The sequence below is a fragment of the Brachybacterium sp. YJGR34 genome, assembly GCF_003347015.1.
GTDB lineage: Bacteria > Actinomycetota > Actinomycetes > Actinomycetales > Dermabacteraceae > Brachybacterium.
On the sequence record NZ_PNFB01000009.1, the window covers coordinates 54,938 to 110,136 of the forward strand.

Genomic DNA, 55,199 nt, shown 5'->3' on the forward strand with positions numbered 1-55,199 from the left:
CTCCCGCGGCCCGGCTGATCAGCGCGCCGGCTCTGGGCCGCCTCGGCTCCGAGCGCGCCCGGCTGATCGAGAGCACCGCCGCGAGCGCCCACGCCCCGGCCGTCGTGGACCGCGTGCCCGGCGCCCGCTCCGCGCCCCGTCCCGCGCCGGACCCGCGCCACGCGCGACTGCCGCGCCCCTGAGCCCCTGGCCCCGCCGGGACTCGGCGGGACCGCTGTGGAAGGAGAGACCATGCCCACCACCGTCTTCCCGCTGGATTCCGCCAGGCCCTTCACCGAGCAGGAGCTCCTGGGGCACAACCGCTGGCACCCGGACATCCCGCCCGTGGCGAGCGTCCGCCCCGGGGACACCTTCCGGGTCGACTGCCGCGAATGGTTCGACGGCTACATCCGCGACGACGACTCCGCCGAGGACATCGCCACCGCCCCGCTGAACACCGTCCACGCCCTGTCCGGCCCCTTCCGGATCGAGGGAGCCCGTCCCGGGGACCTGCTCGTGGTGGACCTGCTCGACGTCGGCCCGATCCCGCAGGAGGACGAGGGGCCGCTGGCCGGTCAGGGCTGGGGCTACACCGGCATCTTCGCCCGGCGCAACGGCGGCAGCTTCCTCACCGACCAGTTCCCCGATGCCTACAAGGCCATCTGGGACTTCCGCGGCGACCGCGCCACCTCCCGTCATGTCCCGGGCGTGGAGTTCACCGGCATGATCCACCCGGGGCTCATGGGCACGGCCCCCTCCCCGGAGCTGCTGCGGCGATGGAACGACCGCGAGGCGGCGCTCATCGCGACCGATCCGCAGCGCGTGCCGGCCCTCGCCCTGCCGCCGGAGCCGGACGGTGCCATCCTCGGCGGCGTCCCGGAGGGTGATCGCGACCGCGTGGCAGGGGAGGCGGCCCGCACCGCGCCGCCGCGGGAGAACGGGGGCAACCAGGACATCAAGAACCTCACCAAGGGCACCCGGATCTTCTACCCCGTGTTCGTCGACGGCGCGAACTTCTCCGTGGGAGACCTCCACTTCTCCCAGGGCGACGGCGAGATCACCTTCTGCGGCGGCATCGAGATGGGGGGATTCCTGGACCTCCACGTCGACGTCATCCCCGGCGGCATGGAGAAGTACGGCGTCAGCGAGAACGCGATCTTCATGCCCGGGGACACCGCGCCCCAGCACAGCCGGTGGCTGTCCTTCTCCGGCACCTCGGTCACGCTCGACGGCGAGCAGCGCTACCTCGACTCCCATCTCGCCTATCAGCGGGCCTGCCTGCACGCGATCGACTACCTGTCGACCTTCGGCTGGTCGACGGAGCAGGCCTACCTGCTGCTGGGCGCCGCGCCGATCGAGGGCCGCTTCTCCGGGGTGGTGGACATCCCCAACGCCTGCGCGACGGTGTATCTGCCGCTGGACATCTTCGAGATCGACATCCGTCCGGGCGTCGGCGAGGTGCCGAGGATCGATCCGGGGATCGGAGCGCCCCGGGCGAGCATCAGCTGAGATCTACGCGCGCAGCGCCGAGGTCCACAGCGCCTCGTGCTCCGCGACGTACGCGCCGACGCGGCGCCAGTGCTCGCCGTGCCCCTGGACGTGCATCGTCCCCCAGGGCTCGCGGCCGGCGGCGTGCGCGGAGCGCAGCAGCTCGAGCATCGCCGCGGTCCGCTCGGCCATCGCGCGAGGGAGCTGTGCGCGCAGGCCGGGATCCGCCCCGTAGCCCTCGATCAGGGCGGTGAGATCCGCTGCGGCGGCGCGCGGCTCCCGCGAGGCGTCGTTGAGCGTGAAGGCCTGGGCGGAGTAGGCGAGGTCCCAGAGCAGGGTGCTGGGTCCCGCGCCGTCCCAGTCGATGAACACCCAGCGCTCGCCGAGGATCAGGTTCCACGGGGTGAGGTCGCCGTGGCAGATCAGCTCCGCCGCGCCGCCGGGCGCCGGCAGCAGCGGCTCCCAGGGAGCGGGGGCCGACGGGACGAAGCCCGCGCTCGCCTCGTGGAAAGCGCGGAGCATCCCTCCCACGCGGATCAAGTCCTCGCGGGTCAGGGGAGGGGAGTGCAGGGCGAGCTCACCGGGCACGTGCTCGAGGATCTGCCGCCCCCGGTCGTCGCGGCCGAGCACCGCGGGAACCTCCACGCCGGCGGCCGCCACGTGGGCCATGAACTCGTGCACGGCCGGGGTGGTCGGCTCCCACGGCTTGCGCACCGTGTCCCCGATGCGCACCACGCCGGCGGTCGCATTGCCGCCGTCCAGGGTGTGCTCGGCGGCGTCCTCGCGATTGTCCATGCCGCAGGAGACTACAGCGCCCGCCACAGGCTGGCCACGGCCTGCCCGCCGCCGATGCACATCGTGGCCAGACCCAGCTCACGGCCGGTCACCCGGAGGTTCTCGAGGGTGCGGGCGCTGATGATGGTGCCGGTGGCGCCGATCGGGTGGCCCCAGGCGATCGCGCCGCCGAGCGGGTTGACGAGCGCCGGGTCGAGGTCGAGATCGCGGACGATCGGCACCACCTGCGCGGCGAAGGCCTCGTTGAGCTCGATCCATCCGAGGTCCGAGGTCGTCAGCCCGTTGCGGGTCACGATCCTCTCGATCGCGGGCTTCGGTGCGTAGCCCATGACCGTCGGGTCGATCCCCACCTTGGTGACGTCGACCAGCTCGGCGAGCGGGGTCAGGCCGCGCTGCTTCGCGATCGAGGCCCGGGTGAGGACCATCGCGGCGCCGGCGTCGTTGATGCCGGAGGCATTGCCGGCGGTGACGGTGCCGCCCTCGCGCCGGAACACGGTCCTCATCGCGGCGAGCTTCTCCGGGGTGACCTCCCGCGGGTGCTCGTCGGTGTCGACCACCGTGTCGCCGCGTCGGCCGCTGATCGTCACCGGCGTGATCTCCGCGGCGACGGCACCGCTCGCCAGGGCGGCCTGGGCGCGGCGCTGGGACTCCAGCGCGTAGGCGTCCTGCTCCTCGCGCGTCACCCCGTACTGCTCGGCGACGTTCTCCGCGGTCACCCCCATCGGCACCTCGTCGAAGGGGTCGGTGATCAGGGCGGAGGTGCCGTCCACCAGGGTCCGGTCGCCGAGGGTCCAGCCGCTGCGGGCGGAGTAGTCCAGGAAGGGCTGGGCGGACATGTTCTCGGTGCCGCCGGCGACCACGATGTCGGACTCGCCGATGATCAGCTCGGCAGCGGCGAGAGCGATCGCCTGCATGCCGGATCCGCACAGCCGGTTCACGGTCAGCGCGGTCGAGGAGGTCGTGCCACCTGCTGCGAGCGCGACGCGGCGGGAGATGTAGGCGTCGCGGCCGGTGCTTCCCACGCAGCCGATGATCCACTCCTCCACCTCCTCGGCGGCGACGCCGGCGCGCTCGAGGGCGGCCTCGGCGGCGGTCGCGCCCAGGACATGGGCGGGGACGCCGGCGAGCGACTTCCCGAAGGATCCGACGGGGGTGCGGGCGTGCCCGAGGACGACGACCGGGTCTTCGGTGGTGCGCATGGGGGCCCTCTCAGGAGGTGGGGGTCAGGGCGAGCGTGACGTCGGGCTCGGTGAGGGCGCGGACCTCGTCCACGGTGACGCCGGGAGCGAGCTGGGTGAGGACCAGGCCGTCGCGGGTGACGTCGAGGACGGCCAGCTCGGTGATGATCCGGTCGACCACGCCCACGCCGGTCAGCGGCAGAGAGCACTCGTGGACGATCTTCGCGGAGCCGTCCTTGGCGGCGTGCTGCATCATCACCACCACGCGGCGGGCGCCGGCGACGAGGTCCATCGCCCCGCCCATGCCTTTGACGAGTTTGCCGGGGATCTGCCAGTTGGCGATGTCACCGGTGGCGGTGACCTGCATGGCGCCGAGGATCGCGGTGGCCATCGTGCCGCCGCGGATCATCGCGAAGGAGGTCGCGGAATCGAAGATCGTCGCGCCCGGGAGCAGGGTGATGGTCTGCTTGCCGGCATTGATGAGGTCCGGGTCCTCGTCGCCGTCGTACGGCCACGGGCCCATGCCCATCACCCCGTTCTCGCTCTGCAGGGTGATGTTCACGCCCGCGGGGAGGGTGTTGGCCACCAGCGTCGGCATGCCGATGCCGAGGTTCACGTAGTCGCCGTCGTGCAGCTCGGCGGCGGCGATGGCCGCCATCTCGTCGCGGGTCCAGGCCATGTCAGGCCACCTCCTGCATCTCGGGGCGGGGACGGACGGTGCGCTGCTCGATGTCCTTCGGGGCGGAGGCCTGCATCAGATGGTGCACGAACGCGCCGGGGGTGTGGACGTCGTCGGGGGCGATCTGCCCGGGCTCGACGAGGTGCTCCGCCTCGGCGAAGGTCGTCCTCCCGCACATCGCCGCGACCGGGTTGAAGTTGCGAGCGGTCAGCCGATAGCGGAGGTTCCCGGACAGGTCCGCGGTGTGCGCATGGACCAGGGCGAGGTCGGCGGTGATGGCGCGCTCGAGCACGTAGGACCGGCCGTCGAACTCGGCGGTCGGCTTCCCCTCGGCGATCGGCGTGCCGTAGCCGGTGGGGGTGTAGAAGGCGGGGATGCCGCTGCCGCCGGCGCGCATCCGTTCGGCGAGGGTGCCCTGGGGGACGAACTCCACGTCGAGCAGGCCGTCGATGTACTGCTGCATGAACAGCTTGTTCTCCCCGACGTAGCTGGCGAGGACCGTGGAGATCTGTCCGTTCTCCAGCAGCAGGCCGAGCCCCTTGCCGTCGACCCCGAGGTTGTTCGAGGCGATCGTCAGGTCCCGGACGCCGCTGTCGCGGACGATGGTGATGAGATCGGTGGGGATCCCGCACAGCCCGAAACCGCCGACCGCGATGGTCATGCCGTCCCGCAGGACGTCCGTGAGCTGGGCTGCTGCGTCATCAGAGACTTTCGACATCGCTGTCCCTCCTGGTAGCGCGACGGGTCGGTGTCGAGCCTAGGCAGGCGGCGGGTGGGGAGCCAGGGAGGATTCGACAGCCTTCCTCCGGGCTGTGTTGTCCGGTTCTACAACGGGCTGTTGTCGGGCTGCACGGAGGGCGAGCTATGCCTCGTGCGCGTCGGGGTGGCCGAGCTCGATCGCGCAGCGTGCGCCGTGCAGGTCGTCGGGGTCGGAGAGATCGGTCCCGGTGAGCTCCTGGAACCGGCGCAGTCGGTAGCGGACGGTGTTGGGGTGGACGACGAGGGCTGCGGCGGCGCGGGGGATCGACTGCCCGGTCTCCGCCCAGGCCCGCACGGCGGCGAGGAGCTCGTCGCCGAAGTCGCCCTGTGACGCGAGGGGTGTCAGGAAGCGTTCGGCGTCGTGCCGCCAGACGTCGGGTCGGGAGGCGGCGGCCAGGCGCCAGCCCAGGGTCTCGAGCGACTGGACGCCGCTGCGGCCCAGCCGGCGCGCGAGGTGCAGGGCGTCGGTGGCGGTGCGGTCGGAGACGGGGAGCTGGGCCGGGGTCCCGAAGGGTCCGCGGCCGGCGGGGGCGCCGGGGTCCGTGGGTGTCGTGGAGACGGCCCCGAAGCAGGTCCGGCCGTCGGTGACGATGATCGCCGGTGCTCCGGGCAGCGATCCGGTGTCCGCGAGTCGGCGGCGCATCTGCTCGGGGTGGGCGCCCGGTGGCACTTCGCAGCGCAGCGCGGCGTAGAGGACGCCGGGGACGAGAGCGGGAGCGCCGGTTCCCTGTGGGGCCTGTCCGGCCAGGAGGGCGCCGACGGCGGTGACGCGACGCTGCGCGTCGCGCACGGCGGCCTCGAGCTCGAGGTCGTGGTACTCGGTGATGATGCGGGTGGTGAAGGAGTCGGCGACGCCCCACATGATCCGGACCCCGGCCACGGACTCCTCGGCCGGCAGCCTCCGTGAGATGGCGAGGTCGACGAAGCGCTCGTGGATGAGGGCGATGGAGATGCGGAAGCCCCGCACGATCTCCTCGACCGGCACCTTCGCTGCGAAGCGCTCGCGGGCGGTCTGTGCGGCCTCGGTGAGCTCGGGCGGTTCCGGGACGCGGGACTCGCGCAGGGCGGTCAGCGCCGTGCGCAGGTTCCGGCCCACGGCCTCGCCGAGATCCGCCTCGTCCACGTGTGCGTAGGAGGAGAGCTGACCGTGGATCCGCGCACAGGTGAGGTCCACCAGCTCCTCGTGGGCGCGGCCCAGCGCGTCGAGGACCTCGCGCAGGACGGGATCGGTCGCATCGGACACGGGCGGAACCTCCAGGACGGGCGAAAGGTCCAGTGAACACTGCTCGGCGCGGACGTGCCTGCCGGGTCCGCCGTCCCGACCGTGTCCCGGCGCCGCGGGACCGGTCTTCCGACGTTCGTCGCGGGGCGGCCCCCCGCCGTTCACATCCGGGTCACCGCCGCGCCCTACCGTGCACGGAACCCTCGACCCGACCAGGAGCCCCCATGTCGACCACGGCCCCGCCCGCCCCTCTCAGCCGCCGCCGGCTGCTCCAGCTCGGCGGTGCCTCCGCCACCGCGATCGCGCTGGGGATCGATGCACCCGCCGCACAGGCCGAGCCGCTGCCGCACCGCGAGGGCCTGTTCTCGCTGGGGGTCGCGAGCGGGGCGCCGCGCCCGGACGGCGCCGTGCTGTGGACCCGACTGGCCCCCGAGCCGCTCGCGGAGGACGGCCACGCGGACATGCCGCTGCGCCCGGTGAGCGTGCGCTGGGAGGTGGCCACCGACGAGGAGTTCGGGCAGATCGCGGCGCGCGGGACGGCCCTCGCCCAGCCCGAGCTCGCCCACGCTGTGCACCCCCGGGTGGAGGGCCTCGATCCCGCCACCGCCCACTTCTACCGCTTCCGCGTGGGCCCGCAGACCAGCCCCGTCGGCCGCTTCCGCACCCTGCCCGCCGAGGGCACCGCGCCGGACGCGTTCTCGATCGGCGTCGTCTCCTGCCAGGCCTGGTACCACGGCCACTTCACCGCCCACCGCCACCTCGCCGCCGAGGAGGAGCTGGACCTGGTGGTCTTCGTGGGCGACTACATCTACGAGTACGGCATCACCTCCGCGAACCTCAGGCGGCAGGGCGCCGAGGTGGGACCGGCGCACGAGGTCGAGACCGAGACGCTCGAGCAGTACCGGCTGCGGTACTCGCTGTTCAAGTCCGACCCGCACCTGCAGGCCCTGCACGCCCGGGTCCCCGCGGTCGCGGTGTGGGACGACCACGAGGTCCAGAACGACTACGCGGGGGAGACCTCCAGCACCGGGATCAGCGCGGAGATGTTCGTGCACCGCATCGCGGTCGCCTATCGCGCCTTCTACGAGAACATGCCGCTGGACCTCACCGCGCTGCCCGAGGGACCGGATGCGGACATCACCGCAGGCTTCGACGTGGGCTCCCTGGCCCGCATCTCCCTGCTGGACACCCGCCAGTTCCGCGACCCCGCCCCCGCCACCGAGGAGGAGCAGCAGGCGCAGGAGCGCACCATGCTCGGCGCGGAGCAGGAGCGGTGGATCGCCGAGCGGCTCACGGACTCCCCGGCCACCTGGAACGTCATGGCGCACGGCGTGGTGCTGGTGCCGATCACCGAGGATCGGGTGGACATGTGGGACGGCTACCCCGCCGCCCGGCGCCGGATGCTCGCAGCGATGGCCGAGGCGGACAATCCCGTGATGCTCACCGGCGACATCCACCGGCACGTCGCCGCGGAGATCCCCTCCGACCCCGCGGATCCGGGCTCGGACCCGCTGGGCGTGGAGCTGGTGTGCACCTCGGTCGCCTCCGACGGCGACGGCGCCCCGACCGACGGCTACACCGAGGACTGGGTGCAGCACGACTACGTGAAGCTCTACGACGGCCGACGCGGCTACCTGCACGTGCGGCTCAGCGCGGAGGAGATGGTCTCCAGCTTCTGGGTGGTCGACTGGATCGAGGCCGACGACACCGCGCCCAAGCAGCTCCGGGCCCGCTTCACCACCCCGGCGGGCGATCCCCGCCTGATCCCGGCCTGAGCCCCTCGACCCCGGACCCCAAGGACCTGCCATGAGCCCCCGCCCTGCCGTCGTCACCGGCCTCGCCGCCGAGCCCGCCCTCGCCACGATCACCCTGACCTGGGACTCCCTCGGATTCGATCCGTTGATCGACCACTACCGGATCTACGCCGTGGAGGGCGAGGCCGCGCCCGCCCGGCCCGAGGAGTCCTCCCTGCTGGCGAAGACCGTCTATCCGCGTCTCGTGCACGACGGTCTCGCCCCCGCGGGAGAGACCTGGTCCTACCGGATCCTCGCCGTCTCCGACGGCGGCACGCGCGGTGAGCCCTCCGCCCCGATCACCGCCGCCTCGCAGCCCTCGGTCACCGCGACCGGCGTCCCCGTCGCCACGATCGGGGAGTTCGACGGCCGCACCCTCGAGCACCGTTTCGCCCCCAGCTCCTACTCGCGCATCCCCGAGGAGCATCCCGAGGCGCTGATCGAGTACCGCGACGGCGCCGACGAGCCCGGCACCGCCTGGCCGTACCTGCTGCCCGGGCCGGGCGACGCCTGGGCGGGCCGGACGGCCTACCGCGCCCGGTGGAGCCTCACCCTCGAGGCCGCCCCGGCCGATGACCACGACCTCGCCGTGTGGCTCGTGGACACCACCCGTCTGGGCGGCATCCTGCGGATCAGCGCGAACGGCGAGCACGTCACCGACCTCGAGCTCCCGGCAGGGGCGACCCGCGGCTCCCGGGAGGGCGACGCGACGGTGCCCGGCTCCACCCTGCGACGCTGCTTCTTCGAGCCCGCGATCCCGGCCGGACTGCTGCAGGCGGGGGAGAACACGATCGAGCTCGAGCTCGCCGAGGGCGGCTGGGCGGCGTGGGACGCGGTGGGCCTGTACGCGCGGGGGTGAGCGTCGGGCACCGGGGCCCTCGCTAGGCTGACCGGCATGGCGCCCACCCTCCTGCTGCTCAACGGCGCTCCCGGCAGCGGCAAGTCCACCCTCGCCGCGCGGCTCGCCGCCCAGCGGCCCCTCGCCCTGGCCCTGGACATCGACGTGATCAAGCATGCCCTCGGCGACTGGGATCGGGACCTGCAGGCCTCGGGCCTCCAGGCGCGGCGCCTCGCGATCGCGATGGCGCGCCGGCATCTGGTCGACGGGCATGACGTCGTGATCGGCCAGTACCTCGCCCGCACCGCCTTCCTCGAGGAGCTCGAGGCCCTGGCGGGGGAGTGCGGGGCGCGGTTCGTCGAGGCGGCGCTCGTGCTCGACCCGTCGGCCCTCGCCCGCCGGCTGACCGCGCGGCGGCGGGCGCCGGAACGGCCGGAGCAGGCGGCCAACGACCGCTTCGTCGGCCCCGAGGACGCCGTGGCGCTGGCGGCGTCGATCGAGGAGGTGCTGACCCGTCGGCCCCGCGCGCACCGCATCGACGCCGACGGCACCGTCGACGACTGCCTCCTCCGTATCAACACGGCGTTGACAACGTGGTGTTGAGGCGCCAGGCTGTGTCCTATGAGCGATCCTGAGAGGGCCCGAGACCACCTCCGCGCCGCCGGCGCGGACGAGCTGCCCACCGCGCCCTGGCGGCACCCGGCCCAGGCCCCCGAGGACCAGACCCTGCTGCGCTTCGCGCTGTGGCGGGCGAACCGGGATCCCGGCGCCGCCTCGGCCGAGGACCTGCGGGCCGCGCTGCGCCTGATCGAGACCGCCCGCGCGGATCTCGACACCCTCGAGTCGGCTCTGCTGCTCACCGCCCGCGCCGAGGGCCTGACCTGGGCGCAGATCGCGGAGGACCTCTCCCTGCGCTCCCCGCAGGCCGCGCAGCAGCGCACCCAGCGCCTCGCGCAGCGACCGGCGGCGCGGTCATGAGATCCGATGCCGAGCTGCTCACCCTCCAGGCCCTGCGCCTGGCCGGCTACGCCGACGAGGAGGGCGTGGCGGACCGTGCCCTGCTGCGCGCGGCGGACCTGCGCGCCGTGCTCGCCGCCGCCCGGGACGCCGGCCACGTGGAGTCGATGAGCGTCGGGGGATCCTCCGGCTGGCTGCCCACCGAGCACGGGCTCGAGCACCTGCGCGGCCTGCTCGCGGCCGAGGCGGACCGGGACGGGGGACGCCCCGTGCTCGACACCGCCGCCGCGCGGTTCGAGGAGATCAACGGTCCCTTCGTCGAGACCGTCTCCCGGTGGCAGCTGCGCTCCACCGCGGCCGGCTCCGCCGAGGACGCGCCCGAGGAGCTGCTCGCCCCGCTCGGCGAGCACGGGGCGGCGCTGCGGAGCGTGCTCGCGGACCTGGTGGCGATCCGTCCCCGCTTCGGCCGCTACCCGGCCCAGTACGACCTCGCCCTGCGCCGTGCCCGCACCGAGGGGCTGGGCTGGGTCACGGGCGTCGGGATCCTCTCCTGCCACGTGGTCTGGGCGGAGCTGCATCAGGACCTGCTCTCGAGCCGAGGGTGTTCACGATGACCCGGCGCACCCTCTACGTCGCCCGGCACGGTGAGGCCGATGCCTGGGGAGTGCTCACCGAACGCGGGCGGGAGCAGTCACGGCGGCTCGGCCGGCGTCTCGCCGCGCTGCCGATCGACGTGGTGTGGCATTCTCCGCTCCCGCGCGCCGCCGACTCCGCGGCGGAGATCGCGGGCACGTGGCCGGGGGTCCTCGTCGACGAGGCGCCCGAGCTCGTTGACCACGTCCCCCAGGTCCCCGATCTCGACCGTCTCTCCCCGGTCCGTCGGGCGTTCTTCGACGGTGTCGGGGCGGCGGAGATCGCGGAGGGCGGGCAGCGGGCCGCGCAGCTGCTGGCCCGGTTCGCCGTCCCGAACCCTCCCGGTGCGCGGGCGAGCCACGAGGTGCTCGTGACCCACGCGTACCAGGTGGCGTGGCTGGTGCGCGCCGCGCTCGGCGCCCCGCCCGAACGCTGGATGTCCCTCGCGGAGATCGACAGCACCGGTCTGACGATCCTCGAGCTCGAGCGGGACGAGCCGCCGCGGATCCGGTGTCTCAACGAGCTCTCCCACCTGGCGGGGGTCGCGGGATGAGGATCCGGAGCCTGTCCGCGGCCCGCGCCGAGGACGGCGGCAAGGCCGCGACCCTGGGGCGGCTGCTGCGGGCCGGGTTCCCCGTCCCCGACGGCGTCGTGGTGCCGGCGGCCCGCTTCCGCCGCCATCTGGCGGGCCGAGGACTCGACCCCGCCCGCCAGACGCCCGAGGTGCTGCGCCGGGAGATCCTGCGCGGCCCGCTCGCGGCGGAGCTGCTGGTCGAGCTGGACGCCGTGCTCGGGCCGGGAGAGCACGCCGTGCGCTCCTCGGCCACCACGGAGGACGGGGCGGGTGCCTCGGCCGCCGGTCAGCACGAGAGCATCCTCCCGGTGCACGGCACCGAGGCCGTGGGGGCGGCGATCCTGCGCTGCTGGGCCTCGCTGTACTCGGACCGCGCCGTCGCCTATCGCGCCGGGGGCCCGTCGGAGATGGCCGTGCTGATCCAGCACCATCTCGACGCCGAGGTCTCCGGAGTGCTGTTCACCGGGGAGGAGCGGATCCTCGAGGCCGCCCCCGGACCGGGGGAGCGGCTCGTGGGCGGGCAGGTCAACCCGGAGTCCTGGCGGATCGACGCCCGCGGGATCCGCGCGTCGCGTGCGGCGGGGACGCCGTGCCTGTCCCGGGAGCGGGTGCGGGAGATCGACGCCCTCGGCCGACGGGTCGAGAGCCTCCTCGGCGCCCCGGTCGATGTCGAGTGGGTGCTCGCCGGCGGGGCGGTCCACCTCGTCCAGGCGCGTCCGATCACCGCCGCGGTGCCGGCGCCGGTTCTCCCCAGGGGATCCGAGCCGGGCGTCCTGCGGGGCACCCCGGGCAGCGGCGGCACCGCGACGGGGAGGGTGCGGCGTCTGCGCGGCCCGCAGGACTTCCGGGCCGTCCAGGCCGGTGACGTGCTGGTGTGCCGGGCGACCGACCCGGCGTGGACACCGCTGTTCGCCCTCGCCGGCGCCGTGGTGACGTGCACCGGTGGAGCGCTCTCGCACGCCGCGATCGTCGCGCGGGAGGTGGGGATCCCGGCCGTGCTCGCCGTGCCCGGCGCCTGGGAGGAGCTGCGCGACGGCGAGATCGTCGCCGTCGACGGGAGCGCGGGGGAGGTGCGCGCGGGGCTCAGCCCCCGAGGATCGCGCCGCGTGACGCGGACCTGACCAGCTGCACGTACTTGGCCAGCACGCCCTTGGTGACCGTCGGCGGCAGCGGCTCCCAGCCCTCCCGGCGCGCGGCCAGCTCCTCCTCGTCCACCAGCAGATCCAGCGCGCCCGATCCCACGTCCAGCCGGATCCGGTCCCCGTCGCGAACGAACGCGATGGGCCCGGCGTCCACCGCCTCCGGAGCGATGTGGCCGACGCACAGCCCGGTGGTGCCGCCGGAGAAGCGTCCGTCGGTCATCAGCAGCACGTCCTTGCCGAGCCCCGCGCCTTTGATCGCGCCGGTGATGGCGAGCATCTCGCGCATGCCGGGCCCGCCCTTGGGGCCCTCGTAGCGGATGACCACCACGTCGCCGTGGGTGATGGTGCCGTCGTTCAGGGCGTCCAGCGCCTGCTGCTCCCGCTCGAAGACCCGGGCGGTGCCCTCGAAGACCTCGGCCTCGAAGCCTGCGGACTTCACGACCGCGCCCTCCGGGGCGAGCGTGCCGTGGAGGATCGTGATGCCGCCGGTGGGGGCGAGGGGCGCGGAGGCGGGGCGCAGCACCGTGCCGTCGGCCGGGCGCGGGGCGAGGACCTCGAGGTTCTCCCCGATCGTGCGGCCGGTGACGGTGAGGCAGTCGCCGTCCAGCAGCCCCTCGTCCAGCAGCGTCTTCATGACCACCTGGATCCCGCCCACGTGGTCGACGTCGTTCATGACGTAGCGGCCGTAGGGCTTGAGATCGGCGAGATGGGGGACCGTCGCGCCGATCCGGGCGAAGTCCTCGAGCGTGAGGTCGACATCGGCCTCATGGGCGATGGCCAGCAGGTGGAGGACCGCGTTGGTGGAGCCGCCGAAGGCCTGCACCACCGCGATCGCGTTCTCGAAGGCGGCCTTGGTCATGATGTCGCCGGAGGTGATGCCCGCGCGGAGCATCCCCACCACCGCCTCGCCGGCGCGGCGGGCGTCGGCATCGCGGCGGCGGTCGGCCGAGGGCGGCGTCGCCGAGCCGGGGATCGACATGCCGATCGCCTCGGCGACCGTGGCCATGGTGTTCGCGGTGTAGAACCCGCCGCAGGCGCCCTCTCCCGGGCAGATCGAGCGCTCGATGCGGCCCACGTCCTCGCGGCTCATCCGCCCGCGGGCGCAGGCGCCGACGGCCTCGAAGCCGTCGATGATCGTCACGTCCTTCTCGGTGCCGTCGGTGAGGGTGACCCGGCCGGGCATGATCGTCCCGGCGTAGACGAACACGCTGGCCAGGTCCAGGCGCGCGGCAGCCATGAGCATCCCGGGCAGGGACTTGTCGCAGCCGGCCAGCAGCACCGAGCCGTCCAGGCGCTCGGCCTGCATGACGGTCTCGACGGAGTCGGCGATGAGGTCGCGGGAGACCAGCGAGTAGTGCATGCCCTCGTGGCCCATCGAGATGCCGTCGGAGACGGAGATGGTGCCGAACTGCAGGGGATAGCCGCCGCCGGCGTGCACGCCCTCCTTCGCGGCGCGGGCGAGCCGGTCCAGGGACAGGTTGCAGGGGGTGATCTCGTTCCAGGAGCTGGCGATGCCGATCTGCGGCTTGTCCCAGTCCTCGTCGCCCATCCCCACGGCGCGGAGCATGCCGCGCGAGGTGGTCGCCGCCAGCCCGTCGGTGACCTGTCGGCTGCGGGGCTTGATATCCGGTGCGGCATCGTCGGCGCTCATGGACCGAGCCTAGGACCCGCGCGGAGGGATGTACATGGAGCAGCCGGCGCCCTCACGCCCCGGGCACGGACCGCTCCTCGGGCCCCTCGTACAGCGCGAGCGGGCGGATCAGGGAGTTCGCGGCGCGCTGCTCCATGATGTGCGCGGTCCAGCCGGTGATGCGGGCGGCGACGAACAGCGGGGTGAACATCTCGGTGTCGAAGCCCATGAGGTGGTACATCGGCCCGCCCGGGTAGTCGACGTTGGGCCGGATGCCCTTGGCCTCCTCCATCGCCTGCTCGAGCCCGTCGTACAGGCCCAGCAGCTCGGGCCGCTCGTAGTGGGCGATCATCGCGTCCAGCGCCGCCTTCATGGTGGGCACGCGCGAGTCGCCGTGCGTGTACACCCGGTGGCCGAAGCCCATGATCTTCCGCTTCTGCGCCAGGGCCTCCTCCAGCCAGGCCTGCGCCCGGGCCTTCGCCTCCTGCGCGCTCTCCCCGGGGCGGATGCCGATCTCGTCGAAGGTGTGCAGCACCGCCTCGTTCGCCCCGCCGTGCAGGGGCCCCTTGAGCGCGCCGATGGCGCCGGCCACCGCCGAATGCAGGTCCGAGAGGGTGGAGGTGATGACGCGGGCGGTGAAGGTCGAGGCGTTGAAGGAGTGCTCGGCGTACATCACCATCGAGATCCGGAAGGCGTCGACCACCTCGTCGGCGGCGTCCTCGCCGAAGGTCATCCACAGCATGTTCTGCGCGTAGTCGAGGTCCCCGCGCGGCGGGATCGGCTCCGTGGGGCCGCCGGCGCGGCGGCGCCGCTGCTCGTAGGCGATCACCGCCGGCAGCTGGGCGAACAGGGTGCGCGCCTTCTCGAGCTCCGCCGCGCGGGAGGAGTCGTGTGCGGCCGGGTCCAGACCTCCCAGCACGGAGACGGCGGTGCGCAGCGAGTCCATCGGATGACAGGTGACGGGCAGCGCGTCCAGCACGGTCCTGACCTCGGGGGCGAGCTCGCGGTGGCCGCGCTCGTGCGCGGTGGCGGCGGCCAGCTCCTCCTGGTCCGGCAGCTCACCGTGCCAGAGCAGATGCGCGACGGCCTCGACGCTCTGGGTGGCGGCGAGCTCGGGTGCCGGGTAGCCGCGGTAGAGCAGCGAGTTCGTCTCGGGGTTGACCTTGGAGATCGCGGAGACGTCGGCGATCACCCCGTTCAGTCCCTTGTGGATCTCGCTGCCGGCGGTGGACTGGTTCATGACGGGCTCCTGGGATCGACAACGGTGTCGGTGTGCGGAGTAGGGGTGGTGGGCGGTTCGGCGCCGGCGATCGCGGCGTCGAAGCGGGTGTACCCCTCATAATCCACCAGTTCGTACAGTCGCGCACGGGTCAGCATCTCCGGGACGTGCGAGGCCTGGGAGCCCTCGGCCCGGAGGGTCTCGAGCACGCGCTCGGCCGCCCCCATCGCCGCGCGCAGCAGGGTGACCGGATAGATCGCCATCGCCACCCCGGCCTCGGCCAGCTGTGCGCGGGTGAACAGCGGGGTCCGGCCGAACTCCGTCATATTGGCCAGCACCGGGACGTCCAGGGCGGTGCAGACCTGCTCGAACTCGGCCAGGCTCTCCAGCGCCTCCGGGAAGACCGCCTCGGCGCCGGCGTCCACCAGGGCCCTCAGCCGGTCGACGGCGGCGTCCACGCCCTCGGCGGCGCGCACGTCGGTGCGGGCCATGACGAGGAAGTCCGGATCCCGGCGGGCGTCGGCCGCGGCGCGGATCCGACGCATGGCCGTCTCCCGGTCCACCGTCGCCTTCCCGTCGAGGTGCCCGCATCGCTTGGGGTTGACCTGGTCCTCGATGTGGCAGCCGGCCAGCCCCGCGTCCTCGAGCAGCTGGACGGTGCGCGCGGCGTTCAGCGGCTCGCCGAAGCCGGTGTCGGCATCGATCAGGCACGGCAGGTCGGTGGAGCGCGCGATCTGGCCGCCGCGCGCGGCGACCTCGCTCAGGGTGGTCAGCCCGATGTCCGGCAGGCCCAGCTCCGCGGCGATCACGGCCCCGGAGAGGTACACCCCGGGAAAGCACTTCTCCTCGATGAGCTGCGCGGACAGCGGCGTGAACGCGCCGGGGAAGGGGTGCGCGGCGCCCGGGACCAGCAGGGCGCGCAGGTCCTGGCGCTTCTGGGAGGCGGTCCTGGTGGCGTGCAGCATCACAGCAGTCCTTCCGGCCCGGAGGTGCTCTCGAGGATCCCCTCGGCGGCGGTGAGGGTGAGCTGTCCGAGCTCGCCGGGTCCCAGCGCGGGGAGGGCCTCGGCGGCGGCCAGGAAGCGCTCCAGCTCCTCCGGGGCGACCAGCCCCTCGCTCAGCGTGCGGAGCTTCTCGACGTACTGCGGCCGGGCGAAGGGCCGGGCGCCGAGGGGGTGCGCATCGGCCACGGCGATCTGGTCCTCGAGGACGGTGCCGTCGGCCAGCGTGATCGTCACCGCGCCGCCGAAGGCCTTCTCGGCGAGATCGGGGGAGTGGTAGCGGCGGGTCCACGCCGGGTCCTCCTCGGTGGTGATCCGCTGCCACAGCGCCACCGTGTCCGCCCGGGCGGCGCGCTGCGGGGTGTAGGAGTCCACGTGGTGCCAGCGCCCGTCCTGCAGGGCGACGGCGACGATGTAGGGCAGCGAATGGTCGAGGGTCTCCCGCGACGCGCCCGGATCGTACTTCTGCGGGTCCTGCGCCCCGGAGCCGATGACGCGGTGGGTGTGGTGCGAGGTGCGGATCCGGATCGAGACCACCTTCGTGGGGTCTGCGACCTCGGGGTGCTCGCGGTGCAGCCTCCGCGCCAGGTCGATCCAGGCCTGGGCCTGGTACTCCGCGGAGTGCTCCTTGGTGTACGTGTCGAGGATGGCGCGCTTGGGCTCCCCGGGCTCCGGCAGGGGGACGACGTAGCGGGCCTCGGGACCGTCCAGCAGCCAGGCGATCACCCCGTCCTCGCCCTCGTAGATCGGCACCGGGGAGGTCTGCCCGCGCATCGCGCGGTCCACCGACTCCACCGCCATCTTCCCGGCGAAGGCGGGGGCGTGCGCCTTCCAGGTGGAGATCTCGCCCTTGCGGGACTGCCGGGTGGCGGTGGTGGTGTGCAGGGCCTGGCCGATGGCCTGGAAGATCGTCTCCGTGCCCAGTCCCAGCACGGTGCCGATGCCGGCGGCGGCCGACGGGCCGAGGTGCGCGACGTGGTCGATCCTGTGGGCGTGCAGGGAGATGGCCCGTGCGAGATTCACCTGCAGCTCGTAGCCGGTGGCGAGGCCGCGGAGCAGCTGGGCGCCATCGGCTCCGGCGTGCTCCGCCGCGGCGAGGATCGGCGGGATGTTGTCCGCGGGATGGGAGTACTCGGCGGCCAGGAAGGTGTCGTGGAAGTCCAGCTCGCGCACCGCGACCCCGTTCGCCCAGGCCGCCCACTCCGCGGAGCGGCGCTCGCCGAGGCCGAGGATGGTGGCGCCGCGACCGCCGGTGGAGACCGGATGGCTGCGGGCCTGGGCGCGGGCGGAGGCGACGGGGCCGCGCCGCACGGCGGCGATCGCGACCGCGGCGTTGTCGATGATCCGGTTGATGATCATCTCCCGGACCGCGGGCTCGACCTCCACCGGGTCCGCGGCGACCTCGGCCATCACCCAGGCCAGCTGCTGAGCCCGGGGCAGGTCCTCCGCGGAGCGGTGGACGCGGACGGCGTGCTCTCTCATGCGGTCGACTCCTCGATGAGCGGCGGAGCGGGAGGATGCGCCCCGTCCCCGACGCTACCGGTCGGCTCCGCCGCGTGGTACCCGGATCACCGCGGACCGGTGCGATCGGCGAAGGCCGCGAGGGTCTGGGCCGGGTCGAGCACCGCGCCGGGATGCGGCCCGTCCCGCTCCCAGCCCGCCCGCCAGTCCTCGACCTCGGGGGAGGAGAGGGCGCCGCCCGCGAGCAGCACCATGTTCCCGTCGGCCGGATGCTCCAGCAGCGCGGCATGGGTCAGCGTCCACACGCCCGAGAGCCCTGCCTCCGCGGCGGCGTCCTCGAGCGCGCGCACCTGCGCGGCCAGGAAGCGCTGGCCGGCGTCGTCGCCGACGTTGACCAGCAGCAGCCCGTCGGGCACCAGATGCGTCAGCGCCTCGCGGTAGAAGCCCTGCGACGCCAGGTGCGCGGGGCTCTCCTGCCCGGAGAAGACGTCGAGCACGATCGCGTCGAAGCACCGGCCCTCCTGCGCCGCGAGCTGGTCGCGCGCATCGCCGATGACGACCTCGAGGTCGGTGCCCTCGGGCATCGGCAGCGCCGTGGTGACCAGCGTGGGCAGCTCCCGCTCGATCTCGATCACCAGCTGCGCCGAGCCGGGGCGCGTGGCCTGCACATAGCGGGCCAGGGTGAGCGCCCCCGCGCCCAGGTGCGCGATCCGCAGGGGCCGGCGCCGCGGCCACGCCCGATCCAGCACGTTGGCCATGCGGCGGAGGTACTCGTGGACGATGCGGGTGGGATCCTCGAGATCGACGTGGGACTGCTCGATGCCGCCGATCTGCAGCACCCAGCCGCCGAGCACCTCGCTCGCGACGATCCGCGCCGGCTGGTCGGAGCTGCTCAGGAAGGCGCTGCGCGGCGCGCCGGGTGGGAGGTCCGCGGTGCTCATGGGCTCATTGTGCGCCCGCTGGGCGGTGCTCATCGTCTCCGCGGCCCGGCGTGGATGTGGACGTGGAGGTGCTTCGAGTCCTGGTAGGCGCCGAGGTTCGTGAGCACCGCGGCCGCGCCGTGCTCCCGCTCCACCTGCCGCGCCACCTCGCGGAACACGGTCAGCAGGGCGAGCAGGTCCTCCTCGTCCTGTGCGGAAGTCTCGGTGAGGGAGGGGAGGTGACGCGTGGGGACCACGACGACGTGGGTCTCCCAGAAGGGACGCGTGTGGTGGAAGGCGAGGACCCGCTCGTCATGGTGGACCACCTCCAGCGCGCCTGGATCCGGGATCGCGACATCGCAGTAGAAATCGGAGCCGGTGTACGGCGGCGGGGCATCCGTCATCGGACCAGTATCCCGAGTGGCGAGCGGCGGCGGCGCAGTACCCTGATCCGATCGTTCGATGGAGGGAACCGGTATGACCCAGACCCAGCAGGGGGACCCCGCGGCGCTCGCGGCGGAGCGGGACGCGCTAGCCGTGGAGATCGCCGCGCTCGAGGATCCGCGGATCCGAGCGGTCAACGAAAAGCGCGGCGACACCCACGCCGTGAACCTCACCGCGCTCCGCGCGATCGCCAAGCGGCTGAAGAGCCGGCCGGACCTCGCCCCGGTGCTCTGGGCGAGCGGGAACGTGACCCTGCGCCTGCTGGCCCTGCTGGTGTCCCGGCCCAGACAGTACTCGGCGGCGGAGCTCGATGCCATGCTCCGCGAGGCGGGCACCCCGAAGGTCCACGACTGGCTGGTCAGCTACATCGTGAAGAAGAGCCCGCACCGCGAGGAGCTGCGCACGGCGTGGTTCACCGATCCCGACCCCGTCGTGGCGAGCGCCGGCTGGGCGCTGACCAGCGACCGTGTGGTCAAGGATCCCGACGGCCTGGACCTGGACGCCCTGCTGGACCGGATCGAGGCCCAGATGAAGGACGCCGCGCCGCGCCTGCAGTGGGCGATGAACGACTGCCTCGCCCAGATCGGCATCCATCACCGCGCCCTCCGCGAGCGGGCACGGGACATCGGCGTGCGGCTCGAGGTGCTCAAGGACTACCCCACGCCGCCGAACTGCACCTCGCCCTTCGCTCCGACCTGGATCGACGAGATGGTGCGCCGCGGCGTCGGGGGCTGATCAGGCGGCCCGTCGGCCCCGGAGCTGCCGGATCACTGAAGGCGCGCGTAGGCCCTCACGGGGAACGACGGCAGCGTGCGGAACGGCAGCGGGGCGGCGGTGAACGTCGCGCCGCGGGCCGGCAGAGCCTCGAGCCCGGTCAGGTTCTCGACGATCAGGATCCCGGCACGCAGCAGGGTCGAGTGGATGGGGCGCTCGCCGTCCTCGGTCCCGTCGACGTTCACGGCGTCGATGCCGACGAGCGCCGCGCCCCGGGAGGCGAGCAGGCGGGCGGTCTCGACGTGGAGATGCGGGTGCTCAGGGGATCCATACCGGGGCGTCCCCCAGTGCGCGCTCCATCCGGTCCGGAACAGCACGGCGCAGCCCGTGACGTCGTCCGGGAGGAGCTCGCCGCCGATCTCGCCCTCGGCGGGGGCATCGAGGACGAGCAGCGGGAGCTCCACGCAGCGCTCCAGCGCCACCTCGGCCACGTCCTCGCCGTCCCGGTAGCGATGCCGCGGAGCGTCGAGATAGGTGCCGGTGCTGGTCACCATCGAGGCCCGGGAGATCAGGAACTCCGTGCCCTCGGCGTAGACGGACGCGGAGTCCTCGTAGGAGAGATGCTCGTCCACCTCGGGGGCGGGCAGGCCGGGAGCGGTCACCATGCCTGCTCGGAGGTCATGGCTCAGATCGATGATGGGCATCGGCCCATTGTTGACGAGAGCGGGCGATCACGCGTTCGGGTCCGGCTCCTCCGCGGCGAGGAAGGCCGCGGGATCCACGGGCCGCTGCGCGCGGGGCAGGCCCTCGACCACCAGCAGGTACGAGTCGGTCACCAGCTCGCGCACGAACGTCTCGTCGAGCTCCCCGCCCGGATGCAGCGTGATCCAGTGCCGCTTGTTCATGTGATAGCCGGGCGTGATGTCCCGGTGCGCCGCGCGCAGCACCTCGGAGTCCCTCGGATCGGCCTTGATCACCACGACGGGCTCGCCGGGCACGTCGGTCAGCAGCAGGAACATCTTGCCGAGCACCTTGGCGACGTCGTACTCGGGACCGAAGGGGTGGGTGATCGCCGCCGCCGGCAGCTCCTCGGCCCGGGCGCGGGCGATGTCCTGCAGGGCGCGGCCGTCCATGGTGCTCCTTCGTTCGGGGGGGGCTGGTGGTTCACGGTACTCGGGCCCGGGTGATGTCTCGAGCGGTGAGTCGTGGGGGCCGCGTCAGCGTCCGGGACTGTCCGGGCCGGCGTTCACTAATTTGCGTATGCGCGAATAAGCGAACGCCGAGACCCCCTTCACCGTGGAACGAGGCGTCGCCCTCCTCCGCAGCGCACGGCCCGCCCGGTCCCCTCGTCGAGCCCGGGGCGCGCAGCAGTCGGAGACGCCGGGTGGCACGATCAGCCTCACGACGATCGCAGACGAGGAGGACACGGATGCCGACGCTGTTCCTGACCGTCGGGCTGCCGGGAACCGGCAAGACGACGCTGGCCCGCCGCATCGAGCAGCAGGAGGGTGCGCTGCGCCTGACGAAGGACGAGTGGATCAAGGCGCTCTACGGACACGAGAACCCTGAGGAGGCCTCCGATGTGATCGAGGGGAGGCTCATCGAGATCGGGCTGCGCGCCCTGGCGCTCGGCACGGATGTCGTCCTCGACTTCGGGCTCTGGAGCCGCGAGGAGCGCTCCGCCCTCCGGCAGGCGGCCGCCGATCTCGGGGCCGACGTCGACCTGCGCCACCTCGCCCTCGACCGCGCCGAGCAGCGCCGGAGGCTGGACCGTCGCCAGGCCGAGCAGCCGCACACCACCTGGCCGATCTCCGACGAGGAGCTCGGTGAGTGGGAGGCGCTCTTCACCGCCCCGACACCGGACGAGCTAGGCGGCGGCGCTGCGATCGATGCGCCGCCGCCGGGATACGGGAGCTGGGCCGCCTGGCGGAGGGAGCGCTGGCCGGCGACGGTCGCTCAGGCGCGGGAGTCGGGTCCTACCGACACAGGGGCGCGGGCGGAGGGGCCCCGGTGATGCGCGCGTGCCCGTGCATGTCGTGCCACCCGTCAGCGTGCAGGGCGCCGTCGCGGCGCGTACCCTCGGCGGTGAAGCCGGTGCGCTCGGCGACGCGGCAGGACGCGGGATTGCGCGTCGAGTGCTCGAGCTGGATGCGGCGGAAGCCGGCCGAAGCGGCCCACTCGGCAGTCGCGAGGAGCGCACTGCTCGCGACCCCGTGACCTCGATGCGCGGCGCGTGTCCAGTACGCCGCGTCGGCGCAGCCCTCGGGCAGGTCCAGCCGGAGCGTGATGCGACCTGCCAGCTCGTCGGCCACCTCGACGGCCCAGCTCGCCGTCGTCTCCGCACGCCATGCCGCGTTCGCCTCCGCGACCCAGGCCTCCGCCTCCGCGGGCGTCATGGAGCGGGCATGCCACTGCTGGATGTCGGGCTCGCCGTAGGCCGCGACCAGGGCCGGGACGTCGTCGGTGGCCCATGGGCGCAGAGTGACGTGCTCCCGGACGAGGACGGGCTGCTTCCAGGCGGCCAGGGAACCCGGTGCGATGGCCGGGGTGACGAGGGAGGGCACGAGAGGAGCCTATGGGGCTGTTCGACGTCCGGGCCGGACGTCAGGCGGGTTCGACCTGGTGCCCGGGGCGCCGACGGTGGGGCCCCTGCTCAGTCCGCGGCGGCGCGGTGGATGCGCGCCCAGAGCTCGAACTCCTCCTGGACCTCGTCGAAGAACGCCGTCTTCGCACGGGTGTAGTCGTCGAAGTCCGCCTTGCCCGCATTCTCCTGGCTGAGATGCCGTTTCATCGCCTCGTACCGGTCGCGCTGGTCGGGATGGGCTCGCAGCCAGTCCCGGAACCACACGGTGTACCGCCCCCACGGCGAGTCCGAGCGGCGCACGTGCAGGATGACGCGACCGGATCGATGCACGAAGATCGCTTTCTCCCAGACGGCGTCGTCGACGATCTCCGATCCGCGGGGGATGTCCCGGTGCACGCCCGGGGAGTCCGGACGTGCTCCGCGCGCTCGCCGGTAGCCGATCGGTCCGAGCCGTTCGGCCACGGCCTCGTCCGTCGGCAGCGGAAGGATGCGGATCTGGAGATCGATGAACGGCTTGGCGGCGAGGCCGGGCACGGAGGTGGAGCCGATGTGGTCGTAGCGGGCGTCGGCAGCACCGGGAAGATCTGCCAGTCGCTCGCGGATCTCCTCGAGGCGGTGCTGGGCCTGGTGCGACCAGGCGGGGTCGTGCTCGTGCAGTGCGGCGGGGTTCGGCTGCTCTGGTGCCACAGCAGCAAGGTATCCGCGCCGACGGCCGGCACCGCCACCTTGCCGACACCCCTCGTCACGCCGGATCATCGTGAGGAGATCATCGCTGAGGACTTCTCGAGGGTGGAGGTCGAGCAACTCGTGAGCACGCTGTCACCTCGTCTGGCGGAGATCGTCGCGGCGCTCCCGCTCGAGCCGGGCCTGCGCGTCCTGGAGATCGGCGGCGCTCCGGGTGCCGCCGCTCGTGCCGTCTGCGAGCGGATCGCCCCGAACGGTCACATCCTCGTGATCGACCGCTCCGCGAAGGGCGTCGAGCTCATCGAGCGCAACGCCCGGAGCGAGATGTCGGCCGGCCTCCTCAGCGTTCGGCACGTCGCCGCCGAGGACTTCGCGCTCGCCGTCGGCGAGGAGCGGTTCGACCTCGCGTTCGGGATCCGCGTCGGTGCGCTCGACGGACGCCACCCCCGGGCCGGGATCGCAGCGCGGGCACGGATCCGCGCGGCGCTGCGACCGGGCGGGCACCTCTATGTCGACGGTGGTTCACCCCTGCGCCTCAGCGCGCTGGACTGACCGGCGACATCCGTGGCCGTGCGACGCACCCCGGATGTGCCCCTCGCCACACCGCTGATGTGCGGGAATGAACCCACATCCGCCGTAGTTGAGTCAGGTGTACTCAAGTTTGGTGCTCCGCAGATTGACAACGATCGGGCAGGGTCCTCTACTTGAGTCCGTACAGCTCATGTTGTGCCGTCGGCCCCGCGGCCGTCGGCGCCGCACGGCGGGGAGCCGGTCCCTCCGGCCCTCGCCCGCGGCAGGCACGAACCCGTGCGGCGCACCGCCGCAGAAAGGCAGGCCCCCATGTCCCGTGTCGTCGGAATCGACCTCGGTACCACCAACTCCGCCGTCGCCGTCCTCGAGGGCGGTCAGCCCGCGGTGATCGCCAACGCGGAGGGCGCGCGCACCACGCCCTCGGTCGTCGCCTTCTCCAAGCAGGGCGAGGTGCTGGTCGGCGAGGTCGCCAAGCGCCAGGCCGTCACGAACGTCGACCGCACCATCACCTCCGTCAAGCGCCACATGGGCACCGACTGGAGCACCGAGATCGACGAGAAGAAGTACACCGCGCAGGAGATCTCCGCGCGCGTGCTCGGCAAGCTCAAGAAGGACGCCGAGTCCTACCTGGGCGAGGCGGTCACCGACGCCGTGATCACCGTCCCCGCGTACTTCAGCGACTCCGAGCGCCAGGCCACCAAGGACGCCGGCACCATCGCCGGCCTCAACGTCCTGCGCATCATCAACGAGCCCACCGCCGCGGCCCTCGCCTACGGCCTCGAGAAGGGCAAGGACGACGAGCAGATCCTGGTCTTCGACCTCGGCGGCGGCACCTTCGACGTCTCCCTGCTCGAGGTGAGCAAGGACGAGGAGGGCTCCACCATCCAGGTCCAGGCCACCGCCGGCGACAACCGCCTGGGCGGCGACGACTGGGACCAGAAGGTCGTCGACTGGCTGATCTCGCAGGTGAAGAACAAGGAGGGTGTGGACCTGGGCAAGGACCGCATCGCCCTGCAGCGCCTCAAGGAGGCCGCCGAGCAGGCCAAGAAGGAGCTGAGCTCCTCGACCTCCACCAACATCTCCCTGCAGTACCTCTCCATGACCGAGAACGGTCCGCTGCACCTGGACGAGAAGCTCTCCCGGGCTCAGTTCGAGGACATGACCAGCGATCTGCTCGAGCGCACCAAGGCGCCCTTCCACCAGGTCATCAAGGACGCGGGCATCTCCATCTCCGAGATCGACCACGTGGTGCTGGTGGGCGGCTCGACCCGCATGCCGGCCGTCTCCGAGGTCGTGACCTCGCTGACCGGCGGCAAGGAGCCCAACAAGAGCGTCAACCCCGATGAGGTCGTCGCCGTGGGCGCCGCGCTGCAGGCCGCCGTCATCAAGGGCGAGCGCAAGGACGTCCTGCTCATGGACGTCACCCCGCTCAGCCTCGGCATCGAGACCAAGGGCGGCGTGATGACCAAGCTCATCGAGCGCAACGCGGCCATCCCGACCAAGACCTCCGAGGTGTTCTCCACCGCCGAGGACAACCAGCCCTCGGTCGCCATCCAGGTCTTCCAGGGCGAGCGCCAGTTCACCCGTGACAACAAGCTGCTCGGCACCTTCGAGCTGACCGGCATCGCCCCGGCGCCCCGCGGCATGCCGCAGGTCGAGGTCACCTTCGACATCGACTCCAACGGCATCGTGCACGTGACCGCGAAGGACCGCGGCACCGGCAACGAGCAGTCCATCCAGATCACCGGCGGCTCCGCCCTGTCCGACGAGGACATCGACCGCATGGTCAAGGACGCCGAGGCCCACGCGGCCGAGGACGAGGAGCGTCGCAAGAACGCCGATGCCCGCAACACCCTCGAGCAGCTCGTCTACCAGGGCGAGAAGCTGCTCAAGGACAACGCGGACAAGATCGAGGACGCGGACAGGACCAAGTCCGAGGACGCGATCAAGGAGGCCAAGGACGCCCTGGCCGCCGAGGACACCTCCACCGAGGACCTCGAGGCCAAGCGCGATGCGCTCAACGAGGCGCTCCAGGCCGTCGGCACCGCCATCTACTCGCAGGCCCAGGAGGCCCCCGAGGGCGCCCCCGAGGGCGGCGAGCAGGCGTCGTCGGACGATGACGACGTGGTCGACGCCGAGATCGTGGACGAGGACGAGGAGAAGAAGTGATGACCGAGAACCAGGGCACCCCCGACGACGCACAGCGCCCCGAGGGTGAGCCGACGTTCTCCTTCACCGACAAGCGCAAGGTGAACCCGGAGGACGGCACCGTCCGTCCCTCCGGGGACACCCCCGCCGAGGAGCAGGCGCCGGTGGACCCGATCGACGCCGAGGCCGCCTCGCTCTTCGAGCAGGCCGCGCAGTCCGAGCAGGCGGGGGACGAGCAGTCCCTCCCGGCCGATGCCGGACGGGTCGCCGAGCTCGAGGGCCAGGTCACCCAGCTCACCGAGCAGCTCAAGCGCGACCAGGCCGAGTACGTCAACTCGCGTCGGCGCATCGAGGCCGCGGCGGAGCAGGGCAAGGAGGCCGCCGTGGGCCGCGTCCTGACCTCTCTCCTCGGCGTGCTCGACGACGTGGAGCTGGGCCGCCAGCACGGCGACATCGCCGAGGGCACCCCGTTCCACGCGATCGCGCAGAAGCTCGAGGAGACCCTCGGACAGCACGGGCTGACGCGCTTCGGCGCGGTGGGGGAGGAGTTCGATCCCACCCTCCACGAGGCCCTCATGCACGAGGACGCCGACGACGTCGAGGTCGCCACGATCTCGATGGTCATCCAGCCCGGCTACTCCCTGGGCGAGCGCGTGCTGCGGCCCGCACGCGTCGGCACCCGCGGACCCGCCTGAGCCGGACCGCCCGTGATGCGGGGCGGGGCGGTCGGCCTCGGCCGGTCCGCCCCGCCCCGCATCGCCACGAACCACACCACCCCATGACCCCACGACGTCCCTGACGCTCCCGGAAGGAGAGGCACATGTCCGGACAGGACTGGCTCGACAAGGACTTCTACGCGGTCCTCGGCGTCTCCAAGGACGCGAGCGCGCAGGAGATCAAGAAGGCCTACCGCACGCAGGCCAAGAAGCACCACCCCGACCGTCACCCCGATGACCCCGCGGCCGAGGAGAGGTTCAAGGAGATCGGCGAGGCCTACTCCGTCCTCAACGACGACGAGCAGCGCCAGCAGTACGACGCGATCCGGGCCATGGGCTCGGGCGGCGCCCGCTTCTCCGCCGGCCAGGGCGGCCCCGGCGGTGCCGGCTTCGACGACATCTTCTCCTCGATGTTCGGCGGCGGTGCCACCGGCGGCTTCAGCGGTCCCCCGCCCGGCGCGGGCGCCGGGGCGAATCCCGACATCGAGGACCTGCTGCGCATGTTCGGCGGCCAGGGCGGCGGCTTCGCGGGCGCCGGCGGCCCGGCGGGCTTCCAGGGCGGCGGCGCACCGGCCAAGGGCGCGGACCTCACCGCCCGCACCCGTGTCTCCTTCCGCGATGCGGCCCAGGGCTGCGAGCTCACGCTCACCGTGGAGGGCCGATCGATCACCGCCCGCATCCCCGCGGGGGTGCACGACGGGCAGAAGATCCGCCTGCGCGGCAAGGGGCGGCCCGGTCCCGGCGGCGCGCCGGCCGGCGATCTCCTGCTCACGCTCGACGTGGAGCAGCACCCGGTCTGGAGCGCGGACGGCACCACCTTGCGGATCACCGTCCCGGTCTCCTTCGACGAGGCCGTGCTCGGCACCACCGTGGCGGTCCCCCTGCTGGACGGCGGCACCGTCTCGGTGAAGATCCCGCCGGGCACCCCCTCGGGCCGCACCCTCCGCGTGCGCGGCAAGGGGATCACGACGAAGAAGGCCACCGGCGATCTCCTGGTCACCGTCGAGGTCGCGGTGCCCACGCACCTCGAGGGCGCGGCGAAGAAGGCGCTGGAGGACCTCCGCGACGCCCTCGCGGGGGAGGACCCGCGCTCCGGCCTCGCCGAGGCCGCCGCCCGCTGACTCCGGCGCCGACGGGCGGGTCCGCGGACCGGCCCGTCGGCCGCCCACCCCGTCCCTCCCACCCGGAAGGAGCATCATGGTGAGCTCGCACGGCCTCGACGACCGCGCCCCCGTCTTCGTGATCTCCGTGGCGGCGGAGCTGTCCGGGATGCACCCCCAGACCCTCCGGCAGTACGACCGGCTGGGACTGGTCAGCCCCCGCCGCACGCGCGGCCGGGGGCGCCGCTACAGCACGCGCGACATCGAGCGCCTGCGCGAGATCCAGGCCCTCTCCCAGGAGCAGGGCATCAACCTCGCCGGGATCAAGCGGATCCTCGAGCTGCAGGACCAGGTGAGCGCGCTGCACGAGCAGCTCGACGCCGTCCGCGAGAACCTCGGGACGATGACCCCCGCGCAGCGCCGCGTGTTCGCCGCCGATCGCGACGGCGAGATCAGCGCCCTGCGCCGCGGGGAGCGCCCGCGGCGCCGCACCACCGGCAGCGGCAGCGCGATGGTGGTCTGGCGGCCTACGCGCCGCCCCTGACCGGTGCCGCGGCCGCGTGCGCGCGGACCCCGGTCTCGTCGTAGATCTCCTGCAGCATCAGCGCCACCCGGCTGAGGTCCACCTCCTCGGCGGCGCGGCGCCCTGCCTCGGTGAGGTCCTCCAGCTCCCCGGCGAGCAGCGCCGTGAGCGTGCGGGCGACCTCCTGGGCGAAGCGCGGATGGTCCGGCGCCACCTGGTGGGTGAGCACGCCGTCCGGCATCGCGTCGCGGTACAGGGGGATGCCGCGCACCAGCGCGGGCACGCCGCAGGCCAGCGCCTCCCACAGCACGATCCCCTCGGTCTCCTCCTGGGTGAGGAAGCAGAAGGCGTCGGCGCCGCAGTAGGCCTCACGCAGCTGCTCGGGCTGCACGTAGCCCGGGAACAGCGCATTGGAGGGGGCGCCGTCCAGCGCCCGCACCACCGCGGCGGTCATCAGCCGCTCATCGGTGTGGCCGAACCAGACGAAGGTGACCTCGGGCATCTGCCGGGCCACCTCCACCCAGTCCAGCAGGCCCTTGCGCACGGTCTGCATCCCCACGCTGACCACCACCTGCGCGTCCGGCGCGAGGCCCAGGGAGTCCCGCAGCCGCTGCCGCGCCGAGGGGTCCGGGCGGAAGTAGCCGGTGTCCACGCCGTTGGAGAGAACGTGGATCGGGGCGGTGATGGCGTACTTCGGCGCGGAGATCAGCGCCTTGGAGTAGCTGCTGGGCGTGACCACCGCATCGCCCAGGCGGTAGAGGTGCGCGATCCAGCGGCGGAACAGCGGCGCGAGCCGGTTGGAGCCGGTGAAGGAGTCGCGGAAGTCGTCCTCCGTGGAGTGCGCCCACATCAGCACCGGCCGCCGCCGCAGATGCGCGAAGCGCGCCAGCAGCGGCGTGTCCGGGAAGGGGGTGTTGAGGTGGACGACGTCGAAGGGTCGCAGCGGGTTGGTGACCACCTCGTGCCCGAGGGAGCGGACCGCGGAGCGCTGGTGGCGGATGGCGGCACCGATCCCGGACTCGCCGGCGATGCGGGCGAGTCCGCGGGGCATGAGCACCCGCAGGGGTGCGTCAGCTGCCGGGGCCTGCCGGGGGCGGCGGGCGGCGCGGGATCTCATGAGCACGGCTGTCCTCCTCTCACCAGGGCAGGAAGCGCAGCAGCAGGGCGCTGACGCCCAGCCCGTACGCGATCAGGGCCCAGGGCTTGGCCAGCAGGATGATCGCGACGTACGTCCGCCACCGCATGCGGGTGGTGCCGGCGAGGTAGCACAGCAGGTCGTCCGGAGCGACGGGCAGGGCGATCGCGGTGGCGAAGGCGCGGGTGAAGTGGCGGCCGCGGGTCCACCCCAGGACCTTCTCGATGCTCTTGGTCCCGAAGAGGCGCTCGATGAGGTCCAGGCCCACGTGCCGGGCGATGAGGAAGTTCAGCAGGGAGCCCGCGCACACGCCCAGGTAGTTCAGGATCGTGCCCTCGACCGCGCCGAACAGCACCGGCCCGGCGATGACCAGCAGGCCGCCGGGCACCACCGGGACCACCACCGAGGCGATCGAGACCACGACGAAGGCGATCGGCCCCCAGTGCCCGAGCGAGCCGATGAAGGCCTGCAGATTGTCCAGGGACTGCAGCACTCCGGTCTGCAGCCCCGCCCAGACCAGGCCGATGCTCAGCGCGAGCCCCAGCAGCGGGGCGAGGCGGACGGCGAGGCGCACGGGGTCGCGGCGCGGGCGGGCGGGGCGCAGGGCCGGGGCCGGCGCCGTCGGCGTCAGCGCGGCGCGCAGTCCCGGGGCCGACGGGCGGGCCGGCAGGCTCGGGGCGGTCAGGACGGGGAGGGAGCCGGTGCTGGTGCTCATGCCGCCGCCGCCTGCGGGGCGCTGAGGCGCGCGGTGCGGCGCCGGCGCGCCTGCTGGTACACCTCGAGCACGGCGCGGCCGAACTCCTGCGCCCCGCAGGTGGCCCGGGCGTGCTCGAGCGCGGCGGCGGACATCCGCGCCCGCCGCGCGGGATCGTCCAGCAGCTCGTCCAGGTGCGCGGAGAACTGCGCGGTCTCCTCGTACTGCCACCCGGTGCGCCCCTCGAGCACGACGCTCGCGAGCGAGGGGTCACGGTGGCACAGCAGGGGCAGGCCGCAGGCGAGGGCCTCGATGAAGGTCAGGCCCTGGGTCTCGCTGAGGGAGGCGCTGACGAAGACGTCGCCCGCGCGATACCAGCGCGGCACCTCGGCGGGATCCACCTGTCCCGTGAAGCGGACGCGGTCGGTGACGCCGAGCGTGGCGGCGCGGTCCTCGAGCTCGTCCCGGTACGGCCCGTCGCCGACGAGCACGAGCACCAGATCCTGCCGGGGGGAGGCCGCGAGCATCTCGAGCACCTCCTCGAGGTTCTTCTCCTTGGCCAGCCGGCTCACCGACAGCAGCACCTTCTGGTCCGCCCCGATGCCCAGGCTCTCGCGCAGCGCGAGGACGTCGTCCCGCTCCGCGGCGGTCTCGGCGGGGCGGAAGCGCTGCAGGTCCAGACCCGTGGGGACCACGTGCACCGGGCGGCGCACCCCGTACCCCCGCAGCAGGCGCGCCACCTTCGCGGTGGGCACGATGACGGCGTCCGTCCCGGCCAGCACGCGGCGGGAGAAGGAGCCGACGACCTTGCGGCCGACGGTGCGGCTGGGGGAGTAGTAGTGCGTGTAGTCCTCGTAGATGGTGTGGTACGTGTGCACCAGCGGGACCGAGAGGGTCTTCGCGATGCGCCGGGCCCAGACGTAGGTGGAGAACTCGGCCTGGGAGTGGATGACGTCGGGTCGCCAGCGCAGGATGTCGCGCAGCACGTGGCGGCTCGCGGGCATGCCGATGCGGGCGCGGTCGTAGACCACCGCGGCGGAGACCGAGCCGATCCGGTACACCCCGGGCTCGTTGCGGGCGCGGATCCCCTGGGAGAGGGTGAGCACGCGGACGTCGCAGCCCAGCGCGAGGAGCTCGCGGCGCAGGGTCTGCACGCTCGCGACCACCCCGTTGACCACGGGCTCCCACCAGTCGGTGGTGATGAGCACGCGCAGGGGGCGCTGCTGGTCGTCGGCGGGCCGCTCGGCGGGTCGCATCCTGATCACGTTCACCCCTCGACCCTCGCACGTCGGCCGGGCCGTGGCATCCGTCGAGGGGACGAGAGAGGTCAGACCGGAGTCTGATTCCTCCGGCGTCCGCCCGCTGCGGGAAGTCCTCGCGATCATGTTTCGAGCCTACGACCGCCCTGCGACCTGCGGTACGGGGCACGCCCGACCCGTCTCGGAGAATTTCCCCCTAGTGTTTCAGCTCGTCACCTGGTAATGGGCGGTGAACGAGGCGGAGGCGAGCTGGGAGGAGAAGATCTGGAAGCGGGCCTGGATGTGGGGCACCCCCGCCTCGAGGCCGAGGCTCGGCACGGGCAGGGCGTGCACGGTGAAGATGTAGCGGTGCGGAGGACCCGCCGGCGGCTCGGGGCCGTCGTAGCCCGGACGCCCGAAGTCGTTGACGGCCTGGACCATCGACGTCTCGTCCCGGGCCACGCCCAGCGGCAGCGAGGTGGCCGTGGCCGGCAGGTCCCAGGCGATCCAGTGCCAGAAGCCCGAGCCCGTCGGCGCATCGGGATCGAAGCAGGTCACCGCGAAGGACTCGGTGCCGGCGGGGGCGCCGGACCAGCGCAGGTCGGGGGAGAGGTTCTCCCCGCCGAGGCTCTCGACCAGCTGCTGGGGCGCCACCACGGAGCCGTCGGGCGTCGCGGAGGAGGTCAGGGTGAAGGCGGTCTCGCTCATGACTTCACCCTAGGAGGCGGCGCGGCGCCGTGGGGGCGCCGGCTCAGAATCCGTCGGCCGACGGGCGGGGATAGTGCTGGAGGAACTTCTTGATCTGGTTCGCGGTGGCGGCGAGCACGTAGAGGCGGCGCCGCCAACCCTCGACCTCGTAGCTCAGCGGATGCACCGTGCGCCGCCTGCCGATCTCGCGCACGCGGGCGCGCAGGTCCGGGTCGATGATGTAACGCCGCAGGAGGCGCCAGGGGACGATCGAGTAGAGGATCTCCTGGCGCGGGACCGCGCGGGGGAGCTCGCGCTCCTCGACGAGGTCCGCCACCACCGGCTCGGCGACGTTCGCCCCGGCTGCGGTCATGTAGTAGTTGTTCCGGCCGATGCGGGGATTGACCTCGAAGAACTTCGCCACGCCGTCGCGCGGGTCGATCTTCACGTCGAAGTTCGCGTAGCCGCGGTACCCGGTGTGCTCGAGGAAGCGCACGGACTGGTCGAACACCTCGGGCAGATCGGTGGTGAACATGGCCGCGGGGTTCCCCAGCGCGCCCGGCGTGTGCTCCTCGAGCAGGACCTGCGCGCCGCCCAGCAGGGTCACGGTGCCGCGGGAGTCGACGTAGGCGGTCACCGAGAGCATCGCGGTGTCGTCCCCGGGGATCATCTCCTGGAGCACGAAGCGGTCTCGGTAGCCGGCCGCGGTGAGGCGTCCCACGAGGTCCGTCAGCTGGGCGCGGTCGGCGATCTCGAAGACCTTCCGCTTGCCGGGGAAGGAGACCGCGTTGTAGGCGGAGGAGCGGGAGGCCTTGGCGACCAGGGGCCAGCCCAGGTCCAGCTCGGGCACGGCCGGGGCGGTGCCGTGCGCGAAGTCGAGCACCACGGTGCGGGGGGTGGGCACGCCGATCGCGGTGCAGGTCTGCGAGAAGGTCGCCTTGTCCGCCACGTCGCGCAGCACCTCGTCGCCCAGCAGCGGCAGGTGGAAGTACGCTCCCAGCTCCTCGCGGTGCTCGGCGAGCAGCGCGACGAGGAAGTCGGCGTTGGCCAGCAGCACCGGCCGGACGGCGCCCGGGCGCGAGGCCTTCTCCGCGCCCACCGTCAGCAGCGCGCGGATCATCTCCTCCTCGCTCGCCGCCGGCCCGAGCTCGACGGTGCGCAGGATCGAGGAGTCCGCGACGGGGCCGGCGACCTTGCGGGTCACGACCGTCGAGATCGTCCCGTACTTCTCGTGGAAGGCGCGGGCCAGCGCGTAGATGCCGATGTCACCGCCCAGCAGCACCAGGTCGACCTCATCGGTCGGCGCGGCGGCGTAGGGGTGCGGCGGGGTGTCGGGCATCGGGCAGGGTCCTTCCGGGGATCAGAATCCGGTGTCGGTGGGGCGGGGGTAGACGGCGCGGTACTTGCGCACGAAGTTCAGTCCGGAGACCAGCGAGTAGGCCCTCATCCACAGACCCTCGGGACGGTACCGGAAGGGGTTGCGCAGCCCGCGGCGCGCCACGCGGCGCACGCGCTCGTGCAGGGCGGGATCGCGCACATAGCGCAGCACCAGGCGCAGCGGCAGGATCGTGTAGAGCACCGGCGAGGTCACGACCACCTGGTCGAGATCGCGCCCGTGGACCCGGTCCTCGACCACGTGGCGCGCCACGGGCTCCCCCGCGGCGGTGACGTAGTAGTTGTTGCGGCCGATGCGCGGATTGATCTCGAAGAAGCACTCGCGCCCGGTGCGCGGGTCGACCTTGACGTCGAAGTTCGCGAAGCCCACGTAGTCCACCGCGTCGAGGAACCTCTCGGCCGCGGCGGTGAGGGTGGGGTGCTCGCCCACCACCATCGCCGCCGGGCGGCCCAGGGCGTCGGGGGTGTGCTCGCCCAGCAGCACCTGGGCGGCGCACAGCAGGGTGACCCGCCCGCGGCTGCTGCGGTAGGCCGTGATCGAGCGCTGGGCGGTGTCGTCCCCCTCGATCAGCTCCTGGAAGAGGAAGCGGCCGGTGAAGCCGGCGGCGCGCAGGTCCGCCACCAGCGCCTGCTGCTGCGCGGGCGTCTCGAGGAAGAACACCTTCTTCTTCCCGGGGAAGTCGACGTGGTGGTACTCGGCGGTGTTGGCGGCCTTGCCCACCACCGGGTAGGACCAGGGCAGCTCCGCGGCGCCGTTCCAGTCCGGCTCCTCGGCGCGGGAGAAGTCGACGATCACGGTGGGCACCGTGGCGATGTCCAGCTCCTCGCAGATCTCGGCGAACTCCGCCTTGTCCGCCAGGCGGGCGAGCAGGGCGCCGTCGACCTGGGCGAGCAGGTAGTGGGGCTCGAGATCGTCGCGGAAGCGGTCGATGAAGGCGATCAGCGAGTCCGCATTGGTCAGCAGCAGGGCGGGGCGACCCGCCGGGCGGCGCGCGGCGAGGTCCACGAGCGCGTCGCGCATCTCCTCGTCGCTCGACTCGGCGCCCAGGACCAGCAGGTCCGAGGTCGCGGTGTGCTCGTTCATCGCCACCGGGACCCTCACCACGGTGGTGCAGCGCATCCCGTACTGCTGATGGAACGCGATGGTGAGGTTCAGGGAGTTCAGGCCGGCCCCGAGCACGACGACGTCGAATCCGGGGTCGACCGGCGTGGAGCGCGATCGCATGGGCCGATCCTAGCGATCGGAGCGTCCCGAGCCGCACCGCCACACGGCGGCGCGGCCCAGGTCACGCTCTCAGGCGCTGCGCAGCCAGAGGGTGCTCTGTGCGGGCAGCACCGTGGCAGGCGCACCGGGAGCGACCGCCGCCGTCCCCGCGACCGAGGACAGCAGCGCCTCGGCCCCCTCGTACGCGCTGTCCGCGGGCAGCGTGACGTCCTCCGCTCCGGTGGTGACCAGCACGGTGAGCTCTCCGCGGCGCACGGCGAGCACGCCCGCGGGCGCATCGCCCGGGAACTCGACGGGCGCCGCGGAGCGACCCAGTTCGAACTCGCGGCGCAGGCGGAGGCCCGCCCGGTACATCTCGAGGGTGGAGCCGGGCACCCCGTCCTGCGCGTCGACGGACAGCGGACCGAACTCCTCCGGCTGCGGCAGCCAGGACGCGCCGGACGGGGAGAAGCCGTAGGCGGGCGCGTGCTGCTCCCAGGGGATCGGCACCCGGCAGCCGTCGCGGCCGGGCACCCCGGCGCGATGATGGGAGGGGTCCTCGCGCAGCGCGTCGGGGATCTCCCGCACCTCCGGCAGGCCCAGCTCCTCGCCCTGGTACAGGTAGGCGGAGCCGGGCAGGGCCAGCATCAGCAGGCTCGCGGCCCGGGCGCGGCGCAGGCCCTGCTGAGCATCGGGCACCTCGTCGCGGCGCAGGCCCTCCCCGAAGCGGTAGTCGGCGTCGAAGCCGTAGCGGGAGGCGTGGCGGATGACGTCGTGGTTCGAGAGCACCCAGGTGGTGGGCGCGCCCACGGCGTCCGCGAGGGCCAGGGGCTCCTCGATCGCCTTCCGCAGGGTCTCCACGCCCCAGCGGGCCTGGAGGAAGCCGAAGTTGAAGGACTGATGGGCCTCCGCCGGACCGATGTAGCGCGGCACCCGGTGCTCGGGGATCCACGCCTCGAGCACCATCATGCGCTCGCCCTCGTAGGCGTCGAGGATCGGCCGCCACTCGCGGTAGATCTCCAGCACCCCGTCGTTGTCGAAGTACGGCGGCAGCTCGCCCTCGGGGATGTCGATCAGGCCCTCGGCGTTGGTCTCCGCATCCGGCAGCCCCTCGGGCTTGACCATGCCGTGGGCGACGTCGACCCGGAAGCCGTCGGCCCCGCGGTCCAGCCAGAAGCGCAGCACGTCGCGGAACAGGGCGTGGACGTCCTCGTGGTCCCAGTTCCAGTCCGGCTGGGAGGTGTCGAAGATGTGCAGGTACCACTGGCCGGGCGTGCCGTCGGGCTCGGTGACACGGGTCCAGGCGGGGCCGTGGAAGATCGAGGTCCAGTTGTTCGGCGGCAGCTCGCCGTCCTCGCCGCGGCCGTCGCGGAAGACGTACAGCTCGCGCTCGGGGGAGCCGGGACCGGCGGCCAGGGCCCGCTGGAAGAGCACGTGCTGATCGGAGGAATGGTTGGGGACGATGTCCACGATCACCTTGAGCCCCAGCTCGTGGGAGCGGGTGATGAGCGCGTCGGCGTCGGCGAGGGAGCCGAAGCGCGGGTCGACGTCGGTGTAGTCGGCCACGTCGTAGCCGGCGTCCTTCTGCGGCGAGGTGTAGAAGGGCGAGAGCCACAGGGCGTCCACGCCCAGGTCGCGCAGGTGCTCCAGGCGCCGGGTGATACCGGGCAGGTCGCCCATGCCGTCGCCGTCCGCGTCGGCGAAGGAGCGGGGGTAGACCTGGTAGACGACGGCGTCGCGCCACCACTGCTCGTGCTGCTGGTCGGTCGGGGTCATGCGGATCCTTCCGGGGGAGGGGTCGAGGTCAGGACGACGGCGCCGGGGCCGTCGGCCCGGAGGGTCAGGGCGGTGCCGGTGCGGTGCGCGGCGAGGGGGCCGACGCGATGCCGGAGGTGCCGCACGCCGGGGGCGTCGAGACCGGGGACGGCGAGATCCAGGGAGATCTCCTCGTGGGCGGCCCGCGCGAGGTGCACCACGGTATCCCCGGCGGGGTGGGTGCGCGCGAAGGTGATCGCCTCGGGCCCCACGTGCAGCCAGCGCAGCCCGCCGCGGCGCAGCGAGACCTCCGCGCGGCGCAGCCCCAGCAGGGCCCGGGTCCGGGCGAGGACCTCGCGGTCGACGGGGCCGGCGGGCTCGGCGCGCGCGGGATCGAGCGCCGCCCAGGGCATCGGGGTGCGGGAGTGCTCCCCGGTGGTCCCCTCGGCGCCCAGCTCGTCGCCCGCGAACACCGTGGGCACCCCCGGCAGCGTCGCGAGCGCCGCGATCGCCACCAGCTGCCGCTCCCGGCTGCCCACCACCGTGCGGGTGCGCGGGGTGTCGTGGCTGGCCAGCTGGTTCTGGGAGTGGAGCCGGGCCGGCCAGGGCAGCTGGGCGTTGTAGTCGCGCAGCGTCCGCCAGATCGCCCCGCCGTCCAGGCGCGGGATCGTCAGCGGCAGGCCCAGCCAGTTCAGGTCCGTCTCCTCCGCGGCGAGCCAGGCCCACAGCGGGCGGGTGAAGCCGGAGTAGTTCATGGTCCCGTGCCAGCCGTCGCCGGCCAGGTCGCCGCTGGCGTCGTGGCCGTGCTCGGCCAGCAGCCAGGTCCCGCGTCCCGTGCGCCGGGCGACCTCCCGCTGGGTGGCGCGCAGATCGCGGGCCACGCGGTGGGCGAGGTCCGTCGCGCCGTGGCGGCCGGTCATGTTCGCCACGTCGATGCGCCAGCCGTCGGCGGCGAACGGCTCGGCGAGGTACCGGCCCACCACGCTGTCCGCCCCGCGCAGCAGGCGGGAGCGCAGCGTCTCGTCGCGGTGGTCGAGCTTGGGCAGGGAGGGGACGTCGAGCCAGCTGACGTAGGAGTCGGGATGACCCCCGGTGCCGTCCGGGCCGTCCTCGAACAGGTAGAAGCCCGCCTCCTCGCCGCCGGCATCGGCGCGGGCGGCGCGGAACCACTCGTGGCCGTCCCCGGTGTGGTTCGTGGTGAGGTCCAGCAGCAGGCGCATGCCGCGCGCGTGCAGCGCGCGGGAGAGCCGCACGAGCGCCTCGTCCCCGCCCAGCAGCGGGTCGACCCGCTCGAAGGTCGAGGCGTCGTAGCGGTGCACGGAGCCCGCCGGGAACACGGGGGTGAGGTACACGGTGTCCGCGCCGAGGGAGGCGATGTGGTCGAGGTGCTCGATGACGCCGTCGAGATCACCGCCGTAGTGCTGCCGGCCCGTGAGCTCGCCGTGCACCGCCGGCTCCTCGTCCCAGGCCATGGGGATCGCCCAGTCGGGCAGGGCGGCGCCGCCGGGGCCCGTCGGCCGTCCGTCCGGGTCCGTCGCGGCGGCGGCGGAGCGGGCGAAGCGATCCGGGAAGACCTGGTAGACGATCGCGTCGGCCACCCAGTCCGGCGCCGGCTCGTGCGCGACGAGGCGGAAGTCCGTGGCGTCGGCGACGTCCCAGGGCACCAGGCCCGCCGCCGTCAGCCACGCGTAGGCGGGCGCCTGGGCGCCCGAGGCCGTGCGGGCGCCCGGCGCGGCGAGCACGCAGAAGCGGTAGGGCACGACGGGGGAGTCCGCGGCGAGGGTCGTGGTGAGCCAGCGCCCGCGGTCGTCATCGGCCTCTCCGCCGGGCTCCTCGACCTCGAGGGTCCGGGTGAGGATCTCGCCGTCGACGACCGCGCGCAGCGCCACCGTGCGGGCGGGATAGGCGGCCGGCACATGCACCCGCAGGCGCACGCGCTCGCCGAGGGGGACCGTCGCCGAGGGCGTCACATGGACCGGCCCGCCGTCGTGGTGGGGCTGCTCGAGCAGGGGGACGGCCGTGTGATCCGGAGCGGGCGTGGGGCGGGGCGCCGTCATCCCTTCACCGCCCCGGAGGTGGAGCCGCCGATGATGAAGCGCTGCAGGAACTGGTACAGCACGATCACCGGGATCATGATCATCACAGAGCCCGCGGCGAAGACGCCGAGGTTGTTCGACCGGTCGCCGCTGAGCAGCCCGTACAGGCCCACGGCGAGGGTCTTGGTGTCGTTCGAGGTGAGGAAGATCGAGCCCAGCAGGAACTCGCTGAGCACGCCCACCAGCGCCAGCAGGGCGGTGGTGGCGAGGATCGGTGTGAGCGTGGGCAGCAGGATCCTGGTGAAGACCTGCCAGTGGGTGCAGCCGTCGATGATCCCTGCCTCGTCCAGCTCCTTGGGCACGGTGTCGAAGAAGCCCTTGATCAGCCACACCTGGCCCAGCGAGCCGCCCAGCAGCACCACGATGTAGCCCGGCAGGGAGTCCAGACCCAGGATCGGCACGATGTCGCCCAGGCCCGCGATCATCGTGTACACGGCGATCATGGCGAGGAACGCCGGGAACATCATCACCAGCAGCAGGGCCAGCAGCCCCACGCGCCGGCCGGTGAAGCGGAAGCGGCTGAAGGCGTAGGCCGCCAGGGTCGAGAGGAACACCTGGGTGCCCGCGACCACGGTGCAGACCACGACGGTGTTGAGGTACCAGCGCAGGAAGGGGCCGCGGGCGCCGCTGAGCAGCTCCTGGTAGTGCACGAGGCTGAACGCCCGCGGCAGCAGACCCGAGGAGGACACCGTCCCCAGCGGGTTCAGCGAGGCGGAGACGACGAACAGGATCGGGAAGGCCGCGAAGGCCACGGCGAGCAGGCCCACGAGGTGGCGCCAGCCGATCTCGCCCATCCAGCGGCGCAGCGGCATGCGCCGCGGGGCGGCGGCGGGGGAGGGGTGCAGGTCGGTGGTGCTCATGATGTCCTTCGGGTCAGTTGACGTCTTCGAGGACGTTCGTGAAGCGGAACTGGATCATCGCGAGCACGCCGGTGATCGCGAACAGGACCACGGACACGGCTGAGGCGAAGCCGAAGTCGGCTCCGGAGCCGCCGAAGGCGATGCGGTAGATCATCGAGATGAGGATGTCCGTGCCGCCGCGCGTGTACTCGCCCGGCAGGAAGGGCCCGCCCTCGGTGAGCAGCTGGATCGCGTTGAAGTTGTTGAAGTTGAAGGCGAAGGAGGCGACCAGCAGCGGGGCCACGGCCACCAGCAGCAGCGGGGTGACCACCTTCGCGGTGGTCTGCAGGCGGCTCGCGCCGTCGATCCGGGCGGCCTCCATGACGTCGCCGGGGATGGCCTGCAGCGCCCCGGTGGAGACGATGAACATGTAGGGGAAGCCCATCCACAGGTTCGTCAGCAGCACGGCGACCTTCGCGAGCGTGGGATCCCCGAGCCAGTTCAGGTCCAGCCCCAGGGTCTGGTTGATGAGGCCGAAGTCGCGGTTGTAGAAGTTCGACCACACCAGCAGCGAGATGAAGCCGGGCACGGCGTAGGGCATCAGCAGGATCGAGCGGTACGCCCGGCGCCCGCGCAGGCGCGGATCGTTGAGGACCAGGGCCAGGGCGAAGCCGACCACGAAGGTGAGCCCCACCGATCCCAGCGCGAAGGCGAGGGTCCAGACGAAGGCGCCGGCGAACTGCTGGGCGATCTTTCCGTCGGTGACCAGGCGCTCGTAGTTGCCCAGGCCCACGCCCTGCAGCCAGGACTGGCTGAAGGCCCGCTCGCCCTCGGCGTCCACGAAGTACTCCGAGTCGCCGACGGTGCCGACGGTGTAGACCTCGCCGGTGGAGGTGTCGGTGAGCGTGTCGGCGGCCGCGTCGTAGGTGATGACCGTGGTGCCCTCGAAGGCCTGGTCCGGTCCCTGCAGGCGCACCGCCGAGGAGTCGTCCACGGGCACGGCGAGCTCCTGCAGCGTGTCGTAGGCGGCGTTGACCTCGCGGGCGTCGAGGATCTCGTAGCCCGCGGCGTCGGTGACGGCGCCGCCGGCCACGGTCACCGCGGAGGGATCGACGGCCTCCAGGGGCTCGTCGGCCGCGCCGCGCAGCACCGTGCCGTCGGCCGGATCCACCAGGAACAGGGTGAAGGGGCCCTCGGTGGCGTCGCCGGTGGTGGCGACGCTCGCGGTGTACCAGGTGGAGTCCTCGCTCTGCTGCACGGAGCTCGCGACGATGGTGTCGACGGCCTCCTGCTTGGTGCCGCGGGTGCCGTCGCCGAAGTTCGTGAAGGAGTAGCCGACGGTCAGGATGATCGGCGTGACCAGGAAGACGGCCAGCAGGGCCGTGCCCGGGAACAGGTACTTGCCGGGGATGAAGCGCCGGGTCGAGTAGAGCACGAAGATCCCGGCCGCGGCGCCGAGGATGACGATCAGCCACATCCACTGCTGCTGCGCGATGGTGATCGGCACGGTGAAGGCCGTGACGGCCAGGACGGTGCCGAGGAGCACCACGCGGGCGAGCACGGCGGGGATCGAGGTGGAGCGCTCGCGGGCTGCGGGCGCCGAGGAGCTGGGCATGGCGACGTCGCCTTTCACGGGAGGGGTCGAGGAGGGCAGGAGCGGCCCGGGCCCCGCGACGGGGCCCGGGCGCGCGCTCAGCTCCCGATCTGCGCGGTGATCTCCTCGCCGGCGGACGTCATGGTCGGCTCCGGGTCGGCGCCGCCGACGATGTTCGCCTGGGCCTGGCCCAGGGGCTGCCAGATGGCGGCCATCTCGGGGATGGCGGGCATCGGGTCGGCGTCCTCGGCGAGCTCGGCGATCTGCACCAGCTCGGGGTAGTCGGCGGCGAGCTTCTCCTGCAGCTCGAGGTTCACCGGCGGCAGCTCGTTGTGCGGGAACATCTGCTCGGCGATGTCCGGGGAGGAGGCGACGGCGCTCGCGAACTGCTGGGCGAAGGCCGGGTTCGCGCCCTGCGAGGCGACGAAGAAGGCGTTGACCCCGGCGAAGGGAACGGCCGGATCGAGGCCGTCGAAGCCGGGCACGGCGCTCATCGTGACGTCGATGCCCGCGGTGCGGATGTCGGCCAGCGCCCACGGTCCGGAGACCAGGTAGGCGGCCTTGCCGTCGGTGAACAGGGAGATCGCGTTGTCGCCCGTGATCGAGGTCTTGAGCACCCCGTCGGCACCGAGCGCACCGATCTTCTCGCCCGCGGAGACCGAGCCCTCGCCGCCCACGCCCACATCGGAGGGATCGGGATCGCCCTCGGCGGTGGTGCCGAAGAGGTAGCCGCCGCCGGAGGTGTACAGGGGCTCCATGTGGTACGCATCGCCCTGCTCGCCGACCGGCAGCGAGAGCACGTTCTCGGCGCCGCCGGCCCTCCCGGCCTCGACCAGCTCCTCGACGGTGGCCGGTGCGGGGACGGAGGTGAGGTCGTTGTTGGCGTACAGCACGAGGGTCTCCACGGCGTAGGGCACGCCGTAGACCTGGCCGTCGTAGGTCACGGCCGTCATGCCGATGGGAGCGATCGTCTCCTCGGTGCCCGGCGGCAGCTGCACGGGGGAGAGGGACCCGTTCTGCACCAGGTTCCCGATCCAGTCGTGGGCGGCCACGATCATGTCCGGACCGTTGCCGGAGGCGTTGGCGGTGATGAAGTTCGGCTGCAGCTGGTCGGCCACGGTCTGCACGGCGACGGTGAGCCCGTTGGCCTCGCCCCAGGCGGCGGCGGGCCCCTCGAGCGCCCCGGCCTTGACCTCGTCGGCCCAGATCACGAGGTCCGCGTCGGCGCGCTCGGGCGCCGCGCCCTCCTCGCCACCGCCGTCGGAGGCGGCTCCTGCGGCATCGGAGGCGTCGGTGGAGCTCTCGGCGTCTCCGCCGCAGGCGGCGAGAGCGGCGGCGCCGACGGTCAGGCCGCCCAGGGTGAGAAAGTTCTTGCGACGGATCTGCATGGGGTTCTCCTTTGAATCGCGGCCGTGACCGGCCGGTTGCAGGCGTGTCCGGTGAGAAGAACCGTAAGCGGCGCATCGCGGACGTGCAAGCTGATGCAAGTTCTTTCATGCAACGATACGATGACGGCCGCGACCCCGATCGCTGTCGAGGACCAGCGCAGAGCGAGGAGTGCGAGGAGAGCCATGTCAGCGCGACTGATCGACATCGCCCGCGCCGCCGGGGTCAGCGAGGCCACGGTCTCCCGGGTCCTCAACGGCCGCCCGGGGGTCAACGAGGAGACCCGCCGGACCGTCATCGAGACGGCGCGCGGCCTGGGTCGGGGCGTGGGGGTCGAGGCGGCCCGCAGCGGCCCGCTCGTCGGTGTGCTCGTCCCGGACCTGGACAACCAGGTCTTCGCCACCTGGACCGACCGGATCGAGGCCGAGCTCTTCGAGCGCGGGGCCTCCGCGCTCGTGGCCATGCGGGCGCGGACCGTCGAGCGCGAGCGCGAGATCCTGCAGCGCTTCCTGTCCTGCGGGGTCGACGCGATCATCGTGGTCTCCGGCTTCCATGCCCAGGAGTCCGCCACCGCGGAGCACTATCGCGAGGTCGTCGGGGTGGGCGTCCCGCTGGTGCTCGTCAACGGCGTGCGCGAGGACGTCGACGCCGCGTTCCTCTCCACCGATGACGAGCACGCCATGCGCCTCGTGCTCACCCATCTGCAGGACCTGGGGCATCGCCGCATCGGCCTCGCGGTGGGCGACGAGCAGACCTGGCCGGTGCGCGAGAAGCTGCGGGTCTTCGAGGAGGTGCGCGACCAGCTGCCGGGGCGGAAGTGGCCCACCGCCTTCACCGACTTCTCCTACGCCGGCGGCTACGAGGCCGCGCGCGACCTCGTGGTCCGCGAGGCGACGGCGATCGTCTGCGGCTCCGACGTGATGGCGGTCGGGGCGCTCGAGGGGCTGCGCTCCCAGGGGCTGTCCGTGCCGCGGGACGTCTCCGTGGTGGGCTACGACGACGTCTTCTGGGCCGGCCTCACCGATCCGCCCCTGACCACGGTGCGGCAGGCCGTCGGCTCCATGGCGCGCGCGGCGGTGCGCACGGCGCTCGGCGGCGGCGGGGAGTCTCGCCGTCCCGCCCGCACCGAGGTGGTGGTGCGCCCGCAGCTCCTCGTGCGCGGCACCACCGCGGCCGCGCCCGCGGGTGCCGCTAGCATGGTGGGGTGACCGCAACGCACCGCACCGACGCCAGCACGCCCGCCCCCACCAGCTATGACACCGCGCAGCAGCGCAGTGACGCGATCTGGCGGAAGATCTCCTCCGATCCCGCGGGGCTGCGCATGCTCACCGGTGACCGGCCCACGGGCGCGCTGCACATCGGGCACTACTTCGGCTCGCTGCGCAACCGGGTGCGGCTGCAGGAGCTCGGCGTGGAGTCGTGGGTGCTGGTGGCCGATTACCAGGTCATCACCGACCGCGACGTCGTCGGCGACATCCAGGGGTCGGTGCGCGAGCTGCTGACCGACTACCTCGCCGTGGGCATCGACCCGGAGCGGGCCACGATCTTCTGCCACTCCGCCGTCCCCGCCCTGAACCAGCTGATGCTGCCCTTCCTGTCCCTGGTGACGCAGCCGGAGCTCGAGCGCAACCCCACCGTCAAGGCGGAGCTCGCCGCCGCCGGCAAGTCCGCGATGGGCGGGCTCCTGCTCACCTATCCCGTGCATCAGGCGGCGGACATCCTCTTCTGCCACGGCAACCTGGTGCCCGTGGGCAAGGACCAGCTGCCCCACATCGAGCAGACCCGTGTGGTGGCCCGGCGCTTCAACGAGCGCTTCGCCGGCGGTGAGGAGTACTTCCCCGAGCCCGATGCCCTGCTCTCCGAGTCCCCCACGATCCTGGGCCTGGACGGCGGGAGCAAGATGAGCAAGTCGCTCGGCAACACCGTCATGCTGCGGATGAGCCCCGAGGAGACGCTCAAGAAGATCAAGAAGGCCAAGACGGACGCCGAGCGGCGGATCACCTTCGACCCGGAGGGTCGGCCCGAGGTGTCGAACCTGCTCACGATCGCCGCTCAGGCCACGGGGCGCACCCCGGAGGACATCGCCGCGGAGATCGGCGACGGCGGGTCCGGGACCCTGAAGATCTTCACCGCCGAGGCGCTCAACGAGCATCTCGCGCCGATCCGCGCCCGCCGTGCCGAGCTCGAGCAGGACCCCGGATACCTCCTCGGCGTGCTGCGGGCGGGCAACGAGCGGGCGAACGCGGTGGCCGACGAGACCCTGGCCCGGGTGCGCGAGTTCATGGGGATGGTCTACTGACCACCGGGTGAGGGGAGGACGGCTCCGGCCGCCGGGTCCGTGTGCGGGGCGTGTTCGCCGTGGCATCTGCGCGATGCTCCACGGCGAGCGCGCCCCGCAGTCGTGTCCGCGACCTCGACGCCCCGGGTCCATGTGTCGGACCGGTCACGTCCGGCGGACGGTCCAGGTTATGATCGGCCCAAGTGCACCTTAGAGCCTCGCGCTGCGAGCCTCTCTCACCGATCGAGGAGAAGCATGCCTGTCTACGAGAACGTCTCCGAGCTGGTCGGCGGCACGCCGCTGGTGAAGCTCAACCGCCTGGGCGACGAGGTCAAGGCCACCGTGCTCGCCAAGCTCGAGTTCTACAACCCCGCCAACTCCGTCAAGGACCGCATCGGCGTGGCCATGATCGACGCCGCCGAGGCCTCCGGCCAGCTGCAGGACGGCGGCACCATCGTCGAGGCCACCAGCGGCAACACCGGCATCGCGCTGGCGATGATCGGCGGCTCCCGCGGCTACAAGGTGGTCCTGACGATGCCCGAGTCGATGTCCAAGGAGCGCCGGATGCTGCTGCGCGCCTTCGGGGCGGAGCTGGTCCTCACCGAGGCGGCCAAGGGCATGAAGGGTGCCGTCGAGCGGGCCGAGGAGATCGCCGCCGAGACCGGCGCGGTCCAGGTCAAGCAGTTCGACAACCCCGCCAATGTGGACATCCACCGCCGCACCACCGCCGAGGAGATCTGGAACGACACCGAAGGCGGCGTGGACGCGGTGGTCGCCGGCATCGGCACCGGCGGCACCATCTCCGGCGTGGGCCAGGTCCTCAAGGAGCGCAAGCCCGACGTGAAGATCATCGCCGTCGAGCCCGAGGAGTCCGCGATCCTCAACGGCGGAGCGCCCGGCCCGCACAAGATCCAGGGGATCGGCGCGAACTTCGTGCCCACCATCCTGGACCGCGAGATCTACGACGAGGTCCTCGACATCGATGCCGAGACCGCCATGACCCGCGCCCGCGACGTGGCCCGCCGCGAGGGTCTGCTGGTGGGCATCTCCTCCGGCGCGGCCATCGAGGCCGCGGCCCGCGTCGGCGCTCGCGAGGAGTTCGCCGGGAAGACCATCGTCGTGGTGGTCCCGTCCTTCGGCGAGCGCTATCTCTCCACCCCGCTGTTCGCCGAGTACGCGGACTGAGGTCCCGGCCATGCCGCGCCCGCTCGATGCGGTGATGGGCGTCGTCGCGACGGTCCGGGAGGACCTCGCGGCGGCGCACCGCCGCGACCCCGCCGCGCGCGACGACCTCACCATCCTGCTGACCTCACCGGGCCTGCACGCGATCTGGACGCACCGGGTGGCGAACCGGCTGTGGCGGCGCGGGGCGACGCTCCCGGCGATGGTGCTGGCGCAGGGCGCCCGCTCGATCACGGGCGTGGAGATCCATCCCGGCGCGACCATCGGGCGGCGCTTCGTCATCGACCACGGGATGGGCGTGGTGGTGGGGGAGACCGCGGAGGTGGGCGATGACGTGATGCTCTATCACGGCGTCACCCTGGGCGGCCGCTCGATGGAGCGGGTCAAGCGTCACCCCACGGTGGAGGACGGCGTGACCATCGGTGCCGGGGCACGGGTGCTGGGGCCGATCGAGCTCGGCGAGGGAGCCCAGATCGGGGCGAACGCGGTGGTGGTCAAGGACGTCCCGGCGCAGGCCACCGCCATCGGGGTCCCGGCGACCGTGCGCGCCGGCGCCGCGCATCCCGAGGTGCAGACGGACCCCGCGATCTGGATCTGAGCGCGGCGCCGTCGCCGTCCCGCCCGCCGCGGTCCGCAGGTGTCAGGTGGGGAAGGGATCCAGGAACGAGGTCCCGCCCACCCGATGGATCCTCCGCTCCCAGTCCGGGAGCACGTCATGGGCGTCCTCGGCGAGCACATGGTCGAAGGTCGCTCCCGCGCCCGGGGGCGGGTCGAGGTCGACGAGCACCGTGGTCGCGCCGTGCGAGCGGGCCAGGGGCGCCAGCTGCGCCGCGGGGAAGACCGTCCCGCTGGTGCCCACGGCCACGAACAGGTCAGCCTCCCGGGCCAGGCGCATCGCCAGCTCGAGCGCGTCCTCGGGCAGCTGCTCGTCGAAGAGCACCACGTCGGGCCGGGTGGGCCGCCCGCAGCGCGGGCACTGCGCGGGGACGCCGTGGTCCTCGGCCCGTTCGCCCTCGCCGGGCTCGAGCTCGACCCGCCAGGTGCAGGTGCGGTCCAGGCACACCGCGTGCAGGGCGCTGCCGTGCAGCTCTGCGACCACCTCCGTGCCGGCCGCCTGATGCAGCCCGTCGATGTTCTGGGTGATCACCGGGGTGCCGAGCCGTGCGATGGCCCGATGGCCGGGGGTGGGGCCGTGGGCGAGCGCGCGGCGCGCCATCCGCCCCCACACCTGCCACAGCAGCGGCAGGGAGCCCGGGAGCAGCGCGGCGTGCATCGCCTGCTCGGTCTCGGGCTCGAGCGCCCACAGCCCGTCCGGTCCCCGGAAGGTGCCCAGGCCCGTGCGGGCGCTGAGCCCGGAGCCCGTGAGGACGACGATCCGCCGGTGCTCCGGGCCGGGGACGAAGCGGGCGGCGCCGCTCACCACTCCTCGTGCTCGCGAGAGTCCCAGGCCGCCTCCTCGCCGAGGTCCAGGGTCGTCAGCAGCTCCCGGTCGGCGTCGTCGAGAGCGATGTGGTCCAGGCTCGCGTTGTCGCGCTGGCGCTGGGGGTCCGAGGACTTCGGGATCACCACGATGTCCCGGTCCACCGCCCACCGCAGCGCGATCTGCGAGGGGGTCGCGCCGTGCTTCTCGGCCACCCGGCGCAGCGCGAACTGCTCACCGAGGCCCTCGCGGCCGCCCAGCGGGCCCCATGCCTCGGTGACGATGCCGTGCTCGCGGTGGAAGTCGACGGTCCCCCGGCGCTGGAGCGCGGGGGAGAGCTGGATCTGGTTGACCTCGGGCACGACCCCCGTGGCGTCGATCAGCTCCCGGGTCTGCTCGGGCCGGAAGTTGGAGACGCCGATGTGCTGGGCCAGGCCCTCCTCCTTGAGGTCGATGAGGGTGCGCCAGGTCTCCAGCGCGAGTCCGCGCGAGGGATTGGGCCAGTGGATGAGCACGAGCCCCGCCCGGGGCAGGCCGAGGCGGCGCAGGGACTCGAGGTATCCGGCGCGGGCGGCCTCGCGGCCCTGGTCCCCGCCGGCGATCTTCGTGGTCACCAGGACCTCGTCGGGGTCGATGCCGCTGATGCGGAGCGCTTCGCCGACGGCCGCCTCGTTGCCGTACTGGGCGGCGGTGTCGAGGAGCCGGTAGCCGGAGCGCAGCGCCGCGGCGATGCCCTCGACGGCGCCGGTCCCGCGCATGCTGCTGGTGCCGAAGCCGATCAGGGGGAAGGGGGTGCCGTCGGCGAGCGACGTGCTGGGGATGGACAGCGCGGACATGGGGCCTCCTGCGGTCGCGGGGACGGACGCCACCAGGGTAGCCATGAGCGGCACGGCGCGCGCGGCCCGGCCCGCGGCGGAGGTCAGCGCCGGGTGGGCGGCGGCGGATCGGCCGCGGACTGGAGCGGCTGCTCCGGGGCCGGCAGCGGTTCGCGCAGCGAGCGCTCGAGCAGGAGCTGCTGGGTGCCGAACTCCTCGAGGCCCTTGCGGACCGTGAAGCCGAGCTTGCGCAGCAGGGCGACGCTGCGCTTGTTGCGGGTCTGGCTCACCGCGATGATGTGGTCGTCCTCGAGCGCCTCCTGCGCCCAGCCCATCACGGCCAGGCACGACTCGGCCGCGAAGCCCTGACCGGTGAACTCCGGCAGCAGGGCGTAGGAGAGCTCGAGCTCGCCGCGGTCGTGATCCAGCGTGATCGACCCCATCATGGTGTCGTCCTCGTGCCTCGCCAGCACCCAGCGCCCCCAGGTCAGCCCCAGGGGGGAGAGCTCGAGAGCCTGCCGGGAGGCGTAGTCCACGGCGCCGCCGAGGTACTCGCGCGTCACGGGATCGGTCATCAGCCGGATCATCCGTTCGCGATCGCCGTCGCCCGGGGGACGGATCACCAGGCGCGGGCTGCGCAGGAGAACCGGCCAGTCGGACGTGCCTTCCTTCGTCACGGCCCCCACGGTACAGGGGCGCCCGGCCCTCTGCGCCCTTCCCGCTCACCGGCCACGACAGTCCGCGACGGGCGATAGGGTGACCCTGCGGCACAGCGACGTGGCGCATGCCCACGGCGCAGGAGCCCTGTGCCGTGCCAGGCAGTGGACGGCGGGCACCCGCCCTGGAGGAGAAGGAGCACGATGGGCGATCAGGACCTGCGCAGCACCCCGCTCGAGGCGGTCCACGAGGCACTCGGGGCCACCTTCACCGACTTCGCCGGCTGGCGGATGCCGGTGCGGTACGACTCCGATCTCGCCGAGCACCGGGCGGTGCGCGAGAGCGCCGGGATCTTCGACCTCAGCCACATGGGAGAGGTCCATCTGCGCGGCCCCCAGGCGGGGGAGGCGCTCGACCACGCGCTGGCCGGGAAGCTGTCCACGATGTCGGTGGGGCGCGCGAAGTACTCGCTGCTGCTCGCCGAGGACGGCGGCATCCTCGACGACCTCATCACCTATCGCCTGGCCGAGGACCACTTCCTGGTGATCCCCAATGCCGCCGGGGTGGCCGAGGACCTCGCCGCGCTCACCGAGCGCGCCGCCGGCTTCGCGGTCGAGATCGAGGACGCCTCGGCGACCACCGCGCTGATCGCGGTGCAGGGCCCGGAGAGCGAGCGGATCCTCCTCGACGCGCTGACCGGCGCGGACAGCGGCGTCGACGGGATCGCCGCGGAGGACCTGGTCGCGATGCGGTACTACCGCGCGGCCGGGGGGACCTACCGCGGAGCGCCCCTGCTGATCGCCCGCACCGGGTACACCGGCGAGGACGGCTTCGAGCTCTACGTCCGCTCCGACCTGGCCGTCGCACTGTGGGACCAGGTGACCGCCGCGGCCGGAGACCGTCTCACCCCCTGCGGCCTCGCCAGCCGCGACACCCTCCGCCTGGAGGCCGGGATGCCGCTGTACGGCAACGAGCTGGGACGGGACCTGCTCCCCGCCCAGGCCGGCCTCGGGCGGACCGTCGCCCTGGCCACCAAGGGCGACTTCGTCGGCCGCGCCGCGGTGGAGGATGCCGACCTCACGGGCCGCCCGGTCCTCGTGGGCCTCGCCGCCGAGGGGCGGCGCGCCGCCCGCGCCGGGGCCGAGGTGCGCGACGCCGAGGGAACCGCGGTGGGCGTCGTGACCTCCGGCGTGCTCTCCCCGACCCTCGGCCACCCCATCGCGATGGCCTACGTCTCCCCGTCCCTCGCCGACCCGGGCACCGATCTGGTGGTGGACGTGCGCGGCCGGGACCTCCCCGTGCGCGTCGTCCCCCTGCCGTTCCTCCGGCGCGACTGACCTGCCCCCGACCCCTCCACCCGTCTCCCCTCCAGGAAGGACCACCCCATGTCCGCAGAGCTCCGTTACAGCAAGGACCACGAGTGGGTCCGCGTCGAGTCCGACGGCGTCGCCGTCATCGGCGTCACCGACTACGCCGCCGAGCAGCTCGGGGACGTCGTCTACGTCGACCTGCCCGAGGACGGCGCCGAGATCTCCGCCGGCACCGAGATGGGGGAGATCGAGTCCACCAAGTCCGTCTCCGATCTCTTCTCCCCGATCGACGGGGTCGTCACCGAGATCAACCAGGCCGTGGTGGACAGCCCCGAGCTCGTGAACTCCTCTCCCTTCGGCGAGGGATGGCTGCTCAAGGCCCGTTTCGAGCAGCTGCCCGAGGATCTGCTCTCCGCGGAGGACTACGCGGCCCTCCTCCGGTCCTGAGGCGTCCGGGGCTCCCGCCGCCACCGGCGCGAGGGCCCCGGCGCCGCCGCGCCGACCATCTCGAACCGCTCGCGACCACCAGGGGCACTCCGCCATGACCGCATCGACCGCGCCCGATCACGACTCCTTCGTCCGCCGCCACGTCGGCACCGACACCGACGCGCAGCGTCACATGCTCGAGGTCCTGGGCTACGAGTCCCTGGACGAGATGCTCCGCGCGGCCGTGCCGCGCACGATCCTGCTGGAGGACGGGGACGGCGATCCCGCGTCCTCCGTGCCGCCGGGGATCTCCGAGCCCGCGGCGCTCGAGGAGCTGCGCGCCCTGGCCGAGCGCAACACCGTGCGCCGCTCCCTGATCGGGACGGGCTATCACGGCACCCACACCCCCGCCGTGATCCAGCGCAACGTGCTCGAGAACCCCGCCTGGTACACGGCCTACACCCCGTACCAGCCCGAGATCTCCCAGGGCCGCCTCGAGGCGCTGCTGACCTTCCAGACCATGATCTGCGACCTCACGGGGATGGACGTCTCCAACGCCTCCACCCTCGACGAGGCGACCTCCGCGGCCGAGGCGCTCATGCTCGCCCGCCGCACCGCCAAGCGCAACGGCTCCGTGTTCCTCGTGGACGCCGACGCCCTGCCCGCCACCAAGGAGGTGCTGCGCGGACGGGCCGAGGGGCTCGGGATCGAGCTGCGCGAGGTCGACTTCCGGACCGAGGGCGTCCCGGACGGGCCGTACTTCGGCGCCCTGATCCAGTATCCGGGCGCCTCCGGGCGGGTGTGGGACCCGCGGGAGGTGATCGCCGAGGTGAAGTCCACGAAGGCGGTCGCGATCGTCGCCGCGGACCTGCTGGCCCTGACCCTGCTCGAGTCCCCGGGATCGCTCGGGGCCGACGTCACCGTCGGCACCTCCCAGCGCTTCGGGATCCCGCTCGGCTTCGGCGGCCCCCATGCCGGCTTCGTCGCCGTCCGCCGGGGACTCGAGCGGCAGCTGCCCGGCCGTCTCGTCGGCGTCTCGGTCGATGCCGACGGCACTCCCGCCTACCGCCTCTCGCTCCAGACCCGCGAGCAGCACATCCGGCGCGAGAAGGCCACCAGCGCGATCACGACCGCGCAGGTCCTGCTGGCCGTGATGGCGGCGATGTACGCCGTCTACCACGGCCCCGAGGGGCTGACGCGGATCGGACGCACGGTCGCCGATCGCACCGCCTCGCTCGCCGACCTCCTGCGCCGCAGCGGTTTCGAGCTGCTCTCGGACAGCTTCTTCGACACCCTCGAGGTGCGCGCGACCGGCACCGCCCACGATCTGGCGGCCGCGCTCGGCGAGGCCGGGTACCTGGTCCGCACCGTGGGCGACGACCTCGTGCACCTCTCGCTCGACGAGACCGTCACCCCCGCGGACCTGGTGGCGATCGCCGCGGCCTTCGCCCCGTACGCCCCGGCGCCCGGCGCGGAGCTCGGGGAGGTCCCCTCGGGTGACGGCTGGGGACCTCTCCTGCGGCAGGACCCCTTCCTGCGGCATCCGGTGTTCTCCTCCTTCCGGTCCGAGACCGCGATGATGCGCTACCTGCGGCGCCTCGCGGACCGTGACTTCGCCCTGGATCGGGGCATGATCCCGCTGGGCTCGTGCACCATGAAGCTCAACTCCGCCACCGAGATGGCCGGGGTCACCTGGGCGGGCTTCAGCGCGCTCCACCCCTTCGCGCCGCGCGCGGACGTCGAGGGGTATCTCGAGCTCATCACGCAGCTGGAGAGCTGGCTGGCGGACCTCACCGGCTACGACACCGTCTCGCTCCAGCCCAACGCCGGCTCCCAGGGCGAGTACGCCGGTCTGCTCGCGATCCGCGCCTACCACGCCTCGCGCGGCGAGTCGGGCCGCGAGGTGTGCCTGGTGCCCAGCTCGGCGCACGGCACCAACGCCGCCTCGGCGGTCAACGCGGGCCTGCGGGTGGTGGTCGTGGCCTCGGACGCGCAAGGCAACATCGACCTCGACGACCTGAAGCAGAAGATCAAGGATCACGGCGAGGAGCTCGCCGCGATCATGATCACCTACCCCTCGACCCACGGCGTGTACGAGGAGGAGGTGCGCACCGTCTGCCAGCTGGTCCACGACGCGGGCGGCCAGGTCTACGTCGACGGTGCGAATCTCAACGCGCTGCTGCAGGTGGCACGGCCCGGCGAGTTCGGCGGCGACGTCTCCCACCTGAACCTCCACAAGACCTTCTGCATCCCCCACGGCGGCGGCGGGCCCGGCGTCGGCCCGGTCGCGGCCAAGGCGCACCTGGCGCCCTTCCTGCCGGGCCATCCGGCGATGCAGCAGAGCGCGCATCCCGTGGTCGGCGCCGCGGACCGCTCCCATGACGGCGCCCCGGTCTCGCAGGCGCCCTACGGCTCCCCGTCGATCCTCCCGATCACCTGGACCTACATCCGCCTGATGGGACCGGAGGGGCTGCGCCACGCGACCGCCTCCGCGGTGCTCGCGGCCAACTACATGGCCCACCGCCTCGCGGAGGCCTTCGAGACCCTCTACACGGGGGAGAACGGCCTGGTCGCCCACGAGTGCATCGTGGACCTGCGGCCGTTCACCGCGCGCACCGGCATCACGGTCGACGACGTCGCCAAGCGGCTCATCGACTACGGATTCCACGCCCCGACGATGTCCTTCCCGGTCGCCGGCACGCTGATGGTCGAGCCGACGGAGTCGGAGGACCTCGCGGAGATCGACCGCTTCGTCGACGCGATGCTGCGGATCGCCGAGGAGGCCGAGGAGGTCGTCGCCGGCACCTGGCCGGCCGACGACAACCCGCTGGTGAATGCCCCGCACACCGCGGCGTCGATCGCGACGGGGGAGTGGAGCCACCCCTATTCCCGCGAGGTCGCCGTCTACCCCGGCAGCTGGACCGCCCTCGAGGACGACTCGGTGCACGACAGCGTCCCCATGCGGATCCAGTCGAAGTACTGGCCGCCGGTGCGCCGCATCGACCAGGCCTTCGGCGACCGCAATCTCGTGCCCACCTGGCCGCGGGACTGACCCCTGCTCACCCGCCCCCGGAGCACTCGGGGGCGGGTGAGCTGTGTGAACGGGGATGACCCCGCAATTCCTCCGCGCCCGCGGGCGGCGCTTAGGGTCGGTCCCATGACCGAGATCCTCACCACCACCGCAGGCTCCCTGCCCCGCACCCCCGAGCTGCTGGCCGCGAACGCCGCCCGCCCCGTCGCGGAGGACGGGCTCACCCCGCTGCCGTCGGCCGAGTTCGATGCGGCGCTGGCCGCCGCGGTCGAATCGGTCGTGGCGCGCCAGAAGCAGATCGGCATCACCGTCCCGGGCGACGGCGAGTACGGCAAGTCCATGACCTCGACCTACAACTACGGCGCCTGGTGGAGCTACATCTTCCATCGCACCGCGGGCCTCGAGATCGTCGAGGGCGACACCTTCTTCGCCGAGCCGCCCACGGCGGACAACGCCGAGGGCCTGACGCTGACCTCCTTCGGCAACCGCCGCGACCGCCAGCGCTTCCCCGACGTGTACGCCTCGGACGTCGAGGTCAACAAGGCCACCCCGGAGGCGGGCGCACTCGTCTTCCCGGTCGCCTCCGGCGCGCTGTCCTACACCGGCGGCGAGCTCATCGCCTCCGACGTCTCCAACTTCTCCCGCGCGCTGAGCGCGCAGGGCATCGAGCAGGGCTTCCTCACCTCGCTCTCCCCGGGCTCCGGAGCTCGCATCCAGGACCGCCACTACGGCTCGGAGGACGCCTTCCTCGAGGCCTGGGCGGAGGCGCTGAAGGTCGAGTACAAGGCCATCACCGACGCGGGCCTCATCGTCCAGATCGACGATCCCTCGATCGCGGAGAACTTCGACCAGATCTCCCCCGAGCCCAGCATCGAGGACTATCTGCGCTTCACCGCCAAGCGCGTCGAGGCGCTCAACCACGCCCTCGAGGGCCTGCCGAAGGAGCAGCTGCGCTTCCACCTGTGCTGGGGCTCCTGGCACGGCCCGCACGTCACCGACATCGAGTTCCGCCACCTCGTGCGGCTGATGCTCGACATCGACGTCACCTACTACTCCTTCGAGGGCGCCAATGCGCGCCACGAGCACGAGTACGTGGTCTGGGACGAGGTCACCCTGCCGGACGACAAGATCATCGTCCCGGGCGTGGTGGGCCACTCGACCAATGTCGTCGAGCACCCGGAGCTGGTCGCCCAGCGCATCTCCCGCTACGCCGAGCGCGTGGGCGCCGAGCGCGTCATCGCCTCGACCGACTGCGGCCTGGGCGGACGCATCCACCCCGACATCGCCTGGGCGAAGCTCGAGTCGCTGGCCGAGGGCGCGCGGATCGCCTCGCAGCGCCTCTGAGCGCCGCGGCCCGGTCCCCGCGGTCCTCCGGGACGGCGGGGACCGGGCCCCGCGGAGCCGCCGGCACGGGGCAAGAGTTCACCTTCGCGTCGTCGGCCCGTCACGCCGGCGTGGCCCGGAGGCAGGACGGGAGGCGGATCCTCGAGAGCGTGAGGATCCTCTTCGTCGCCGAGTCCTTCCTGCCGCACATGAACGGAGTCACCAATTCGGTGCTCCGCGTCGTCGACCACTTCGCCGCCGCCGGCGATGACCTCGGGATCATCGCCCCGCAGTGGCCGCGGGCCTCGACCTCCCTGCGCACCTCCTGCGGGCGCCGGGTCCGGGTCCGTCGCGTCGCCTCCGCTCCGATGCCCGGGTACTCCGCGGTGCGGATCGCCGCCGCCAGCGCGACGGTGCTGCGCCGCCGCATCGACGAGTTCCAGCCCGACGTCCTCCACCTCGCCTCGCCCATGATCCTGGGCGGGCGCGCCGTGGTGGCGGCGCAGAAGCTGGGCGTCCCCTCGGTCGCCGTGTACCAGACGGACATCCCCGGATACACGGCGCGCTACGGCATGCCCTTCCTCGAGAACGCCACCTGGCAGCTGCTGCGCGACGTCCACAACCGGGCCACCGTGAACCTCGCCCCGTCGACCTCGAGCCGCGACGAGCTGGTCTCCCACGGCGTCGAGAACGTCGAGCTGTGGCGCCGCGGGGTGGACACCTCCCTGTTCTCCCCCTCGCTGCGCAGCGAGACGCTGCGCGCGAAGTACGCCGCACCCGGCGAGAAGCTCGTCGTCTACGTGGGGCGCCTCGCCGCCGAGAAGCAGGTCGCGGATCTCAAGGTCATCCACGACATGCCCGGAGTGCGGCTGCTGATCGTGGGCGACGGCCCCGAGCGGGACGCCCTGCGGCGCGAGATGCCGCGGGCACGCTTCGCGGGCTTCCGCTCCGGCACCGATCTGGCCACCCACCTCGCCTCGGCGGACCTGTTCATCCACCCCGGCGAGCTCGAGACCTTCGGGC

Annotated in this window: 54 protein-coding genes (2 of these 54 running past the window's edge); 25 read left to right on the plus strand and 29 right to left on the minus strand. The window is 72.7% G+C overall.

Annotation, left to right across the window (positions count from 1 at the left end; genetic code table 11):
- Positions 1-182: the 3' portion of an FmdB family zinc ribbon protein gene (locus CXH06_RS09845; protein WP_114855006.1), read on the plus strand. The gene continues 100 nt to the left of window position 1, outside the view; 182 of the gene's 282 nt are visible here — the last part of the coding sequence; the start codon falls outside the window, past its left edge; it ends in the stop codon at positions 180-182.
- A 49-nt stretch (positions 183-231) separates the two neighbouring features.
- Entirely contained in the window at positions 232-1,488 is a 1,257-nt protein-coding gene (fmdA, locus tag CXH06_RS09850) for a formamidase (RefSeq protein ID WP_114855007.1), read from the plus strand.
- A gap of 3 nt (positions 1,489-1,491) precedes the next feature.
- On the opposite strand, the gene CXH06_RS09855 is transcribed toward fmdA, so the two are convergent.
- From CXH06_RS09855 to CXH06_RS09875, 5 genes are all read right to left on the minus strand, one after another.
- Positions 1,492-2,262 (minus strand): phosphotransferase, encoded by a 771-nt coding sequence (locus tag CXH06_RS09855; protein ID WP_114855008.1) that lies wholly within the window; start codon positions 2,260-2,262, stop codon positions 1,492-1,494.
- A gap of 11 nt (positions 2,263-2,273) precedes the next feature.
- The gene (locus tag CXH06_RS09860; protein WP_114855009.1) at positions 2,274-3,461 is read right to left on the minus strand and encodes a thiolase family protein; all 1,188 of its coding nucleotides are present in this window, start codon (positions 3,459-3,461) and stop codon (positions 2,274-2,276) included.
- A 10-nt stretch (positions 3,462-3,471) separates the two neighbouring features.
- On the minus strand, positions 3,472-4,119 hold the full coding sequence (locus CXH06_RS09865; RefSeq protein ID WP_114855010.1) for a CoA transferase subunit B: 648 nt from the start codon (positions 4,117-4,119) through the stop codon (positions 3,472-3,474).
- A gap of 1 nt (position 4,120) precedes the next feature.
- On the minus strand, positions 4,121-4,837 hold the full coding sequence (locus tag CXH06_RS09870; protein ID WP_114855011.1) for a CoA transferase subunit A: 717 nt from the start codon (positions 4,835-4,837) through the stop codon (positions 4,121-4,123).
- A 144-nt stretch (positions 4,838-4,981) separates the two neighbouring features.
- The gene (locus tag CXH06_RS09875) at positions 4,982-6,121 is read right to left on the minus strand and encodes a CdaR family transcriptional regulator (RefSeq protein WP_114855012.1); all 1,140 of its coding nucleotides are present in this window, start codon (positions 6,119-6,121) and stop codon (positions 4,982-4,984) included.
- Positions 6,122-6,324: 203 nt separating this feature from the next.
- On the opposite strand from CXH06_RS09875, the gene CXH06_RS09880 reads away from it, so the two are divergent.
- From CXH06_RS09880 to CXH06_RS09910, 7 genes are read left to right on the plus strand one after another with little or no spacing between them, the layout of a single operon-like run.
- On the plus strand, positions 6,325-7,875 hold the full coding sequence (locus CXH06_RS09880; RefSeq protein ID WP_114855013.1) for an alkaline phosphatase: 1,551 nt from the start codon (positions 6,325-6,327) through the stop codon (positions 7,873-7,875).
- Positions 7,876-7,906: 31 nt separating this feature from the next.
- Positions 7,907-8,752 carry a polysaccharide lyase family protein gene (locus CXH06_RS09885; RefSeq protein ID WP_114855014.1) on the plus strand — a complete coding sequence of 282 codons (846 nt, stop codon included), beginning with the start codon at positions 7,907-7,909 and terminating at the stop codon, positions 8,750-8,752.
- Positions 8,753-8,788: 36 nt separating this feature from the next.
- Positions 8,789-9,334: an AAA family ATPase gene (locus tag CXH06_RS09890; protein ID WP_114855015.1), complete on the plus strand. Its 546-nt coding sequence runs from the start codon at positions 8,789-8,791 to the stop codon at positions 9,332-9,334.
- 18 nt (positions 9,335-9,352) lie between these two features.
- Entirely contained in the window at positions 9,353-9,709 is a 357-nt protein-coding gene (locus tag CXH06_RS09895) for a hypothetical protein (RefSeq protein ID WP_114855016.1), read from the plus strand.
- Positions 9,706-10,302, plus strand: coding sequence for a hypothetical protein (locus CXH06_RS09900; RefSeq protein WP_114855017.1), 597 nt, complete (start codon positions 9,706-9,708; stop codon positions 10,300-10,302). Before CXH06_RS09895 ends, CXH06_RS09900 begins: the two co-directional genes overlap by 4 nt.
- A complete protein-coding gene (locus CXH06_RS09905) occupies positions 10,299-10,874 on the plus strand; it encodes a histidine phosphatase family protein (protein ID WP_114855018.1) in 576 nt (191 codons plus the stop codon). The genes CXH06_RS09900 and CXH06_RS09905 overlap by 4 nt, the downstream gene beginning before the upstream one ends.
- Positions 10,871-12,016, plus strand: a complete 1,146-nt coding sequence (locus tag CXH06_RS09910; protein WP_114855019.1) for a PEP/pyruvate-binding domain-containing protein — start codon at positions 10,871-10,873, stop codon at positions 12,014-12,016. The genes CXH06_RS09905 and CXH06_RS09910 overlap by 4 nt, the downstream gene beginning before the upstream one ends.
- On the opposite strand, the gene ilvD is transcribed toward CXH06_RS09910, so the two are convergent.
- From ilvD to CXH06_RS09940, 6 genes are all read right to left on the minus strand, one after another.
- A complete protein-coding gene (gene ilvD / locus CXH06_RS09915; RefSeq protein ID WP_114855020.1) occupies positions 11,979-13,688 on the minus strand; it encodes a dihydroxy-acid dehydratase in 1,710 nt (569 codons plus the stop codon). The two genes, CXH06_RS09910 and ilvD, sit on opposite strands and share 38 nt — an antisense overlap.
- A gap of 52 nt (positions 13,689-13,740) precedes the next feature.
- The gene (locus CXH06_RS09920; RefSeq protein ID WP_114855021.1) at positions 13,741-14,907 is read right to left on the minus strand and encodes a bifunctional 2-methylcitrate synthase/citrate synthase; all 1,167 of its coding nucleotides are present in this window, start codon (positions 14,905-14,907) and stop codon (positions 13,741-13,743) included.
- Entirely contained in the window at positions 14,904-15,851 is a 948-nt protein-coding gene (gene prpB, locus CXH06_RS09925; RefSeq protein WP_114855022.1) for a methylisocitrate lyase, read from the minus strand. The genes CXH06_RS09920 and prpB overlap by 4 nt, the downstream gene beginning before the upstream one ends.
- Positions 15,851-17,368: an MmgE/PrpD family protein gene (locus CXH06_RS09930; RefSeq protein WP_114855023.1), complete on the minus strand. Its 1,518-nt coding sequence runs from the start codon at positions 17,366-17,368 to the stop codon at positions 15,851-15,853. Before CXH06_RS09930 ends, prpB begins: the two co-directional genes overlap by 1 nt.
- An 86-nt stretch (positions 17,369-17,454) precedes the next feature.
- A complete protein-coding gene (locus CXH06_RS09935; protein WP_114855024.1) occupies positions 17,455-18,288 on the minus strand; it encodes a spermidine synthase in 834 nt (277 codons plus the stop codon).
- Positions 18,289-18,317: 29 nt separating this feature from the next.
- A complete protein-coding gene (locus CXH06_RS09940) occupies positions 18,318-18,671 on the minus strand; it encodes an HIT domain-containing protein (protein ID WP_114855025.1) in 354 nt (117 codons plus the stop codon).
- 73 nt (positions 18,672-18,744) lie between these two features.
- On the opposite strand from CXH06_RS09940, the gene CXH06_RS09945 reads away from it, so the two are divergent.
- Positions 18,745-19,446, plus strand: coding sequence for a DNA alkylation repair protein (locus tag CXH06_RS09945; protein ID WP_198684056.1), 702 nt, complete (start codon positions 18,745-18,747; stop codon positions 19,444-19,446).
- 32 nt (positions 19,447-19,478) lie between these two features.
- On the opposite strand, the gene CXH06_RS09950 is transcribed toward CXH06_RS09945, so the two are convergent.
- Positions 19,479-20,129 (minus strand): cyclase family protein, encoded by a 651-nt coding sequence (locus CXH06_RS09950; protein ID WP_114855027.1) that lies wholly within the window; start codon positions 20,127-20,129, stop codon positions 19,479-19,481.
- Between the two features lie 27 nt (positions 20,130-20,156).
- The gene (locus tag CXH06_RS09955; RefSeq protein WP_114855028.1) at positions 20,157-20,558 is read right to left on the minus strand and encodes an MmcQ/YjbR family DNA-binding protein; all 402 of its coding nucleotides are present in this window, start codon (positions 20,556-20,558) and stop codon (positions 20,157-20,159) included.
- A gap of 53 nt (positions 20,559-20,611) precedes the next feature.
- Between CXH06_RS09955 and CXH06_RS09960 the strand changes: the two genes are divergently transcribed.
- Complete coding sequence (locus CXH06_RS09960; RefSeq protein WP_114855029.1) at positions 20,612-21,439, plus strand: ATP-binding protein; 828 nt, start codon at positions 20,612-20,614, stop codon at positions 21,437-21,439.
- Here the strand turns inward: CXH06_RS09960 and CXH06_RS09965 are convergent.
- On the minus strand, positions 21,402-21,989 hold the full coding sequence (locus CXH06_RS09965; protein WP_114855030.1) for a GNAT family N-acetyltransferase: 588 nt from the start codon (positions 21,987-21,989) through the stop codon (positions 21,402-21,404). The two genes, CXH06_RS09960 and CXH06_RS09965, sit on opposite strands and share 38 nt — an antisense overlap.
- 89 nt (positions 21,990-22,078) lie before the next feature.
- The gene (locus tag CXH06_RS09970) at positions 22,079-22,696 is read right to left on the minus strand and encodes a GrpB family protein (protein ID WP_232820299.1); all 618 of its coding nucleotides are present in this window, start codon (positions 22,694-22,696) and stop codon (positions 22,079-22,081) included.
- 120 nt (positions 22,697-22,816) lie between these two features.
- Here CXH06_RS09970 and CXH06_RS09975 point away from each other — a divergent pair, with 120 nt between their 5' ends.
- From CXH06_RS09975 to CXH06_RS09995, 5 genes are all read left to right on the plus strand, one after another.
- Complete coding sequence (locus CXH06_RS09975; protein WP_114855075.1) at positions 22,817-23,245, plus strand: methyltransferase domain-containing protein; 429 nt, start codon at positions 22,817-22,819, stop codon at positions 23,243-23,245.
- A gap of 288 nt (positions 23,246-23,533) precedes the next feature.
- Positions 23,534-25,393, plus strand: a complete 1,860-nt coding sequence (gene dnaK, locus CXH06_RS09980) for a molecular chaperone DnaK (protein ID WP_114855032.1) — start codon at positions 23,534-23,536, stop codon at positions 25,391-25,393.
- On the plus strand, positions 25,393-26,067 hold the full coding sequence (locus CXH06_RS09985; protein ID WP_114855033.1) for a nucleotide exchange factor GrpE: 675 nt from the start codon (positions 25,393-25,395) through the stop codon (positions 26,065-26,067). The genes dnaK and CXH06_RS09985 overlap by 1 nt, the downstream gene beginning before the upstream one ends.
- Before the next feature lie 125 nt (positions 26,068-26,192).
- Positions 26,193-27,209 (plus strand): DnaJ C-terminal domain-containing protein, encoded by a 1,017-nt coding sequence (locus tag CXH06_RS09990; RefSeq protein WP_114855034.1) that lies wholly within the window; start codon positions 26,193-26,195, stop codon positions 27,207-27,209.
- Between the two features lie 76 nt (positions 27,210-27,285).
- Positions 27,286-27,732: a heat shock protein transcriptional repressor HspR gene (locus CXH06_RS09995; protein ID WP_114855035.1), complete on the plus strand. Its 447-nt coding sequence runs from the start codon at positions 27,286-27,288 to the stop codon at positions 27,730-27,732.
- Here the strand turns inward: CXH06_RS09995 and CXH06_RS10000 are convergent.
- The 11 genes from CXH06_RS10000 to CXH06_RS10050 all read right to left on the minus strand — a co-directional run bounded on the left by CXH06_RS10000 (position 27,716) and on the right by CXH06_RS10050 (position 41,736).
- Positions 27,716-28,828 carry a glycosyltransferase gene (locus tag CXH06_RS10000; RefSeq protein ID WP_157975692.1) on the minus strand — a complete coding sequence of 371 codons (1,113 nt, stop codon included), beginning with the start codon at positions 28,826-28,828 and terminating at the stop codon, positions 27,716-27,718. The genes CXH06_RS09995 and CXH06_RS10000 overlap by 17 nt on opposite strands.
- Positions 28,829-28,847: 19 nt before the next feature.
- Positions 28,848-29,561 carry a TVP38/TMEM64 family protein gene (locus tag CXH06_RS10005; RefSeq protein WP_114855037.1) on the minus strand — a complete coding sequence of 238 codons (714 nt, stop codon included), beginning with the start codon at positions 29,559-29,561 and terminating at the stop codon, positions 28,848-28,850.
- Positions 29,558-30,796 (minus strand): glycosyltransferase family 4 protein, encoded by a 1,239-nt coding sequence (locus CXH06_RS10010; protein ID WP_114855076.1) that lies wholly within the window; start codon positions 30,794-30,796, stop codon positions 29,558-29,560. Before CXH06_RS10010 ends, CXH06_RS10005 begins: the two co-directional genes overlap by 4 nt.
- Positions 30,797-31,003: 207 nt before the next feature.
- Positions 31,004-31,486 carry a YbhB/YbcL family Raf kinase inhibitor-like protein gene (locus CXH06_RS10015; protein ID WP_114855038.1) on the minus strand — a complete coding sequence of 161 codons (483 nt, stop codon included), beginning with the start codon at positions 31,484-31,486 and terminating at the stop codon, positions 31,004-31,006.
- Between the two features lie 43 nt (positions 31,487-31,529).
- Positions 31,530-32,804 (minus strand): carboxylate--amine ligase, encoded by a 1,275-nt coding sequence (locus CXH06_RS10020; protein ID WP_114855039.1) that lies wholly within the window; start codon positions 32,802-32,804, stop codon positions 31,530-31,532.
- A gap of 21 nt (positions 32,805-32,825) precedes the next feature.
- A complete protein-coding gene (locus CXH06_RS10025) occupies positions 32,826-34,085 on the minus strand; it encodes a carboxylate--amine ligase (RefSeq protein ID WP_114855040.1) in 1,260 nt (419 codons plus the stop codon).
- A gap of 69 nt (positions 34,086-34,154) precedes the next feature.
- Positions 34,155-35,840: a glycoside hydrolase family 13 protein gene (locus CXH06_RS10030; RefSeq protein WP_114855041.1), complete on the minus strand. Its 1,686-nt coding sequence runs from the start codon at positions 35,838-35,840 to the stop codon at positions 34,155-34,157.
- Positions 35,837-37,876 carry a glycoside hydrolase family 13 protein gene (locus tag CXH06_RS10035; RefSeq protein ID WP_114855042.1) on the minus strand — a complete coding sequence of 680 codons (2,040 nt, stop codon included), beginning with the start codon at positions 37,874-37,876 and terminating at the stop codon, positions 35,837-35,839. The genes CXH06_RS10030 and CXH06_RS10035 overlap by 4 nt, the downstream gene beginning before the upstream one ends.
- Positions 37,873-38,775, minus strand: coding sequence for a sugar ABC transporter permease (locus CXH06_RS10040; protein ID WP_114855043.1), 903 nt, complete (start codon positions 38,773-38,775; stop codon positions 37,873-37,875). Before CXH06_RS10040 ends, CXH06_RS10035 begins: the two co-directional genes overlap by 4 nt.
- A 13-nt stretch (positions 38,776-38,788) precedes the next feature.
- On the minus strand, positions 38,789-40,369 hold the full coding sequence (locus CXH06_RS10045) for an ABC transporter permease subunit (RefSeq protein WP_114855044.1): 1,581 nt from the start codon (positions 40,367-40,369) through the stop codon (positions 38,789-38,791).
- A gap of 77 nt (positions 40,370-40,446) precedes the next feature.
- Complete coding sequence (locus CXH06_RS10050) at positions 40,447-41,736, minus strand: extracellular solute-binding protein (protein WP_114855045.1); 1,290 nt, start codon at positions 41,734-41,736, stop codon at positions 40,447-40,449.
- 183 nt (positions 41,737-41,919) lie between these two features.
- Here CXH06_RS10050 and CXH06_RS10055 point away from each other — a divergent pair, with 183 nt between their 5' ends.
- From CXH06_RS10055 to epsC, 4 genes are all read left to right on the plus strand, one after another.
- Positions 41,920-42,942 (plus strand): LacI family DNA-binding transcriptional regulator, encoded by a 1,023-nt coding sequence (locus CXH06_RS10055; RefSeq protein WP_114855046.1) that lies wholly within the window; start codon positions 41,920-41,922, stop codon positions 42,940-42,942.
- Positions 42,939-44,033: a tryptophan--tRNA ligase gene (gene trpS, locus CXH06_RS10060; RefSeq protein ID WP_114855047.1), complete on the plus strand. Its 1,095-nt coding sequence runs from the start codon at positions 42,939-42,941 to the stop codon at positions 44,031-44,033. Before CXH06_RS10055 ends, trpS begins: the two co-directional genes overlap by 4 nt.
- A 234-nt stretch (positions 44,034-44,267) precedes the next feature.
- A complete protein-coding gene (cysK, locus tag CXH06_RS10065) occupies positions 44,268-45,197 on the plus strand; it encodes a cysteine synthase A (protein ID WP_114855048.1) in 930 nt (309 codons plus the stop codon).
- A 34-nt stretch (positions 45,198-45,231) separates the two neighbouring features.
- The gene (epsC, locus tag CXH06_RS10070; protein WP_157975693.1) at positions 45,232-45,792 is read left to right on the plus strand and encodes a serine O-acetyltransferase EpsC; all 561 of its coding nucleotides are present in this window, start codon (positions 45,232-45,234) and stop codon (positions 45,790-45,792) included.
- Positions 45,793-45,834: 42 nt separating this feature from the next.
- Here the strand turns inward: epsC and CXH06_RS10075 are convergent, their stop codons facing one another.
- The 3 genes from CXH06_RS10075 to CXH06_RS10085 all read right to left on the minus strand — a co-directional run bounded on the left by CXH06_RS10075 (position 45,835) and on the right by CXH06_RS10085 (position 48,106).
- Positions 45,835-46,614 carry a Sir2 family NAD-dependent protein deacetylase gene (locus tag CXH06_RS10075; RefSeq protein WP_114855077.1) on the minus strand — a complete coding sequence of 260 codons (780 nt, stop codon included), beginning with the start codon at positions 46,612-46,614 and terminating at the stop codon, positions 45,835-45,837.
- Positions 46,611-47,450, minus strand: a complete 840-nt coding sequence (locus CXH06_RS10080) for an aldo/keto reductase (protein ID WP_114855050.1) — start codon at positions 47,448-47,450, stop codon at positions 46,611-46,613. The genes CXH06_RS10075 and CXH06_RS10080 overlap by 4 nt, the downstream gene beginning before the upstream one ends.
- A gap of 83 nt (positions 47,451-47,533) precedes the next feature.
- Positions 47,534-48,106 (minus strand): GNAT family N-acetyltransferase, encoded by a 573-nt coding sequence (locus CXH06_RS10085; protein WP_232820300.1) that lies wholly within the window; start codon positions 48,104-48,106, stop codon positions 47,534-47,536.
- A gap of 183 nt (positions 48,107-48,289) precedes the next feature.
- On the opposite strand from CXH06_RS10085, the gene gcvT reads away from it, so the two are divergent.
- From gcvT to CXH06_RS10110, 5 genes are all read left to right on the plus strand, one after another.
- Entirely contained in the window at positions 48,290-49,423 is a 1,134-nt protein-coding gene (gene gcvT / locus CXH06_RS10090) for a glycine cleavage system aminomethyltransferase GcvT (RefSeq protein ID WP_114855052.1), read from the plus strand.
- Between the two features lie 48 nt (positions 49,424-49,471).
- Positions 49,472-49,843 (plus strand): glycine cleavage system protein GcvH, encoded by a 372-nt coding sequence (gene gcvH, locus CXH06_RS10095; protein WP_114855053.1) that lies wholly within the window; start codon positions 49,472-49,474, stop codon positions 49,841-49,843.
- A 94-nt stretch (positions 49,844-49,937) separates the two neighbouring features.
- On the plus strand, positions 49,938-52,874 hold the full coding sequence (gene gcvP / locus CXH06_RS10100; RefSeq protein ID WP_114855054.1) for an aminomethyl-transferring glycine dehydrogenase: 2,937 nt from the start codon (positions 49,938-49,940) through the stop codon (positions 52,872-52,874).
- 105 nt (positions 52,875-52,979) lie between these two features.
- Positions 52,980-54,197 carry a cobalamin-independent methionine synthase II family protein gene (locus CXH06_RS10105; RefSeq protein WP_114855055.1) on the plus strand — a complete coding sequence of 406 codons (1,218 nt, stop codon included), beginning with the start codon at positions 52,980-52,982 and terminating at the stop codon, positions 54,195-54,197.
- A 149-nt stretch (positions 54,198-54,346) separates the two neighbouring features.
- Positions 54,347-55,199, plus strand: partial view of a glycosyltransferase family 1 protein gene (locus CXH06_RS10110; RefSeq protein ID WP_114855056.1) — the 5' portion only. Its footprint extends 296 nt past the window's final position; 853 of the gene's 1,149 nt are visible here — the first part of the coding sequence; it begins with the start codon at positions 54,347-54,349; its stop codon lies beyond the right edge, outside the window.

Bases quoted from the DNA above. Each gene is read 5' to 3' on its own strand.
- fmdA (WP_114855007.1), top strand. From the start codon at position 232: ATGCCCACCACCGTCTTCCCGCTGGATTCCGCCAGGCCCTTCACCGAG.
- CXH06_RS09855 (WP_114855008.1), bottom strand. From the start codon at position 2,262: ATGGACAATCGCGAGGACGCCGCCGAGCACACCCTGGACGGCGGCAAT.
- CXH06_RS09860 (WP_114855009.1), bottom strand. From the start codon at position 3,461: ATGCGCACCACCGAAGACCCGGTCGTCGTCCTCGGGCACGCCCGCACC.
- CXH06_RS09865 (WP_114855010.1), bottom strand. From the start codon at position 4,119: ATGGCCTGGACCCGCGACGAGATGGCGGCCATCGCCGCCGCCGAGCTG.
- CXH06_RS09870 (WP_114855011.1), bottom strand. From the start codon at position 4,837: ATGTCGAAAGTCTCTGATGACGCAGCAGCCCAGCTCACGGACGTCCTG.
- CXH06_RS09880 (WP_114855013.1), top strand. From the start codon at position 6,325: ATGTCGACCACGGCCCCGCCCGCCCCTCTCAGCCGCCGCCGGCTGCTC.
- CXH06_RS09885 (WP_114855014.1), top strand. From the start codon at position 7,907: ATGAGCCCCCGCCCTGCCGTCGTCACCGGCCTCGCCGCCGAGCCCGCC.
- CXH06_RS09890 (WP_114855015.1), top strand. From the start codon at position 8,789: ATGGCGCCCACCCTCCTGCTGCTCAACGGCGCTCCCGGCAGCGGCAAG.
- CXH06_RS09895 (WP_114855016.1), top strand. From the start codon at position 9,353: ATGAGCGATCCTGAGAGGGCCCGAGACCACCTCCGCGCCGCCGGCGCG.
- CXH06_RS09900 (WP_114855017.1), top strand. From the start codon at position 9,706: ATGAGATCCGATGCCGAGCTGCTCACCCTCCAGGCCCTGCGCCTGGCC.
- CXH06_RS09905 (WP_114855018.1), top strand. From the start codon at position 10,299: ATGACCCGGCGCACCCTCTACGTCGCCCGGCACGGTGAGGCCGATGCC.
- CXH06_RS09910 (WP_114855019.1), top strand. From the start codon at position 10,871: ATGAGGATCCGGAGCCTGTCCGCGGCCCGCGCCGAGGACGGCGGCAAG.
- ilvD (WP_114855020.1), bottom strand. From the start codon at position 13,688: ATGAGCGCCGACGATGCCGCACCGGATATCAAGCCCCGCAGCCGACAG.
- CXH06_RS09920 (WP_114855021.1), bottom strand. From the start codon at position 14,907: ATGAACCAGTCCACCGCCGGCAGCGAGATCCACAAGGGACTGAACGGG.
- prpB (WP_114855022.1), bottom strand. From the start codon at position 15,851: ATGCTGCACGCCACCAGGACCGCCTCCCAGAAGCGCCAGGACCTGCGC.
- CXH06_RS09930 (WP_114855023.1), bottom strand. From the start codon at position 17,368: ATGAGAGAGCACGCCGTCCGCGTCCACCGCTCCGCGGAGGACCTGCCC.
- CXH06_RS09935 (WP_114855024.1), bottom strand. From the start codon at position 18,288: ATGAGCACCGCGGACCTCCCACCCGGCGCGCCGCGCAGCGCCTTCCTG.
- CXH06_RS09940 (WP_114855025.1), bottom strand. From the start codon at position 18,671: ATGACGGATGCCCCGCCGCCGTACACCGGCTCCGATTTCTACTGCGAT.
- CXH06_RS09945 (WP_198684056.1), top strand. From the start codon at position 18,745: ATGACCCAGACCCAGCAGGGGGACCCCGCGGCGCTCGCGGCGGAGCGG.
- CXH06_RS09950 (WP_114855027.1), bottom strand. From the start codon at position 20,129: ATGCCCATCATCGATCTGAGCCATGACCTCCGAGCAGGCATGGTGACC.
- CXH06_RS09955 (WP_114855028.1), bottom strand. From the start codon at position 20,558: ATGGACGGCCGCGCCCTGCAGGACATCGCCCGCGCCCGGGCCGAGGAG.
- CXH06_RS09960 (WP_114855029.1), top strand. From the start codon at position 20,612: ATGTCTCGAGCGGTGAGTCGTGGGGGCCGCGTCAGCGTCCGGGACTGT.
- dnaK (WP_114855032.1), top strand. From the start codon at position 23,534: ATGTCCCGTGTCGTCGGAATCGACCTCGGTACCACCAACTCCGCCGTC.
- CXH06_RS09985 (WP_114855033.1), top strand. From the start codon at position 25,393: ATGACCGAGAACCAGGGCACCCCCGACGACGCACAGCGCCCCGAGGGT.
- CXH06_RS09990 (WP_114855034.1), top strand. From the start codon at position 26,193: ATGTCCGGACAGGACTGGCTCGACAAGGACTTCTACGCGGTCCTCGGC.
- CXH06_RS09995 (WP_114855035.1), top strand. From the start codon at position 27,286: ATGGTGAGCTCGCACGGCCTCGACGACCGCGCCCCCGTCTTCGTGATC.
- CXH06_RS10000 (WP_157975692.1), bottom strand. From the start codon at position 28,828: ATGAGATCCCGCGCCGCCCGCCGCCCCCGGCAGGCCCCGGCAGCTGAC.
- CXH06_RS10005 (WP_114855037.1), bottom strand. From the start codon at position 29,561: ATGAGCACCAGCACCGGCTCCCTCCCCGTCCTGACCGCCCCGAGCCTG.
- CXH06_RS10010 (WP_114855076.1), bottom strand. From the start codon at position 30,796: ATGCGACCCGCCGAGCGGCCCGCCGACGACCAGCAGCGCCCCCTGCGC.
- CXH06_RS10015 (WP_114855038.1), bottom strand. From the start codon at position 31,486: ATGAGCGAGACCGCCTTCACCCTGACCTCCTCCGCGACGCCCGACGGC.
- CXH06_RS10020 (WP_114855039.1), bottom strand. From the start codon at position 32,804: ATGCCCGACACCCCGCCGCACCCCTACGCCGCCGCGCCGACCGATGAG.
- CXH06_RS10025 (WP_114855040.1), bottom strand. From the start codon at position 34,085: ATGCGATCGCGCTCCACGCCGGTCGACCCCGGATTCGACGTCGTCGTG.
- CXH06_RS10030 (WP_114855041.1), bottom strand. From the start codon at position 35,840: ATGACCCCGACCGACCAGCAGCACGAGCAGTGGTGGCGCGACGCCGTC.
- CXH06_RS10035 (WP_114855042.1), bottom strand. From the start codon at position 37,876: ATGACGGCGCCCCGCCCCACGCCCGCTCCGGATCACACGGCCGTCCCC.
- CXH06_RS10040 (WP_114855043.1), bottom strand. From the start codon at position 38,775: ATGAGCACCACCGACCTGCACCCCTCCCCCGCCGCCGCCCCGCGGCGC.
- CXH06_RS10045 (WP_114855044.1), bottom strand. From the start codon at position 40,369: ATGCCCAGCTCCTCGGCGCCCGCAGCCCGCGAGCGCTCCACCTCGATC.
- CXH06_RS10050 (WP_114855045.1), bottom strand. From the start codon at position 41,736: ATGCAGATCCGTCGCAAGAACTTTCTCACCCTGGGCGGCCTGACCGTC.
- CXH06_RS10055 (WP_114855046.1), top strand. From the start codon at position 41,920: ATGTCAGCGCGACTGATCGACATCGCCCGCGCCGCCGGGGTCAGCGAG.
- cysK (WP_114855048.1), top strand. From the start codon at position 44,268: ATGCCTGTCTACGAGAACGTCTCCGAGCTGGTCGGCGGCACGCCGCTG.
- epsC (WP_157975693.1), top strand. From the start codon at position 45,232: ATGGGCGTCGTCGCGACGGTCCGGGAGGACCTCGCGGCGGCGCACCGC.
- CXH06_RS10080 (WP_114855050.1), bottom strand. From the start codon at position 47,450: ATGTCCGCGCTGTCCATCCCCAGCACGTCGCTCGCCGACGGCACCCCC.
- gcvT (WP_114855052.1), top strand. From the start codon at position 48,290: ATGGGCGATCAGGACCTGCGCAGCACCCCGCTCGAGGCGGTCCACGAG.
- gcvH (WP_114855053.1), top strand. From the start codon at position 49,472: ATGTCCGCAGAGCTCCGTTACAGCAAGGACCACGAGTGGGTCCGCGTC.
- gcvP (WP_114855054.1), top strand. From the start codon at position 49,938: ATGACCGCATCGACCGCGCCCGATCACGACTCCTTCGTCCGCCGCCAC.
- CXH06_RS10105 (WP_114855055.1), top strand. From the start codon at position 52,980: ATGACCGAGATCCTCACCACCACCGCAGGCTCCCTGCCCCGCACCCCC.